At 42.5% G+C, this 57,671-nt stretch carries 44 protein-coding genes and 2 other annotated features; of the genes, 22 read left to right on the top strand and 22 right to left on the bottom strand.

Annotated elements, in window-relative coordinates; all coding sequences use genetic code 11:
* Nucleotides 1-779: 779 nt before the first annotated feature.
* The 4 genes from BLW60_RS02825 to BLW60_RS02810 all read right to left on the bottom strand — a co-directional run bounded on the left by BLW60_RS02825 (nucleotide 780) and on the right by BLW60_RS02810 (nucleotide 7,835).
* Nucleotides 780-4,967 (bottom strand): leucine-rich repeat protein, encoded by a 4,188-nt coding sequence (locus BLW60_RS02825; protein ID WP_074714368.1) that lies wholly within the window; start codon nucleotides 4,965-4,967, stop codon nucleotides 780-782.
* 507 nt (nucleotides 4,968-5,474) lie between these two features.
* Nucleotides 5,475-6,005: a flavodoxin domain-containing protein gene (locus tag BLW60_RS02820; RefSeq protein ID WP_074714367.1), complete on the bottom strand. Its 531-nt coding sequence runs from the start codon at nucleotides 6,003-6,005 to the stop codon at nucleotides 5,475-5,477.
* Nucleotides 6,006-6,037: 32 nt separating this feature from the next.
* Nucleotides 6,038-7,303: an O-acetylhomoserine aminocarboxypropyltransferase/cysteine synthase family protein gene (locus tag BLW60_RS02815; protein WP_028518325.1), complete on the bottom strand. Its 1,266-nt coding sequence runs from the start codon at nucleotides 7,301-7,303 to the stop codon at nucleotides 6,038-6,040.
* A gap of 25 nt (nucleotides 7,304-7,328) precedes the next feature.
* On the bottom strand, nucleotides 7,329-7,835 hold the full coding sequence (locus BLW60_RS02810) for an HD domain-containing protein (RefSeq protein ID WP_074714366.1): 507 nt from the start codon (nucleotides 7,833-7,835) through the stop codon (nucleotides 7,329-7,331).
* Between the two features lie 327 nt (nucleotides 7,836-8,162).
* On the opposite strand from BLW60_RS02810, the gene gdhA reads away from it, so the two are divergent.
* From gdhA to BLW60_RS02790, 4 genes are all read left to right on the top strand, one after another.
* Entirely contained in the window at nucleotides 8,163-9,530 is a 1,368-nt protein-coding gene (gene gdhA, locus BLW60_RS02805) for an NADP-specific glutamate dehydrogenase (RefSeq protein ID WP_074714365.1), read from the top strand.
* Between the two features lie 255 nt (nucleotides 9,531-9,785).
* Complete coding sequence (locus tag BLW60_RS02800; RefSeq protein ID WP_074714364.1) at nucleotides 9,786-10,412, top strand: cytidylate kinase-like family protein; 627 nt, start codon at nucleotides 9,786-9,788, stop codon at nucleotides 10,410-10,412.
* Nucleotides 10,413-10,615: 203 nt separating this feature from the next.
* Entirely contained in the window at nucleotides 10,616-11,332 is a 717-nt protein-coding gene (locus BLW60_RS02795) for a DUF421 domain-containing protein (protein WP_074714363.1), read from the top strand.
* Entirely contained in the window at nucleotides 11,319-11,696 is a 378-nt protein-coding gene (locus BLW60_RS02790; protein ID WP_074714362.1) for a DUF4363 family protein, read from the top strand. The genes BLW60_RS02795 and BLW60_RS02790 overlap by 14 nt, the downstream gene beginning before the upstream one ends.
* Nucleotides 11,697-11,846: 150 nt before the next feature.
* On the opposite strand, the gene prfB is transcribed toward BLW60_RS02790, so the two are convergent.
* Nucleotides 11,847-12,965, bottom strand: a complete 1,119-nt coding sequence (gene prfB / locus BLW60_RS02785) for a peptide chain release factor 2 (RefSeq protein WP_074714361.1) — start codon at nucleotides 12,963-12,965, stop codon at nucleotides 11,847-11,849.
* 503 nt (nucleotides 12,966-13,468) lie between these two features.
* Nucleotides 13,469-13,708, top strand: a binding site (T-box leader).
* 192 nt (nucleotides 13,709-13,900) lie between these two features.
* Between prfB and BLW60_RS02780 the strand changes: the two genes are divergently transcribed.
* On the top strand, nucleotides 13,901-16,522 hold the full coding sequence (locus tag BLW60_RS02780) for a valine--tRNA ligase (RefSeq protein ID WP_074714360.1): 2,622 nt from the start codon (nucleotides 13,901-13,903) through the stop codon (nucleotides 16,520-16,522).
* A gap of 79 nt (nucleotides 16,523-16,601) precedes the next feature.
* Here BLW60_RS02780 and BLW60_RS02775 read toward each other — a convergent pair whose 3' ends face one another.
* Nucleotides 16,602-18,167 carry a S1C family serine protease gene (locus tag BLW60_RS02775; protein WP_074714359.1) on the bottom strand — a complete coding sequence of 522 codons (1,566 nt, stop codon included), beginning with the start codon at nucleotides 18,165-18,167 and terminating at the stop codon, nucleotides 16,602-16,604.
* A gap of 338 nt (nucleotides 18,168-18,505) precedes the next feature.
* Nucleotides 18,506-20,059, bottom strand: a complete 1,554-nt coding sequence (locus BLW60_RS02770) for an RICIN domain-containing protein (protein ID WP_074714358.1) — start codon at nucleotides 20,057-20,059, stop codon at nucleotides 18,506-18,508.
* Between the two features lie 383 nt (nucleotides 20,060-20,442).
* On the opposite strand from BLW60_RS02770, the gene BLW60_RS02765 reads away from it, so the two are divergent.
* Nucleotides 20,443-21,711 (top strand): hemolysin family protein, encoded by a 1,269-nt coding sequence (locus BLW60_RS02765; protein ID WP_074714357.1) that lies wholly within the window; start codon nucleotides 20,443-20,445, stop codon nucleotides 21,709-21,711.
* A gap of 102 nt (nucleotides 21,712-21,813) precedes the next feature.
* The gene (locus BLW60_RS02760) at nucleotides 21,814-22,104 is read left to right on the top strand and encodes a hypothetical protein (RefSeq protein WP_074714356.1); all 291 of its coding nucleotides are present in this window, start codon (nucleotides 21,814-21,816) and stop codon (nucleotides 22,102-22,104) included.
* A 101-nt stretch (nucleotides 22,105-22,205) separates the two neighbouring features.
* Here BLW60_RS02760 and BLW60_RS02755 read toward each other — a convergent pair whose 3' ends face one another.
* The 3 genes from BLW60_RS02755 to BLW60_RS02745 are packed head-to-tail and all read right to left on the bottom strand — an operon-like array spanning nucleotide 22,206 to nucleotide 26,085.
* Complete coding sequence (locus BLW60_RS02755) at nucleotides 22,206-23,522, bottom strand: protein kinase domain-containing protein (protein ID WP_074714355.1); 1,317 nt, start codon at nucleotides 23,520-23,522, stop codon at nucleotides 22,206-22,208.
* Nucleotides 23,523-23,568: 46 nt separating this feature from the next.
* Nucleotides 23,569-24,531: a GDSL-type esterase/lipase family protein gene (locus BLW60_RS02750; RefSeq protein ID WP_074714354.1), complete on the bottom strand. Its 963-nt coding sequence runs from the start codon at nucleotides 24,529-24,531 to the stop codon at nucleotides 23,569-23,571.
* Between the two features lie 12 nt (nucleotides 24,532-24,543).
* Nucleotides 24,544-26,085, bottom strand: coding sequence for an MBOAT family O-acyltransferase (locus BLW60_RS02745; protein WP_139283353.1), 1,542 nt, complete (start codon nucleotides 26,083-26,085; stop codon nucleotides 24,544-24,546).
* Nucleotides 26,086-26,723: 638 nt separating this feature from the next.
* Here BLW60_RS02745 and BLW60_RS02740 point away from each other — a divergent pair.
* The gene (locus BLW60_RS02740; protein WP_074714353.1) at nucleotides 26,724-27,482 is read left to right on the top strand and encodes a hypothetical protein; all 759 of its coding nucleotides are present in this window, start codon (nucleotides 26,724-26,726) and stop codon (nucleotides 27,480-27,482) included.
* Between the two features lie 119 nt (nucleotides 27,483-27,601).
* Here BLW60_RS02740 and folD read toward each other — a convergent pair whose 3' ends face one another.
* Genes folD through yfmF form a run of 4 tightly spaced genes read right to left on the bottom strand, consistent with a single transcriptional unit; the run spans nucleotide 27,602 to nucleotide 32,216 of the window.
* Entirely contained in the window at nucleotides 27,602-28,459 is an 858-nt protein-coding gene (folD, locus tag BLW60_RS02735; RefSeq protein WP_074714352.1) for a bifunctional methylenetetrahydrofolate dehydrogenase/methenyltetrahydrofolate cyclohydrolase FolD, read from the bottom strand.
* A 30-nt stretch (nucleotides 28,460-28,489) separates the two neighbouring features.
* Complete coding sequence (lgt, locus tag BLW60_RS02730) at nucleotides 28,490-29,671, bottom strand: prolipoprotein diacylglyceryl transferase (RefSeq protein WP_074714351.1); 1,182 nt, start codon at nucleotides 29,669-29,671, stop codon at nucleotides 28,490-28,492.
* A gap of 5 nt (nucleotides 29,672-29,676) precedes the next feature.
* Nucleotides 29,677-30,954, bottom strand: coding sequence for an EF-P 5-aminopentanol modification-associated protein YfmH (gene yfmH, locus BLW60_RS02725; protein ID WP_074714350.1), 1,278 nt, complete (start codon nucleotides 30,952-30,954; stop codon nucleotides 29,677-29,679).
* On the bottom strand, nucleotides 30,951-32,216 hold the full coding sequence (gene yfmF / locus BLW60_RS02720; RefSeq protein ID WP_074714349.1) for an EF-P 5-aminopentanol modification-associated protein YfmF: 1,266 nt from the start codon (nucleotides 32,214-32,216) through the stop codon (nucleotides 30,951-30,953). The genes yfmH and yfmF overlap by 4 nt, the downstream gene beginning before the upstream one ends.
* 196 nt (nucleotides 32,217-32,412) lie before the next feature.
* On the opposite strand from yfmF, the gene BLW60_RS02715 reads away from it, so the two are divergent.
* Together BLW60_RS02715 and BLW60_RS02710 are read left to right on the top strand one after the other, a co-directional pair.
* Entirely contained in the window at nucleotides 32,413-33,384 is a 972-nt protein-coding gene (locus BLW60_RS02715; protein WP_074714348.1) for an RING finger protein, read from the top strand.
* 104 nt (nucleotides 33,385-33,488) lie between these two features.
* The gene (locus BLW60_RS02710) at nucleotides 33,489-34,022 is read left to right on the top strand and encodes a hypothetical protein (RefSeq protein ID WP_074714347.1); all 534 of its coding nucleotides are present in this window, start codon (nucleotides 33,489-33,491) and stop codon (nucleotides 34,020-34,022) included.
* Nucleotides 34,023-34,072: 50 nt separating this feature from the next.
* Here BLW60_RS02710 and BLW60_RS02705 read toward each other — a convergent pair whose 3' ends face one another.
* The 6 genes from BLW60_RS02705 to BLW60_RS02680 all read right to left on the bottom strand — a co-directional run bounded on the left by BLW60_RS02705 (nucleotide 34,073) and on the right by BLW60_RS02680 (nucleotide 39,510).
* A complete protein-coding gene (locus BLW60_RS02705) occupies nucleotides 34,073-34,633 on the bottom strand; it encodes a prepilin-type N-terminal cleavage/methylation domain-containing protein (protein WP_074714346.1) in 561 nt (186 codons plus the stop codon).
* 182 nt (nucleotides 34,634-34,815) lie between these two features.
* Nucleotides 34,816-36,033: a tyrosine--tRNA ligase gene (gene tyrS, locus BLW60_RS02700; protein ID WP_074714345.1), complete on the bottom strand. Its 1,218-nt coding sequence runs from the start codon at nucleotides 36,031-36,033 to the stop codon at nucleotides 34,816-34,818.
* 3 nt (nucleotides 36,034-36,036) lie between these two features.
* Nucleotides 36,037-36,915, bottom strand: a complete 879-nt coding sequence (locus BLW60_RS02695; RefSeq protein ID WP_074714344.1) for a hypothetical protein — start codon at nucleotides 36,913-36,915, stop codon at nucleotides 36,037-36,039.
* A gap of 27 nt (nucleotides 36,916-36,942) precedes the next feature.
* Nucleotides 36,943-37,512, bottom strand: a complete 570-nt coding sequence (locus tag BLW60_RS02690; RefSeq protein WP_074714343.1) for an ATPase — start codon at nucleotides 37,510-37,512, stop codon at nucleotides 36,943-36,945.
* 96 nt (nucleotides 37,513-37,608) lie between these two features.
* Nucleotides 37,609-38,070 carry a hypothetical protein gene (locus tag BLW60_RS02685; RefSeq protein WP_074714342.1) on the bottom strand — a complete coding sequence of 154 codons (462 nt, stop codon included), beginning with the start codon at nucleotides 38,068-38,070 and terminating at the stop codon, nucleotides 37,609-37,611.
* A 49-nt stretch (nucleotides 38,071-38,119) separates the two neighbouring features.
* Nucleotides 38,120-38,329, bottom strand: a binding site (T-box leader).
* A gap of 53 nt (nucleotides 38,330-38,382) precedes the next feature.
* Nucleotides 38,383-39,510: a GGDEF domain-containing protein gene (locus tag BLW60_RS02680; protein ID WP_074714341.1), complete on the bottom strand. Its 1,128-nt coding sequence runs from the start codon at nucleotides 39,508-39,510 to the stop codon at nucleotides 38,383-38,385.
* 222 nt (nucleotides 39,511-39,732) lie between these two features.
* On the opposite strand from BLW60_RS02680, the gene BLW60_RS02675 reads away from it, so the two are divergent.
* Entirely contained in the window at nucleotides 39,733-41,202 is a 1,470-nt protein-coding gene (locus BLW60_RS02675) for a DUF1846 domain-containing protein (RefSeq protein WP_074714340.1), read from the top strand.
* 209 nt (nucleotides 41,203-41,411) lie between these two features.
* Here BLW60_RS02675 and BLW60_RS02670 read toward each other — a convergent pair whose 3' ends face one another.
* Nucleotides 41,412-41,642 (bottom strand): rubredoxin, encoded by a 231-nt coding sequence (locus BLW60_RS02670; RefSeq protein ID WP_175460863.1) that lies wholly within the window; start codon nucleotides 41,640-41,642, stop codon nucleotides 41,412-41,414.
* A gap of 155 nt (nucleotides 41,643-41,797) precedes the next feature.
* Here BLW60_RS02670 and uvrA point away from each other — a divergent pair, with 155 nt between their 5' ends.
* The 5 genes from uvrA to BLW60_RS02645 all read left to right on the top strand — a co-directional run bounded on the left by uvrA (nucleotide 41,798) and on the right by BLW60_RS02645 (nucleotide 49,780).
* The gene (uvrA, locus tag BLW60_RS02665; RefSeq protein WP_074714339.1) at nucleotides 41,798-44,620 is read left to right on the top strand and encodes an excinuclease ABC subunit UvrA; all 2,823 of its coding nucleotides are present in this window, start codon (nucleotides 41,798-41,800) and stop codon (nucleotides 44,618-44,620) included.
* Nucleotides 44,621-44,813: 193 nt separating this feature from the next.
* Nucleotides 44,814-46,148: a TrkH family potassium uptake protein gene (locus BLW60_RS02660; protein ID WP_074714338.1), complete on the top strand. Its 1,335-nt coding sequence runs from the start codon at nucleotides 44,814-44,816 to the stop codon at nucleotides 46,146-46,148.
* Between the two features lie 21 nt (nucleotides 46,149-46,169).
* Nucleotides 46,170-46,808, top strand: coding sequence for a potassium channel family protein (locus BLW60_RS02655; RefSeq protein WP_074714337.1), 639 nt, complete (start codon nucleotides 46,170-46,172; stop codon nucleotides 46,806-46,808).
* A gap of 433 nt (nucleotides 46,809-47,241) precedes the next feature.
* Complete coding sequence (locus BLW60_RS02650; RefSeq protein ID WP_074714336.1) at nucleotides 47,242-48,642, top strand: sodium-dependent transporter; 1,401 nt, start codon at nucleotides 47,242-47,244, stop codon at nucleotides 48,640-48,642.
* Nucleotides 48,643-48,943: 301 nt separating this feature from the next.
* Nucleotides 48,944-49,780 carry a poly(ethylene terephthalate) hydrolase family protein gene (locus BLW60_RS02645; RefSeq protein WP_074714335.1) on the top strand — a complete coding sequence of 279 codons (837 nt, stop codon included), beginning with the start codon at nucleotides 48,944-48,946 and terminating at the stop codon, nucleotides 49,778-49,780.
* Nucleotides 49,781-49,865: 85 nt separating this feature from the next.
* Here the strand turns inward: BLW60_RS02645 and BLW60_RS02640 are convergent, their stop codons facing one another.
* Entirely contained in the window at nucleotides 49,866-50,408 is a 543-nt protein-coding gene (locus tag BLW60_RS02640) for a stage V sporulation T C-terminal domain-containing protein (protein ID WP_074714334.1), read from the bottom strand.
* 288 nt (nucleotides 50,409-50,696) lie between these two features.
* On the opposite strand from BLW60_RS02640, the gene BLW60_RS02635 reads away from it, so the two are divergent.
* From BLW60_RS02635 to BLW60_RS02610, 6 genes are all read left to right on the top strand, one after another.
* Nucleotides 50,697-52,931 carry a leucine-rich repeat protein gene (locus BLW60_RS02635; protein ID WP_074714333.1) on the top strand — a complete coding sequence of 745 codons (2,235 nt, stop codon included), beginning with the start codon at nucleotides 50,697-50,699 and terminating at the stop codon, nucleotides 52,929-52,931.
* 378 nt (nucleotides 52,932-53,309) lie between these two features.
* On the top strand, nucleotides 53,310-54,338 hold the full coding sequence (gene rfbB / locus BLW60_RS02630) for a dTDP-glucose 4,6-dehydratase (RefSeq protein ID WP_074714332.1): 1,029 nt from the start codon (nucleotides 53,310-53,312) through the stop codon (nucleotides 54,336-54,338).
* 101 nt (nucleotides 54,339-54,439) lie between these two features.
* Nucleotides 54,440-55,459, top strand: a complete 1,020-nt coding sequence (galE, locus tag BLW60_RS02625) for a UDP-glucose 4-epimerase GalE (protein WP_074714331.1) — start codon at nucleotides 54,440-54,442, stop codon at nucleotides 55,457-55,459.
* 106 nt (nucleotides 55,460-55,565) lie between these two features.
* Complete coding sequence (locus BLW60_RS02620) at nucleotides 55,566-56,030, top strand: VanZ family protein (protein ID WP_081348083.1); 465 nt, start codon at nucleotides 55,566-55,568, stop codon at nucleotides 56,028-56,030.
* Nucleotides 56,031-56,256: 226 nt separating this feature from the next.
* On the top strand, nucleotides 56,257-56,823 hold the full coding sequence (locus BLW60_RS02615; protein WP_175460861.1) for a 3'-5' exonuclease: 567 nt from the start codon (nucleotides 56,257-56,259) through the stop codon (nucleotides 56,821-56,823).
* Nucleotides 56,823-57,596 carry an MmcQ/YjbR family DNA-binding protein gene (locus BLW60_RS02610; RefSeq protein WP_074714330.1) on the top strand — a complete coding sequence of 258 codons (774 nt, stop codon included), beginning with the start codon at nucleotides 56,823-56,825 and terminating at the stop codon, nucleotides 57,594-57,596. Before BLW60_RS02615 ends, BLW60_RS02610 begins: the two co-directional genes overlap by 1 nt.
* Nucleotides 57,597-57,671 lie beyond the last annotated feature (75 nt).

Here is a 57,671-nt window from a genome sequence, read left to right as displayed (position 1 = left end):
TTCACCCGATGTGATATATTTTGACTCGATATCTGCACCTGAACGATTCTGATAGAAATAATTGAGCACATTGGTCAGCATATTATGTTCGCTGTCACTGTAAATATCAGTACCTAAATTACGATAAAAATGACATAAATGTTGAATACGAATATGCAATTCCTGAAAACCATTACTCAAAAACGAAGATAAAAGTAGAATGGTAGTAAAAACCATAGCTTCGCATTATATCTCCTTCAACAATCGCACGGTAAATGAAAGTACTGCTCTTACCACTTTTTTCACGCAAACTATTTTTCTGAAGCTCAAAATCTTCACAGCCGAAACTGTGTGCAAAATGGTATGAATGATAATATTAGATAATGTGAAGGTAATGTGAAAATCCGGGAATTCTTACTGCAAAACCGTTTCCGTTATATTTCCGTTATTGCAATAAAATTAGATATGTATTTGATACAAATCATGGAATAGCTGCTGTTTGAAAATGGCTAAATATCAGGGATTGCTGATTATAAGCAACATAATGAAATTAAATCATTCTATTCTGGCAGTGTGGGGGTCAGGGGTTCAAGTCCCCTATGCTCCACTTAAAAAGAAAACGGACATTTCTTCAGCACGAGGAAACGTCCGCTTTCTTTATGAACACACTAAAAGGTGCAAAAATAAAAAAGAGAATAAGTAACAAAAAAGCGATCTGCACAATTTGCGCAGATCGCTTTATGTTTTGCTATTACTTCTGTCTGTTTGACAGGAATAACGTCACATTTGATCGGAGCTTTTTAGTCTAATGAACTGATCTTATTTAAAAGATAAAGCTGGATCTTGAGAGCGTCCTGATTTGTTAGACCGCCACCGTCTACATCTGCATACTTAAATCCGTTTTCAGTAATATGTGATGGATCTGTACCGTTTACGCCATATTTATTCGGATTTGCAAGTGCCTGCATGATAAGTACGATATCTGACATATCTACATCCCAGTCGCCGTTGGCATCGCCCTTAACGTCTGATAAAGTTATATCCTTTGTAACAGTAGTCCAATTATCAGGCTCGCCGTATATCTCTGTGATAATGTTATCTACAGCTTCTGTGATAAATACAAATGACCATTTTTCGTCCTTATTCGGAACGTAGCTGAATGAAACATCGCCTTCCTTGTCAGATGTTTTCTGATCGATGAATCCAACATTGTCTTTTGCAAGGAGCTTTGCGGCTGTGCTGCCTACAGTTTCTATACTCTTGACTGCGATCATTATGCATTTTATTTCAGGAGTGATTTTATTTGTTATTACAGCAGTGACCTGTGTTGTAGTTGTTGTAACAGGTGCAGTTGTAGTGGTTGTTGTAGTAGTTGGATTTTGTAATGCTATGAAATGCAGTTCAATTTTCTTGCTAACACCGTCGACAGTTTCAGTGAGATTATTTGAGTTAATTTCTTCAACGTATTTTTGAGCTGTTGAATTTTTATAACCATAGACTACAGTGCCATTAGTAAACATTGATCGTCTGCGTTCTAATTCTCCTGATAAATCAGTACCAATTTTACAATTAGAATTTAGAATAGTTATCTTCTGTAAGTTATTTGTACCACGGTAGTAATTGCCAAAAGCATCATAATTTATTTCTGATACATTCTCGGGAATAGTTACGTCTTCTATTTTCGTTGATTTGAACACTCCTGCTTCAATAGTTTTAATGCCCTTAGGTATATTTATTGAAGTAAGCCCTGAATTTTCAAATGCATATTCTTCAATCTGAGTTACGCTGTCAGGTATATTAACTTTCCTTAAATTAGCACAACCTTCAAATGCCATTTCTCCAATTGATTGTAAATTATGTGGAAGATTGAGAACAGATAATTTTGATTCCTCAAACGCGTAATCTCCGATTTTTATTAAATTTGAAGGTAATTTTAAATGTGATAAATTCAAAAAGCTAAATGCTCTATTGCCTATCTCTGTTACTGTATAAGGCAAAGTCAGTGAACCAAATGTCGTTCCATCAAATGCAAAATCACCAATTTTTTCGAGATTCTTAGGCAAATGAATATTTTCAATATTACACTCTCTAAATTCACCATAACTGATTTCTTTGACAGTATCTGCCAAAATAACATTCTTCAAATTTTTACATCCGCTAAAAACTTCGGGACCATAAGCGCATTTATCAGTTGTATTGATTTCAATTGTTTCAAGCTTATTGCAATAAGCAAAAGCAATGTTTCCTATTGATTTTAATGAATCGGGAAGTATGATACTTTTAATAGAAGTTTGATCAAAAGCCCCAAAACCAATCTCTTCAAGCCCTGGATTTAATATTACTTTTGTCAGATTTTTACATTTATAAAATGCATCAGTATAGATTCTTTTTAAACTAAATGGACAATCAAAGGATTTGATTCCTGAATTTTTAAAAGCTTCAGAGTAAATATATACGATATCTGGCGCATTAACTTTTTCTAATTTATAACAGTTTTTAAAAGCACTATCGCCTATAGTTTTATAACCATGAATATCTGCTTCGATCAAAGTTGGATTATTTTCAAAAAACGAGTCTGGGAAAGTATCATCATTTTCATATTGAGCTAAAGCTGCATCATATCCGCCGTATACTTCAAAATATTTTACAGGATATTTTCCTATTTTTCCTCTAACATGAGCACCGGGCCAAATTGACAGTTTCTCAAGATGGTCAATATTATAATCTTTCAATTTTTCAATTAGTCTATCCATAGAACACCAGCCGGAACCACTAACTATACAGTCGCCTGTCTCACTAACTGTAAATTTAACATCATAATATTCGTATTCTTCTTTGCCATCTTTGCCCTGAATTATTCTTTTAACAGCACCGCAGTTTTCGTCAGAAGGCAATCCCATATGTAATGTATCAGTATTATCTTCAGTAATATAAATATTTAATGTAGCTGCTCCATTAAACTGTGGATTCCATTGTTTACTTGTATAGACTTTTCCAATTTGGTTTTCTTTCTTTTGAGCTACTATAGCTGTGCTGTCATCAAGAAGATCGGAGTCTTTTACCCATATCGCAGCTTTTCCGTCTTTATCAGTCACAACTCTAAAGCCACCGTCGTCGCTGCAAGGCTTTAAACTTCCGCCTAACTCAATAAATATTTTAGCATTGTCGGAAGGTATGAACATAGGTTTTGTACTGTCAAAAGCACTTTCGGGATCATGTTCATACACATTAAGGAGAACTTTATGACTCAAATTCTCGCAAGGACCTTTGTACAATACACCATCTGAAATATGCCATGAAAAAGGCTCGATGTCGTTTTCTTTTTCCGCTTCAATTCTGCGGTCATCATTTAATAATTCTATTCCACAGATAGTCAAATGGAAAGTTAATCTGAAAAAGGTTGAGCCTGTTATCGAAAAACAATTCACACAATTATGCCGTGTATAATCATTGTTCATATCATCTGTGCCTGCTATAGCAAATTTCACGCCTACTTCAGGTTCAACGCCAAAATGCAAAACTAACGATGATATAAAATTGATTCCTATATCCAATCCTACCGATACTTCGATTTCAGCAGAACCTTCAAAAGATGTTTCAAGTCCACGAGGCTCACATTTTATCTCGTAATCTTCAATTTCCATATCATACGTGTTTGAAAACACAAAGTTTGCTTTTCCTTCTATTGTTACATGGACCTGAGGAGTTATTGAAAATGAAATAGGGAATATACTAACTTCTATGTTGCCTATTTTTTTGGTTACACTTGCCTCTTCATGGAAGCCTGCCTCAATGTATTCTCTGTATGTACCTCTCAAAGAAGAAGTATCATTTGAGTAATATACTTCCATATCCATTTCAAAACCAACTTCTATAAATCCACCAGCTGAAATACTTCCCTCTGTGTTCCCTTTTTCTTTATCTATGGACAGAGCTCCGAAATCGAAAACAACTTTTTTGCTTATTTTCGGCATACTACTTGAAACAGTAGGCGCAGGTTTGCGCATAACACCATTTTCCGCTGTCTGTGGATGAAAGTTTTCTTTATCAGAATCATCAAGATCAAGAATTTCAGGTTCTTCAAATTGATCTTCATCAGTTTTATCGTATGTTACTTTCAAATCGCCTTTATAATTTGAACTGTCAAATCTTACAAGACTTATAATATCTTCCATCTTTGCTGACTTTTTGGTAATGATCGCATCAGAACCATTTATTTCTATACTATCTACTATGAAAAGTAATGGATTCTTCGAAGTATATATCAAAACTGTCTGACCTTCAGAAAGACCTTTTATCTTGTCGATATTTTCAAAAGAGAATCTGCTTTCATCGATCTGTTCCTTAAATACATCTTTTTCACCGTCAGCATTGATTATTTCATACTCATCTTTTGTAACAAGAAAATTATTGTTATCATTTTCGTTAAAACGAAGTACTTTTTTATCATCAAATTGATCAGCTGTTTTAGAGATAATATCCTGAACAGCTTTTGTACACTTGTCATAAGTGCAGGTTTCTGTTAGTGGTTCACAGAATTTGCTTACCATGAATGCCTTGATAAGATAATATTCAGGAAGCCCTTCAGGTTTTTCTGCAATTACCTGCGTTTTTTTTTCGGCAGGAGCGTCAACGTTCAATGAGGTATAAAGCTGTGTACCTTCATCGTTGAAAAAGCCAATAAAAATTGTACTGTCATTTTTGGCTGTGTAGTCAACGATAAGATTTTCCATATTAGCATCATATTCTATTTTATAAATGGAATAATCGCTGTTATGAGCCTCGGTTTGTTCGTTTGATATTTCCTTAAACTGATCTGACATCAAGTCTCCCAAAATACCGCCGGTATTGATATCCGTATCAGAATCGTTTGATGCATCTGCAGCATCTGCTTGTGTTTCTGCGTGTACCGGGACAAAACTCAATGACAAAGACGTCATTGCAGTTGTCGCTGCTACAAGCAGAGAAATAAGTTTTTTTGTTATCATGTTTTTACCTCCTATATCATGATATTAGTATTATACTAAGGAAAAGAAAGTCTGTCAAGTATTTTGTGTATAAGAAGTAAATATTTATTTAAAATAAAGCAAATTTAAAAACTAATTAACATGAATAATGATAAAAAACTGTATAAGTATCTGTTATTATATAATATAAATATAAAAGAAATTTTGCAAGGTAAATAGAAAATTTGAAGCATATAAAAGAAAACGGACGTTTCTTCAGCACGAGGAAACGTCCGCTTTCTTTATGAACACACTAAAAGGAGAGAAAAAACATATATTGAACAATGCTCTGAGAATATTTTTGAGCAATATATAAGCCGATTTATTTGAATTACATATATATAATCGTTTCAACGAGGGGAAAATGTACTAATTAAGAAAAAAATCGTGAAAAATAACAATAAAGCGCATATTTTTATGTGCTGTTTTAATATATGAACCACAATACAAGGTGCAAAAAGCTCCTCCGAGATATCGGAGGAGCTTAGCTTATTTTTTCATATAAGCAACTATCGGTTCAATATACTTCGGATTTGAAAAATCATGAGATTCCGAAATAGCTTCGATCATTGCTTTTTCATCCTCATCCTTTGTTTTCTTGCTTTTAAGCATAGCTGCAAAGGTTTTCATAAGCATTTTTGAGCCGAGAGACATTTTATCATAATCAAGTCCGCCCTGGCAGTAAAAAGCCCTTGCGTACTTTTTCTGATCGTCGGTCAGTGCTTTTTCAAGAAGCTTGTCAACGCCCGAATAAAACGCAGGGCTTGCGCCAACTCCGAAAATAGCTAATTTCTTTTCTTTCCAGCTCTCTATTCTGCTTGTGAACCATTCGGCGCGGTTTATCTTTTCGACAGATACCCAGCCGCCGTAGATGATAGCATCATAGTCTTTGAAATAAGAGTCTTCTTTTTTTATGGCTTTTTTTATTGACAGTATCTCTGCCCTGAGTTCATCGGCTATCCATTCTGCATATCTTTGTGTGAATCCTGTCTGTGATGAATAAATTATCAGTGTTTTCATATAAACTCCTTTTCGGAAACTCAAAAGAAGTCTCAGATAGCTGCAAAAGCCTGTTTGAGGTCATCGAGGATATCCTCGACATTTTCAAGACCTACGGAAAGTCTGATAAGACCGCCGTTTATGCCGCAGGCAACAAGCTGTTCATCTGTGAGCTGACGATGAGTAGCACTTGCAGGGTGAAGTACACAGGTGCGGATATCAGCAACGTGAACTTCATTGGAAGCAAGCTTCAGGGAGTCCATAAACTTAACTGCGGTATTTCTGCCGCCCTTGATAACGAATGAGATAACGCCGCTTGTACCGTCGGGGAGGTACTTCTGAGCAAGGTCATAGTACTTATTGCTCTTGAGAGCAGGGTAGTTTACAGACTCTACCTTGTCATTGCTCTCAAGGAACTGAGCAACTGTAAGAGCGTTCTCGCAATACTGTTTCATACGGATAGGAAGTGTCTCAAGACCGAGGTTGAGGTAGAAAGCGGACTGAGCTGACGGATAGCAGCCGAAGTCTCTCATGAGCTGCATTCTTGCTTTTATAATGTATGCAGCCTTGCCGTAAGCCTTTGTATAGATAGTACCGTGGTAGCTCTCATCAGGCTCTGTGAACTCTGGGAATTTGCCGTTTGTCCAGTCGAAGTTGCCTGAATCAACGATAACGCCGCCGCCCTGTACAGCATGACCGTCCATATACTTTGTAGTTGAGTGAACGATGATATCAGCACCGTGCTCGAAAGGTCTGCAAAGGATCGGAGTAGGGAAGGTGTTATCGATAATGAGAGGAACGTTGTTCTCGTGAGCTATCTTTGCGAATTTCTCTATATCGAATACTGCAAGAGCAGGATTTGCAAGAGTTTCACCGAATACAGCCTTTGTATTTGGCTTGAATGCGGCTCTTATCTCGTCCTCAGGAGCATCTGCGTCAACGAAAATGCACTCGATGCCAAGCTTTTTGAGTGTATATGCAAAGAGGTTTACAGTACCGCCGTAGATAGTAGCTGCTGAAATAAAGCTGTCGCCTGCCTTTAAGATGTTGAGCAGTGAAAGCAGAGATGCAGCCTGACCGCTTGATGTACACATTGCACCTACGCCGCCTTCAAGTGCGTTTATCTTTTCCTCGACAGCCATTACTGTAGGATTTTCAAAACGTGAATAGATAAGGCTCTTGGTAGGATCATCGAATACTGCTGCTACGTCATCTGTTGAGTCATAGACGTAAGTTGTGCTTTGAACTATCGGCACAACTCTCGGCTCGGTATTCTTTGGTGTGTAGCCTGCGTGCAGGCATTTGGTTTCGATCTTCATTGTAGGGATACCTCCTGAAATATAGTTATCGCACTTTCCTGTGTATGATCTTTTGTACGTTTGGTACGCAGAATTCAAGGACAGCACAATATTTGTCGATGATTGTTATTACGTATGTCTCTTTATAGCTTGGCTTTGGTCTTGTCAAAGGCCACATATGCTTTTCGATCATATCCTTTTCAAGCATGGTTATGTCGGTAAGCTCAGATGCATTTGAAGAAGCCTGCATGGAATGGTGCTTGCTGTGAGAAGCCTGCCATTTCTGCCTTGAAGAGTTGTACTCCTTGCGGTCATAGTAGAAAAGATCGTGAAGAAGTCCCGCTCTTGCGGCTGAACGTGCATTGAGCCTGAATTTCCTGCAAACTATATAGCTGTAATAGGATACGTTGACACAGTGCTGGAAACGTGTGGTCGAGACATGATGAGTTATATTTTTCAGCTTATTGAGCTGCTGACAGTCGATGATATCGCTGACACAGCTGTAATAGCTGTTATTGGTAAGATCTTTAGAGGAGCAGATCGCTTTAAGCATAGAATAAACGCCCCCTTTGGGAATTACATAAAAAGCAACAAGCTTCAATAAGTATTATACAATAAATATATCGAAAAATCAATAAGAAATGTAAAATAGCCTTATAAAAATATAATTGGATAAACCAATTATTGGCAAAAAAAGAGAAAAACTGCAAGCTTGTTGTGCAAAACATACAAATGGTGCGGCGATAATTCTACGATAAATCTAAAAACAGCCGAATTTATAAATTCACTGTAATAAAGTATTGCAAAATCTGTACGATAGTGCTATAATTTAAAATGAACTGCGGAATACGCAGAATTTATTAAAGGAGGTTTTTTAACAATGGCGTTAAAAAATCAGTATCTCATCGATTTATTAGAAACAGTTAAGAAAAGAAATCCAGGCGAGCCTGAGTTTATCCAGGCTGTTACAGAGGTTCTTGAGACTCTTCAGCCTGTTGCTGAAAAGAGACAGGACCTTATTGACGCAGGCGTTTTCGATAGAATCGTAGAGCCTGAGAGACAGATCATATTCCGTGTTCCTTGGGTTGACGACAACGGCAAGGTACAGGTTAACAGAGGTTTCAGAGTACAGTTCAACTCTGCTATCGGACCTTACAAGGGCGGTATCAGACTTCACCCATCAGTATATCTCGGAATCATCAAGTTCCTTGGTTTCGAGCAGGTATTCAAGAACAGCCTTACAACACTCCCTATGGGCGGCGGTAAGGGCGGTTCCGACTTCGACCCTAAGGGCAAGAGCGACGGAGAGATCATGCGTTTCTGCCAGAGCTTCATGACAGAGCTCTGCAAGCACATCGGCGCAGACTGCGACGTTCCTGCTGGTGATATCGGAACAGGCGCAAGAGAGATCGGCTTCATGTTCGGTCAGTACAAGAGGATCCGCAACGAGTTCGTTGGCGTTCTCACAGGTAAGGGCCTTACATACGGCGGTTCACTCGCAAGAAAAGAGGCTACAGGTTACGGTCTCTGCTACTTCACAAACGAAATGCTCCAGGCTAACGGCAAGAGCTTCAAGGGTCAGACAGTTGTTATCTCAGGTTCAGGTAACGTTGCTATCTATGCTACAGAGAAGGCTACACAGTACGGTGCTAAGGTAGTTACAGTTTCTGACTCTAACGGTTATATCTACGATCCAGACGGAATCGAGCTTGATCTTGTTAAGCAGATCAAGGAGGTTGAGCGCGGCAGAATCAAGGAGTACGCTTCAAGAACTTCACACAAGAATGCTGAGTATCACGAGGGCAGCGTTTGGACACTCAAGTGCAACGCTGGCGATATCAAGCTCGACATCGCTCTTCCATGCGCTACACAGAACGAGATCAACGCTGACGGTGCTAAGGCAATCGTTGCTAACGGCGGTTACGCTGTAGCTGAGGGTGCTAATATGCCTTCAACTCCAGAGGCTATCGAGACATACCTTTCAAACGGCGTTCTTTATGGTCCTGCTAAGGCAGCTAATGCCGGCGGTGTTGCTACATCTGGTCTTGAAATGAGCCAGAACAGCGAGAGACTCAGCTGGACATTTGAAGAAGTTGACGAGAAGCTCCACGGCATCATGAAGTCTATCTTCAAGGCTTGCGATGAGGCTGCTAAGGAGTACGGCATGGCTGGCAACTACATGGCTGGTGCTAACATTGCAGGCTTCCTCAAGGTTGCTGAGGCAATGAAGGCTCAGGGCTGCGTTTGATTTGAAAAATAACTGATAGTGACTCATCAGTAGAGCAGTAAAGAATAATTACCTCCCGTTGTGCTAACCGACGGGAGGTTTTTGATTTTAAAAATGCACAATTAACCGGTACATAAATTGTTAAAAACATAGAATTTCACTAAATATACAATATTTGTCATTGTTAAACTTGAAATATGTGCAAGATGTGGTATAATATATCTGTAGTAATATTATCAATCTATTAATAAATTAACATGAGGGGAGTATTATCCGATGAAAAAAACTATCATTACAATTGAACGACAGTACGGAAGCGGAGGTAGTATCATCGGTAAGCTTGCTGCTGATAAACTTGGTATCAATTGCTATAACCGACAGATACTGGAAATGACTGCTCAAAGATGCGGTATCGCCCCTGAATACCTTGAAAACGCTGAGGAAAATGTCCCGACAAGTTTTCTTTATTCGCTTCTTTTATCCGCTAATCCTGCAAGAACTATGGAGGAAAATCTTCCGCTTTCCGATAAGGTGTTCCTTATGGAGAGCCGTATCATCAATGAGATAGCCGAAAACGAGAAGAGCTTCGTGCTTGTTGGCAGATGCGGAAATTATATCCTTGAAGAAAAGGGCTGTTTCAGTGTTTATATTTATGCTGACTCAGAGTCTCGTATAAAACGTGCGATCGAGGAGTACGATGTCAGCGAGAATAAGGCTGAAAACATTATGAAAAAGGCAGATAAACGCCGCGAAACTTTCTATAACGTAAATACCGGAAAGACATGGCAGGACAAGGATCAGTATGAGCTTTGTCTGAACAGTGCGGTGCTCGGAGATGAGCTTTGTGCGGACATAATCGTGAAGGCTTATCAGGAGTACAATGCGCGTTTTGGAGAAGAATAATTTTTTAAGAATACTGTAAACAGGGAAGAAAAATGTACAGCCATGAGCTGTTAGCCATGAGCCGTTAGCCGAAGGAGACACATTGGCTAATAGCTAACTGAGTTACATGATAAGTATGAATGAAGATCATATTTTCCTAATTCGATCATTATTAGAATAATAAGCTCCTTTTGTGGGATAATACCCCGAAAGGAGCTGTTTTCATGTGTGTTGTTCTTATACGTTCGGTGATGCTGTATATTCTGGTAATTTTCGCCGTAAGGCTCATGGGAAAGCGTCAGCTCGGTGAGCTTCAGCCCTCGGAACTGGTCATCACTATCCTTGTCTCAAATATTGCAACGCTGCCTATCGAAGATGTGAATATCCCTGTAGTTGTGGGCGTAACTCCTATTCTCGCACTGGTCTGCTTTGAAGTCATAGTGTCGTGCTTCAGCCTTAAATTTCCAAAGCTTAGAAGGCTTATATCGGGCAGCCCTAAAATAGTGGTACGCGGCGGCTGTATCGAGCGAGATATACTCCGTGAGCTGAGGTTTTCCTCCGATGATCTGCTTATGGCACTTCGCGGCAAGGATATATTTGATCTGAGCGAGGTGCAGTACGCAATTGTAGAAACTACGGGAAGCATCTCCGTAATGAAAAAGCCTGCCGAGGATACTCCCACACGAACCGATATGAAGATCGCTGCGGAAAACTTAGATCCGCCTGTGCTGATAATATCCGACGGAAGATATATCCCACAGGCTATGGAGTCATTGAAACTTGCACGGAGTACAGTTGAAGCTGTACTGAAAAAGAACGGGCTGTCGATCGAAGATGTATTTATTATGACGGCTGATGACAGCGGAAACTGTTTCGTTGCGGATAAGCAGGGGAGTCTGCCGAAAAAGCTGAGGATAGGTGAGAATAATGACGAGAGTTAAGATAAGTGCGGCAATACTTCTTCTGCTTGTGGGGATAAGCGTTTTTTCGAGCATATGGGTAAATCGCAGCTGCGATGATATGCTAAGTGAAATTGATATTATTTATGATCTTGCTGAAAACGGCGATAATCACAAAGCGGCTGTTAATGCAAGGAAAATGAACGCGAATTGGGAGAGCTTCCGCGAAAAGGCTTCTGTATTGCTGAAATACGACAAGCTTGTGGAGATAGACCGCCTGTGCTCGCGGATAGTTCATCTTGCGGAGAACGAAGAGGACGAAATGACAGCGGAGCTTGCAGAGCTCCGTGATATGCTTGAAATGCTGAAAAGCGGCGAAACACCGCACTTTACAAGTGTATTCTGAGTTGAGAATTGAGAGTTTAAAGTTGAGAGTTGTTGTGTCGCCTGCGGCGACAGATCAAAAGATAAAACCCCCGAAAAACACTAAAAGGTTTCGGGGGTATTGTTATTATGATTTGTGCTTACAAAGGGTAGAGTGTCGCTAACTCTAAACTTACTTTTCAAGAGTACCGTGTGAGAGCGATTTCAGATATGCATTTATGAAGCCGTCTATGTCACCGTCCATAACAGCCTGAATATTGCCGTTTTCAAAGCCTGTACGTGTGTCCTTTACGAGAGTATAGGGCATGAATACATAGGAACGTATCTGTGAGCCCCATGCGATCTGGTTCTGAACGCCCTTGATATCCTCGATCTTTTCGAGGTGCTCACGCTCCTTGATCTCGATAAGCTTTGAACGGAGCATCTTCATAGCGTAGTCCTTGTTCTGGTACTGGCTTCGCTGAGTTTGGCATGATACAACGATACCTGTAGGCTTATGGATAAGACGTACAGCCGAGCTGGTCTTGTTTACCTTCTGTCCGCCTGCACCGCTTGAACGGTAAACTTCCATTTCGATATCCTCAGGACGGATATCAACTTCGATAGAGTCATCGAGTTCGGGCATTACTTCAAGTGCAGCGAATGATGTGTGTCTGCGTCCCTGCGCATCGAAAGGAGATACGCGGACAAGTCTGTGAACGCCCGACTCCGACTTCATATAGCCGTAAGCATTTTCGCCTTCGATAAGGATAGAAGCGGACTTCATACCAGCTTCATCACCGTCGAGATAGTCCAGCAGTTCTACCTTGAACTCGTGACGCTCAGCCCAGCGGTTGTACATACGATAGAGCATTTCTGCCCAGTCCTGAGCCTCTGTTCCGCCTGCACCTGCATGGAAGGTGAGGATAGCGTTTGCGTTGTCATACTCGCCTGTGAGGAGAGTTGAAAGCTTTTCGTCCTCAAGCTTTGTCTTGAAAGCTTCGCACTCTTTCTTTATTTCTTCGATGTCGCTTTCGTCATCGGCTTCTATAGAAAGCTCGATAAGAGTAATAAGATCTTCAAGACTGTTATTGAGTATGTTGAACTTTTCTATCTTTCTTTCAAGAGACTTCTGCTCTTTCAGTACCTTCTGGGAATTTTCGAGGTCGTCCCAGAAGCCTTCCTTAGCTGTTTCTTCACCGAGTTCTGCGACTCTTTTTTTGGCATTTTCTATATTCAGAACGTCTGCAAGCTCCTTCATTTCAGCGCGGTAGCCTGTCATTTCGACTCTGAGTTCATCAAATATTATCATAGCTAAAATTCCTTTCAAACATAGATATATATATTATATCACAGTTTTGGACTAAGTGCAAGGGGTGAGAGCCAGTTTTTTGCAATTATTTAGCAGTTAGTGATTAGTTGTTAGTGGTTATTGCTTAGTTGTTAGTGAGCAGAGAGTAGTGAGTAGAAAGTAGAGTGTAGGGGCTGCCTTTGGCAGTCCGTGAGTGAATAAAAAAAGAAACAGCTAACCTGCTCTCACACAAGTCGGCTGTTTCTTTAAATAATGAGAGAGAGGGGGCGAGTATTTCACCCTGCCTCAAAAGTATTATATCATGTATGATATATAGTGTTAAGTGTGACGTCAATGACTTCCAACAGAGGGTACGTGCAGCTGTTAGCTGCGCCAGCCCCTACGCATAGTTATGGCATACATAATTGTTACGGGCACACGGGTGCACACTGTGCGCCCCTACTAACAACTAACCACTTTTACCCTTGACAAACGTGAATTTATCGTGTATAATAAGAAAGTATTCAAAGGCGATGATGAAGAGGAGTACTCAGGATCCCCGATTTTCAGAGAGCTGCCGTATGGTGTAAGGCAGTATGACGGACCTGCGGAAGTAGCTTCGGAGCTTCGCGTGCCAACGGCTTGTGCTCAGTAGTATGCGGCGTGATCCTCACGTTACAGGGGAAGAGGTTTGCAGACCTCGCAGAGTGCGGGAGAGTATTCCCGAATTCAGGTGGTAACACGGACAATCGTTCGCCCTGAGCCGTAAGGTTCGGGACGGACTTTTTTATTTATTGTAAGTTGAGAGTTCAGAGTTGAGAATTGAGAGTTATGGTGCCGTCAAAGACGGAATATTTAAATAAATCTGCGTAAGCAGATACAATAACTTTCAACTCTCCACTTTCAACTCTCAACTCATGAACGAAAAAATGATTTTTAAAGGAGAATTGATCGAAATGGCAAAGGAACTTGCTAAGGCATATAATCCAAAAGACTTTGAGGATCGTATCTATGCCGCTTGGAATGAAAAGGGCTGCTTCCGTGCTGAGGCTGACCCGAAGAAAACACCATACACTATAGTTATCCCTCCTCCGAACATCACTGGACAGCTCCACATGGGACACGCCCTTGATGAAACATTACAGGATATCCTTATCCGCTGGAAGAGAATGAGCGGCTACAGCGCACTGTGGCTCCCGGGTACTGACCATGCTGCTATTGCTACAGAGGCTAAGATAGTTGAAGCTATGCGCAAGGAAGGCGTTACAAAGGAGGACCTCGGCAGAGAGGGCTTTATGAAGCGCGCATGGGAATGGAAAAAGCAGTACGGCGGACGTATCGTTGAACAGCTCAAAAAGCTCGGTTCTTCATGCGACTGGTCAAGAGAGCGTTTCACTATGGACGAGGGCTGCTCAAAGGCTGTAAAGGAAGTATTCATCAAGTACTACGAAAAAGGTCTCATCTACAGAGGTGAGCGTATAATCAACTGGTGCCCTAAATGCCGCACATCACTTTCAGATGCTGAGGTAACTTACGAAGATCAGGCAGGTCATTTCTGGCATCTCCGCTACAAGATCAAAGACAGCGACGGATATTTAGAGCTTGCTACAACACGTCCCGAAACTCTCCTCGGTGATACAGCTGTTGCTGTAAATCCAAAGGACGAGCGTTACACTGACCTTGTAGGCAAGACAGTTATCCTTCCGCTGGTTCACCGCGAAATACCTATCGTTGCTGATGATTACGTTGAAATGGACTTTGGTACAGGCGTAGTTAAGATAACTCCTGCACATGACCCTAACGACTTTGAGGTAGGTCTCCGTCATGATCTTCCTGTTATCAATGTAATGAACGACGATGCAACTATCGTTGACGATTACCCCGAGTATGCAGGCATGGACAGATATGAGGCAAGAAAGAAGATAGTAGAGGACCTTGAAAATGAAGGCGCACTCGTTAAAATAGAGGAATACAGCCATAATGTAGGTACTTGCTACCGCTGCGGCACTACAGTTGAGCCAAAGGTTTCAACACAGTGGTTCGTTAAGATGAAGCCTCTTGCAGAGCCTGCTATAGCAGCTGTAAAGAACGGCGATACAAAGTTCGTTCCCGAGCGTTTTGACAAGATATATTTCCACTGGCTGGAAAATATCAAGGACTGGTGTATCTCCCGTCAGATATGGTGGGGACATCAGATACCTGCATTCTACTGCGATGCCTGCGGTGAAATGGTTGTAACAAAGGAGAGCAGCGCAGTTTGTCCTAAGTGCGGCAAGCCAATGAGACAGGATCCCGATACTCTCGATACATGGTTCAGCTCTGCACTCTGGCCGTTCTCAACACTTGGCTGGCCTGAGAATACAGAGGATTTAAAGTACTTCTACCCAACAAATACTCTCGTAACAGGCTATGACATCATCTTCTTCTGGGTAATCAGAATGATGTTCAGCGGTCTGGAGAACATGGGCAAGGTACCATTTGATACAGTTCTTATCCACGGTCTTGTACGTGATGCGCAGGGACGCAAGATGTCCAAGTCTCTCGGCAACGGTATCGATCCGCTCGAAGTTATCAACGAGTATGGTGCCGATGCACTCAGATTTATGCTTGCTACAGGTAACTCACCGGGAAACGATATGCGTTATATCGACGATAAGGTAAAGGCTGCACGTAACTTCGCAAACAAGCTCTGGAACGCTTCACGTTTCATTATGATGAATCTTCCCGAGGACTTCGAGTTCAAGGGACTCCCTGCCGAGCTTGAATTAGAGGACAAGTGGCTCGTTAACAAGTTCAATCAGCTTGCTAAGGAAGTAGGCGAGAACCTTGACAGATATGAGCTTGGCGTTGCTTCACAGAAGATATATGACTTTATCTGGGACGTTTACTGCGACTGGTACATCGAGCTCACAAAGCCGAGAATACAGGCAGGCGGCGAGACAATGGCAAAGGCTCAGGCAGTTCTTGTATGGGCAATGCAGGGTATGCTGAAGCTTCTCCACCCATTCATGCCGTTCATTACTGAGGAGATATGGCAGGTCCTCACAAACGAGAAGTCAATGATAATCCTCGAAACCTACCCAACATACGATGCTTCTATCGACTTTGGCGCAGAGGAAAAGGCGTTCGAGAAGATAATTTCAGCTATCAAGGCTATAAGAAATACACGTACAGAAATGAACGTACCTCCGTCAGTAAAGGCTAAGCTCTTCATTGAGACTGCCGACAAGGAGCTCTTCAACTCATGCGCAGTATTCTTCGAGAAGCTTGCTTCTGCTTCCGCAGTTGAGACAGGTGACAAGTTCGATATCCCTGATTCGGCAAATGCCGTTACCGACTCCGCTCGTATCTTCATTCCTATGGACGAGCTTGTTGACAAGGAGAAGGAAATAGCACGTCTTGAAAAGGAAAAGGCTAAGGTACAGAAGGATATAGACTTCCTCAGCGGAAAGCTGAATAATCAGGGCTTTATCGCAAAGGCTCCTGCACAGCTCATAGACGCTGAAAAGGCAAAGCTTGCAAAGGCAGAGGAAAAAATGGCTAAGATAGAGCAGTCTATCGCAGCTTTCAGAAAGTAATATGAAATGCAATAAGCTCCCCGTTTTCAGGGGAGCTTATTTTTTGTGTATAATGAAGGAAGAATATTATGAAAAACTCTTAGTCAAATATATCTGAGCCCTTCTGTGATTTGTTTGACTTTTTGCTCTTTGTTGTGGGCTCTTCTTCTTCCTCGTCCTCGTCTTCATCTTCGTCCTCTGCCTCTTCTTCTACCTCGGCATTTTTCTTGGACTCTTTCTCTTCTTTTTCTTCGTTCTTGCTGTTATTCTTATCTTCATTTGCAGATTCGTGTGCCTGCTCGTCAAGAGTTACTACAATGGTCTTTTCAACGCCGTTTCTCATAATAGTGAGCTCGAACTTTTCTCCTGCGGTGTGCTTGTTCTTCTTTGCAATAAGTTCTTCGGAAGTAGTTACCTTTTCACCGTCAGCCTTGGTGATGATATCGCCGACTTCAATGCCAGCCTTTTCAGCAGCACTGCCTTCGTTTACGGCTTTTACGATAACACCTAATGGCAGATTGTACAATTCAGCGTCTGACTCGTCGATGCCCTTGCAGGTGATACCGAGTTGCGGCTTGCCTGTAACATAACCGTACTTCATAATGTCGTCAATGATAGTTGCTGTTGCATTTGAAGGGATAGCGAAACCGATACCTTCGATAGATGCACCTGATGAAGAGTATGAAGATGACATCTTTGAAGAGTTGATACCGATTACCTGACCGTACTTGTTGATAAGCGGACCGCCTGAGTTACCTGAGTTTATAGCTGCATCAGTCTGGATAAGGTTCATAGCCTTGTCGTTGATAGTGATGTCACGGTCAAGACCTGATATCATACCGCCTGTAACAGTATTTTTAAGCTCAAAGCCGAGAGGGTTGCCGATAGCGATAACTGATTCACCAAGCTGGAGGTCGTCGCTGTTGCCGAATTCAGCAGCTGTAAGACCTGTTGCCTCTATTTTGAGAACTGCAAGGTCGCAGTCTACATCGTAACCGATGATCTCTGCTTCATATGTTTCGTCATTAATAAGTATATTTACTTCCTTTGCACGACCTGCCTTGTATTCGTCATCATATATTACATGAGCATTTGTAACGATATAGCCGTTTTCTGATACAACTACACCTGTACCTGTACCCTTGTATGTCCTTGTCTGAGGCTCGGACTCGCTGTAATCGTAATCACCGAAGCCGCCGAAACCGCCAAATCCGCCGAAATCAAAGAAGTCATTAGGGATAGACATCTGAGACTGCATTTCCACTTCAAATGAAGACTCAACACCAACTACGGAAGGAAGGACCTTCTTTACGATCTCTTCGTTTGAGAGTGCCTTGCCGTCTGACTCAACAGGTTCGATTATGCTGATGTTCTGAGCGGCAAGCTTAGTCATAGTGGAATTCTTTGTTGAGCTTGTATCGTCTGCATCAGCGTCATCAACAACAGCTGTTGTTGAAAGGCTGTCATGTGAAAAATAACGGTAAGCCTGTATAGAACCGCCTGATACGATAGCCATAGCCATGATGAAGGCTGCTGTTTTCAGACCTGTGCGCTTTTTCGGAGGCTTGTTGTTATTGCCGCTGTCGGTACTGAAGCCGTTGTAATTGCTTCCGTTCTCCTCTGTATTATTATTGTTGTTATTATAATTGTAATTATACTCACTCATATTATTCACTTTCCTTTTCATTTTTTTTTGAGGTTTCCCTCAAGCTTTGATTATATTATATTCAGCCTATGTGAAATAAAAATGCGATTAATGTATTGTTTTTGAGAATTTTATGTGTAAATTCTATCACAATTCAGCCCCTATTGTGTTAAATGTGTAAGCAGCGTGACTGCAGCCGCAGTTATCACGCATCACGCAAAATATAAAAAAATCCCCTCAGTGCTTACACATTGTTTTGTCATGTGTAACACCAAGGGGATCAGATCATTTTAAAGGGGGAGATTGTTTATTCTACTATAGATTATAATTCACCTTTAATTTTGTATTGAAATTATATATTAGTACTTTTTGCCTAAACGGAGGTTTAAATCGCCTCTTATATAAATATTATTCGGATTTGCTGGAGAACTCTCTTTATCCATTTCAAATCTCCATGACAGACTGTTACTGGTTTCAGTAAGTGCCTGTCTTATTGTATAGTCAGGATGATTTTTGATAGTTTCCATTACATCTCTTATATACTGTCCGCAGCCTGCGACATTATTCTTAAATCCGATTGCGCATTTAACACCCTGACTTACTGCGATATCTACAAGATTAGTTGTAGAACCGTCATTATCAGCACTATGGCAGGAACCGAAATAAACTAATGAAATATGAGATGCAGTTCCTTTAGGGAGAATATCTTTTATATTATTTTTATCGATCCAGTAAAAAGAGTCTGTTCCATTTTTCTTGCCATCAAATAACGGGAACGAACTATTTGAGCCATGTCCGTGGAATATTAATACTTCAGCAGTCTTTGCTAAGCTTTTTACGTCATTAATTTGTGGAAGATCCTGTCTGCTGCCCTGATAGCCTAACTCATGGAAATAGTCTACAGTTTTTTGAGCAGCTTTTAAATCATTTTTAGATGATGTTTCATCTTTAAACATATCAGGAGCATCAGCACAGTAAAAAACATTAGCCGGCTCTAAAAACCAGTTATCGTTATTTCTTGAATCACTTCTGCCCCAAGTCTGTATAATTGCACAATCATCGTAAGATGAATTAACTACTTCAAGTACTTTGTTACCATTGCTGTTTGCAGAACCAATTTCAACACTTCCGTTTTTTGAATATTTGATAGTGAAGCTTTGTTCTGTATAAGAATTTGAATTATCGTATATCATCAAAGAAGTTCCGTCATCTCTTGATTCATTATAACTGCGAAGATCAAAGCGTCTGCCCTGAGAATTCATTGGAGTGATCTTATAGCCTATATTTCTGCCTTCATACTTGATTCTAAACTGCTGGTTTGAATCACCATGGAATGAATACTGAATGATCTCTGCACCATTATGAGTCCAACCGCCTCTAACATCCATGTACTTGTTACTATTCATGTTACGAATGTAATAAATTCCATCGTCTATTGTCTTTTCAACATTAATAGTAGTAGTTGATGAAGAAGATGATGATGATGACGAAGATGAAGATGATGAAGATGATGAAGATGATGACGAAGAAGAAGGAGCAGGATGAAGTACTACCTTCATCTTATTACGAGAATTAGTTCCAAAATAACCATCTGCTGTTAAACCATACTTTCTCTGGAATGCTAAAACTGCTGTCCTTGTTGCATTTCCAAAAGCACCGTCAACATCTAATTTTGAAGTATTAAGACGACTTGGGATACTGCTGTCATCCCCCATACTAACAAGGCTGTTTATAGCACACTGTAACCACTTTACATCATCTCCGCTGCAACCGGATGAAAGTGTACGAGTCGGCTCTGAATGCTCCCAATAGTTTATGCTGTAAGAAGCTGCGAAAGCGGACATAGGTAAAATTGTAATGAGCATTACAAGTGTTACGAAAATACCTATTAATGGTTTAGTTACTTTCTTCATTTTTTTACATTCTCCTTATTAAATATTTTGGTTAATGAAAACTGAGCAAAAAACAATGTTAAAAACGATACTTTTCTCCCCCAAGTTAGTATTTAATATTTATTTTTTTGTCCAGCTATTTTATATTATAACAAAAAACGTATAAAAAGTCAACAATTTGTGTTAAAAATGTATGCAGCAAATTTCGTTTTACGTTTTGGGGATTTATCATGTAATTTTATGCCGTGCCCTTACCTTTTTAATTATTATATGATATAAGCAGCGTGACTCTGCACCCTTTTTCGCGTCTAAAATAATTTATTAGGTATTTTTAACTCCGCGCCCTTGCATTATTCTTATATATATGATATAATAAAAACATTATATATAAGGAAAGGAAAATTATGGACAGTTCAGATATATGGAAGATAGTTCTTGTCGTTGCGATGATGATATTTTCAGCTCTGTTTTCGGGCACTGAAACAGCTTTTTCAAGCGTCAACAAGCTGAGACTGAAAAACTATGAGGCTCAGGGTAATAAAAAAGCCAAAAAAGCCCTGAGGCTTGCAAATCGCTTCGATGAAGTCCTTACGGCGGTGCTTATCGGCAACAATATCGTCAATATCGCAACTTCATCGGTCAGCACTATCGTATTTATAAAGCTTATGGGAAGCAAGGGTGCGGCAGTATCCACTATAGTCATCACAGTACTTGTGCTTGTATTCTGTGAAGTTTTGCCGAAATCCTATGCAAAGAAAAATGCGGAAAAGCTTGCACTTGCATTTGCTCCTGCACTTTCATTCCTTGTAACGGTGTTCAAGCCATTCGTATGGCTGCTCAACAAGCTTTCTTCACTTGTCTCCAAGGAAGATAAAGCTCCCAGCGTTACCGAGGAAGAGCTGAAATATATGATAGATGAGATAGAGGAGCAGGGCGTTATCGAGGAGCAGGAGAGCGAGCTTGTAAAGAGCGCCCTTGAATTCGATGAAATAAATGTCAATGAGATACTCATTCCCCGTGTAAAGGTCGTGGGAGTGGAGCTCGGTGCGACTATCGATGAGATAAAGGAGCTTTTCAGCAGGGAAATGTACTCGCGTCTCCCTGTTTATGAAAAGAGCCTTGATAACGTAGTGGGTATCATCACAAACAAGGCGTTCTTCAAGATGCTGGTAGAGGGCGGAAACGATATCAAGCCCATAATACAGGAAGTTCCTCATATTGCGGACTCAAAGCTCATAAGCGAGGCAATGCGCGATATGCAGCGTTCAAAGGTACATCTTGCGGTAGTTATCGACCAGTATGGCGGAACTAAGGGCATAGTTACCCTTGAGGATATCATCGAGGAGCTTGTCGGTGAGATATACGATGAGGACGACGAGATAGAGACAAATATTATGATGCTTGCTCCTGATAAGTACGAGGTTGCAGGAGATATGAGCATAAGCGATATGCTTGAAATGCTCGACCTTGACGAGGATATGATAACTACGGACTATACTTCCGTGGGCGGTTGGGTAACAGATGTTATGGAGCATATCCCGGAAGCAGGAGAGACTGCCGAAAGCGGTATCTTCCGCATTACAGTTGCAGAAATGAATGAGCAGACTGTGGAAAAGGTAATTATCGAAGTTCTTCCCGTTGACGATGATGAAGATGACGAGGAAGAAGAATAGAACTAAGAATTAAGAACTAAGAACTTAGAGCTAAGAACTAAGATTGTAGGGGCTGCCTTTGGCAGTCCGTGCATTTTTCAGAGAATTGAGACGGTCAGAACCATGAAATCGAAAAAAGGAAAAGCTTTTATATTAACAGGCATCATCTTCCTTGCAGTTGGGCTGCTCGTTAATATACGTGTGATACTTGGGATAATAAGGACGCTCACTTCTGATGAGCCCGAAAGCATAGGTATTATCGGCGGCGCAGACAGTCCAACGGTGATATTCATTTCCGGGAGAATATTCATGGATATGAGTATCCTTGAAAAAGCAGGACTTTTGTTGATAATAGCCGCTCCCATACCAATTATCATTGGTACAGTAAAATGTATCATAAATCGTAGGAGCTGATGTCCACATCAGCCCGACAAATTTAACGGAAAGATGTGGGACGCCGAGGGCAGCGTCCCCTACAAAAAAACCGAAACAGCTTTACTGTTTCGGTTTTTTGTTTATTCTACTGTACCCTCGCTTCTTCCGATAGTGAGGACGAAGCCTTTATTTATAGGCATTATGCCGTTAGGGTCAACAGTCTTTACGGTATTGTCGGGAAGCTTTACGCTCCATGTCTCCTGAGTGAGATTGCGGAGAGCGTGCTTGCTGGGGTCCTTCTTATTGCGGACCACCTCGCCGATTATCTTGTGGAAATCACCGTCGGTCTCACCTGTCATACCCTCATAGAGCTTAGCTCCGCCGAATGCAGGAAGCTCAAAACGCTTGAACTTTATGCTCTCTGTGCAGGTGAGCTGACCGCCGCAGTACATACAGCTTACGGAATATTTTGGTGTTATGAATGTCTCCTTGCCGCAGTGAGGGCAGGGAACAGTCTCGCTTCTCAGCTTTACGAAAGCGTCCAGCCATGTCATTTCGATAACACGGTCATAAGGCGGTTTTACCGAGCTTTTGCCAAAGGACTGTATGAACAGGTCGCGGATATATTCGGGATATATCTTCCAGAAGCGGAGAGTATTTGTGTTGAGCTGATTGTTTGCAGCATTGCGGTCGTCCTCGGGATCAAGTACGAAAACAGGGTCGCTTCCGTAGAACTTCTTTTCAAGCTCGGGAGTCATACACGGGGGAGTCGAGTACTTGCCCTCAAGTGGGTGCTCGATGAAGAGCATACGGAAGAGTATTACGGCAAGTGAGAAACGGTCAGAACGCTTGTCGGGAGCACCGCCGAGGACTACCTCAGGTGCCATATAACGCTGTTTGCCTGCGATACCGAAGTTTACTCCGCGTTCGGAAACGTTGTCGTTGTCACATATGAGCACGTCGCCGTTCTGCGGATCAATAAAGAAGTTGCCGTTGTTAAGATCCTGATAGCTGTAGCCGTCATTATGGAGAGCACGGAAGCCCTCGATGATATTGATAGCGGCATTGCAGCGAGCGGTTATGTTTGCGAAGCTTGCTTTCATGCGGCGAGTTTTCGGGTCCCACAGCAGGAAACGTGTAAGCTCCTCATATCCCTGTGGACGAAGAGGCATTATATAGCCAAAGCTGCCGTCTATCCATTCGGAAAGCTCCTCGGGCCATAAGAAAGCCTTTGTGGGAGCACCCTTTTTTATGTTTGCCTTGAGGTTTTCGTAGAATTCCTCAGGGTTTTTCATTTTTTCAACGGTGGATTTGTGGTACCATTTAAGTGCCATTTGCTTGCCGTTGCACTCTACTCTGTAGACGTTGCCCTGACCGCCTCCGCCGAGGAAATCAAGAATAGTGAACGTTGAATTGTAAATAGTTCTGCCCTTGTAGCCTGTTTTGAGTTCTGCCATGATAATGCTCCTTTCATATCCCTTATATTAAGCGGAGATACCGCCATTACATATTTGAGAATTCCTCGTTCTGAGGTTTTTTGTTTTCTGTAGTTGTCTCAGCCTCTGTTTCAGCAGGTTCAGATGTATATGTGGCTGTTTCGGCAGGCTGTTGTGCAGCAGTCGCTGCAGGTGCGGAGCTGCCGCCCTTTGATACAGTATTCTGACAGAGCCAGTCGCACCACTGTGAATAGTATTTAGCAAGAAAATGTACTCCGTCGCTTGAACTGTCGCCAGGGAGTGCGCCGTATTCATCATCAAAAATACAGTTTGCGTTAAGGAAGAATACCCTGCTGTTGTCAGCCATTTCTTCAAGACGGCTGTTGAGCATATTTATGCGCTCGTTATTGATAATGTTGTTTTCGTATGCTGCGGTAACGTGAAGATTTGCCTGAATGTAGATCACCGCATCGGGCTGTACTTCCTTTATGCCGTCAACAAGCTTTCTGTATGCCGAGACAGTGTATTCGATATCGTTTCCGACTTCGTTTATGCCGAGCATAACGTATATCTTTGCATATTTCTTTTCGTTGAGTACTGTCCACACGGTCTTGCCGTTTACGGAGGTCTTGTCTATCTGATATGCGGAAAGTCCGATATCGCAGAAGTAATCGGCATTTTTCAGCGTACCGTAGTCGCGGAGGCCAACTGTACGTGAATCGCCTATAAAGAGTGCATCATCGAAATACTCGGGACCGCTCTGTGTGAACTGTGCCTGTGCAGTTGCAGGTTCTGAGGGCTGTTCTGCGTTTGCAGTGGCAGTCTCCCCCTCAGATGTTGGCTGAGTTTCTGCATTCGGGTCGGCAGGAGTAGTCTGAGCAGGCTGTGCTGCGGCAACGGGAGTTTTTATCGTTGTCTTTGAAGCCTTGACTTTACTGTTGTTCCATATCTGCTTATATATGAACGGTGAAGCCACAAAGCAGGTAAGGAGCAGTATAAGCGTATATATACATTGTCTGAATCTATTCACAATAGTCTCTCCTTAAAATCTGAAATACATGAACGGATCATCGAGTCCTCTGTACATACAGTAGACAGATGCCCAGAATACTGCCAGAAGGATAATTGCAGTGAACGGGGAATTTTTCATCTTTTTGTATAGCTTCTGAGGAAGTGTGGTAGAGAAGATAAAGCCTGCAAGGAAGTATTTCCAGTAAATTCCCCAGTACTTGATATAGTCTTTGTCAAGTACTGCATAGGTCTTTTGCGGCAGGAATGGAAGAAGTCTCTTGAAGTAAATGCCCAGCTCATGGAAGTCCGTAATGGCAAAAATGAGCCATGTAAGCGGTATCACAAGAAACATATAGGCATGGCCGAGAGGCTTTATCTTGTTTAGTACTTTGCCTGTCCACTGTTTTTCGGTCATGATGATCACAAAGAGAACAAGTCCCCATAATACGAAGTTCCAGCTTGCACCGTGCCAGAGACCTGTAAACAGCCATACGATAAAGGTATTCCTTATCATGGCTGATGTGCCCTTACGGTTTCCGCCCAGTGGGATATATATGTAATCCTTGAACCATGTACCGAGGGTCATGTGCCACCTTCTCCAGAACTCGGTCATAGTGAGGGAGAGGTATGGGTGGTCGAAGTTTCGGGGCAGATCAAAGCCCATTATCTTGCCGAGACCTATTGCCATGAGGGAATATCCGCAAAAATCGAAATAAAGCTGGAACGAGTAGGCAAATATACCCAGCCATGCAAGCTTTGAGGAAATACTCTCATAGCCTATCATGGAGATATCGCTCCAGAGTCCGCCTATCTGATTGGCGATGAGGACTTTATAGCCAAGTCCTATGGTAAATGTCTTGAGACCGTCCTCCACCTTTTGCATGGAGTGGCGGCGGTTTTTGAGTTCCTTTGCCACATGGTCATAAGTAACGATAGGACCTGCGATGAGCTGTGGGAACATACTTATGTACGCGCCGTAATTTATTAGGCTTTTTTCTGCCTTTGCCTTGCCCTTGAACACATCGGCTATATATGATACGTTCTGGAAGGTATAGAAGCTAATTCCTATAGGCAGGATAATATCCTTTACGGTAAGGTTCTGGTGGAAGAGATGATTTATATTCTCTGTGCCGAATGACCAGTACTTGAAGAATATGAGCCACCAGAAGTTGAATAATACACCAAAGAACAGCCATGCCTTTTTGGCATGGCGGCTGTTTTCGATAAACTGTCCGACGATAAAGTTGAGCAAAGTCGTCAGCAGAAAGAGGAAAATGTAAACGGGCTTTTGTACGCCGAAGCTGTAGAATATGACGCTTCCCGTGAAAATTATAAGATTTTGGTATTCTATCCGAGATGTCGAGTTCGCTTTCCAGAAATAGAAAAGCACAGCGAATGCAAAGAGAGCTATCTGCCAGGGTTTTGTGTAGCCGAGAGTGTGGAAGAGCCTATACCCTGCAAAAATGCTTCCTGCTAATACCACGAAATTTCTGTATTCTTTTTTTGATGCCGCATAGGCTATCATAAAAACAGGCAGGAAAATGAAAATAAATTCCAAGCTGCTGAAAACCAAATAAACCACCCTTTGTAAAATCTTTTGCCCCTATTTTCGGTTTGTATATATTCTAATAATCTACGAAAAATAGCAATATTTAAACTCATACATTACTATTTTACACGTTTGACGATTAATTGTCAATAGCTTTGGAATAATGTAGCAATTTGCAGTAAACTGCTGCTTTTTAGTTATTAGTTATTAGTGATTAGTGATTAGTAGGGGCGCACAGTGTGCGCCCGAGCCGTTAGCTTGTAGGGGAGCCCGCCCTCGGGCTCCCGTTAATTCGTAATGCGTAATTCGTAATGCGTAATTATGGTGTCCGCTTACGCGGACGAATTAAGAATGATAATTTGTAGGGGCTGCCTTTGGCAGTCCGTGAAATAACGATATCATAGTAATTGGATCAATTTTATGTGTTGCGTAGGGCAATGGCTCTGCGCCGCAATAATTGCCATGCCGCAATAATTGATTAACGACATCAACAAATATTCCTGCACTGTTTTATAATATATAATCAAAACGTTGAATTTGCGGCGGTTTTATTGACTGAAAGTGCGGTCGGTGCTATAATGAGGACTGGCAAAACACGATATACGCATATCGGTGTAGGGCGGATATTATCCGCCCGTTAAAACAACAAAGGAGAAATATTGATGAAAAAGCAGATATTAGCAGCTGCTCTCGTGGCTATGCTCAGTCTTACAGCCTGCGGCGAAAGCGAAAAGAGCGACAATAAAACCGAAAAGACTACCGAAGCTACTACAGTTGCAGAAGCAACAGAAGAAGTAACAGAAGCAGCTGCAACTGAGGAAATAACAACTACCGAGGAGATAACTACAGAAGCTGTAACAGAGCCTGCTGTACCAACAGAGCTCAGCGATAAATACGTTGATTTCACCAACATGAGTTTTAAGTATAATGGAAAGCTTATGACGCTCGGTGTGTCAACATTACAGGATTTCCTTGACGCAGGCTTAGAACCAAAGGACAATTACGATAAGGTGTGGAAAGAAAGCTTTCACGGTGATCCGCACGAGGCTGGCTGTGCAATTGAATATACCGTATATTTAGGAAATTCTGAAGCAGATTGCCATTTATATTTCTGCAATCTTAAAGAGGAAGGAACACCGATGAAAGACTGTGTTCTCTGTTATATAAGCTATGATGGCAGCAAACTTGATAAGAAAAACGGGGAATACTGCAATGGTTTTGAATTTGCTTTCCCTTATAATCTTACAGCAGATGAACTTACCGCAAACAGCGGCGAACCGACTTACAAAAAAGGTGAAAATGGATTCTTTTATACAGAAACATCAACTGTTTTCACCGACGAGGAAAGAAGCATCGTTTTTAGCTTTGATAACAGAAATGACTGGACAATTATTGGTGTGAATATGACATGGACTCCATAACATAAAAACAAACCTCAGCAGAGATGCTGAGGTTTTTGTTATTTATGCCGTGAAATAATTACGCATTACGCATTAAGAATTACGCATTAACGGGAGCCCGAGGGCGGGCTCCCCTACAATTATTCAATCCCTGCCTGCTGTTTAGCAGCTGTGAGCGTATTTTTCATGAGCATAGCGATAGTCATAGGACCTACGCCGCCGGGTACGGGAGTGATGAAAGAAGCCTTCTTCTCTGCGGACTCGAACTCAACGTCGCCGCAGAGCTTGCCGTTGTCGAGGCGGTTCATGCCTACGTCGATAACTACTGCGCCTTCCTTTATCATATCGCCTGTAACGAAGTTAGCGCGTCCGATAGCGACTACGAGGATATCAGCACCGAGGCATATTTCCTTGAGGTTCTTGGTCTTTGAGTGGCAGATAGTAACAGTGCCGTTTTTCTGGAGAAGAAGCATTGCCTGCGGCTTGCCTACGATGTTGCTTCTGCCGATAACTACGCACTGCTTGCCTGTGATGTCAGTGCCTGTGCTCTCGATAAGGCGCATAACGCCTGCGGGAGTACATGGCAGGAATGAATATTCGCCTATCATTATCTTGCCTACGTTGATAGGGTGGAAAGCGTCAACGTCCTTATCGGGTGAGATAGCGTTGATAACTGCCTTTTCGTCGATATGCTTTGGCAGAGGGAGCTGTACAAGTATACCGTTTACTCTGTCGTCGCGGTTAAGTACGTTTACAAGGTCAAGGAGCTGTTCCTGCGTAGTTGACTCGTCAAGAGCGTACTCGTATGACTGGAAGCCTACAGCCTCACAAGCCTTCTTTTTGTTATTGACATAAACTCTCGATGCAGGATCGTTTCCAACGATAACGACTGCAAGACCTACCTTGAGTCCCTTTTCATCTTTGAGCTTGGCTGTTTCTTCAGCGACCTCAGCCTTTACTGCTGCGGAAACTGCCTTTCCGTCTATTAACTGTGCCATTTTTTTGTCCTCCTTATGGCTATTGGACTTTTAGTCCTCATTATTATCTTTATTGTCCTCTGTTTTTGCGTCAGAGTCCTCATCTTCCTCGTCATCATCTTCCTCGTCATCATCTTCCTCGTCATCATCTTCGAGGATATCATCGTCATCATCATCATCGTCGTTATCGAGTTCACTTTCGTCGAAGTCGTCGTCATCATCGTTGAAGATGTCGAGATCATCGTCATCATCATCGCCTGTTTTAGCGTCAGCACCCTTGATGCCCATGCTCTTGCGGCGTGATTCTTCGATAAGGCGGTGAGATTCTTCTGTACTTGCGTAAAGCACCATGCTTTCGGGATCGCGCTTTCCCTTTGCATAGAATATGATCTGGAGTATTACGGATACGACAAATATTACAGCTGAAAGTGCCTGTGATACGCGGATATTTCCGAGCATAAGGCTGTCTGTGCGGAGTCCCTCAACTACGAAACGCTCAGCTCCGTACCATGCAAGGTACATGAGGAAAAGCTGTCCGTCATACTTTCTGCGCTTTGACCAGAATGAAAGGATAACAAATCCAAGCAGACACCATAATGACTCGTATAAGAAGCAGGGGTGTACAGGCTTTTCCCACAGCATATTCACGCCTTCCTGATAAAGGTCGCCGCCTATCTGCATCTCGCTGCTGATAGTACGCTGTATAGTACCGCCTGTCATGCCGAGGAATGAGCTTGTGTTGGTTCCGAAAGCTTCCTGATTTATGAAGTTGCCCCAGCGTCCGATACCTTGTCCGATAAGGAAACCGATAACGGTTATATCCAGCATAGGTAGCATTTTGACTTTTCGTATCTTACATATTGTAAGACCTACCAGCAGCGCGCCTATGATACCGCCGTATATGGCAAGTCCGCCGTTTCTGGTATTTAATATGTCTCCCCAGTTGCCTTTGTATTCGTCCCAGCGCATAAGGACATAGTATAAACGAGCTCCGACTATACCGCCGATAACGCCGCCGATGATAGCGTCGATAGTTCTGTCTGCGTCGAGTCCGAAGCGTTTCATTCTCGGCAGTGCGTATACAAGAGCAAGGATAAGACCTAAGGTAATAAGGATACCGTACCATTGAATGTGCATATTTCCGATACTGAATGCGGTAGGATCAATGTGGAATTTCCAGCCCAGCTCGGGGAATTGTATTTCGTTTGGTTCTAAAAGCGTTTCTGTTGACATTAAAATTATGCCTCCTTTTCTATTATGGACAGTACACACCTGTCACGGCGCATTTCTCTGCGCATAAAATCGATAACATCGCTGCTTGTCATTTCCGACAGCACTTCTATAGCATCATACGGACCTACACCGTCTATATGAGCGTTGAGCATGAGGTTCGCAACAGCTTCAACGTTGTTGAGCTCGCAGATCATCATACCGTATGAGGATTTCTTTATTCTCTGGAAGTCCTTCTCGTTTATGCCCTCATTTATAAGGCGGTCGATCTCGTCAAAGAGTGCTTCTCTTATGGCTTCGGGGGAATCCGACTCTCCCGAGAATATAGCTGTGAAGTAATTATCGCCGTAGAATACTTCGCCGCCGAATGTGGAGTTTATTATCTCTTCCTTGAGAAGTCTCTCGCACATGGGCAGAGCAGGATCTGACAGCAGGGAAGTTGCGGTGGAAGCCGCAGCTATGTCTTTAAGACGTTCATTACCGCTTTTTGCAGTGCATTTGTAGCCTAAATTGAAGATAGAAGCACCTACGGGCTGTTTTTCATGCACCTCTGACTGCACTATCTCGGCAGGCTCATCGGGGAAAACGGTTTCCAGTCCCTTGTCGGTACATGGGCGGAGACAGTCATCGCATATCTCGAGTACCTTGTCCGCACTGATATTTCCTGCAATGGAAAGCACCATATTGTTCAGATTATAGAACGTATCATAGCACTTGTAAAGCAGGTCTGCATCTATATGGGATATGCTCTCAACAGTGCCTGCAATGTCTATCTTTACGGGGTGAGCGTGGTACATTCCTCTGAGCATATTGAAGAATACACGCCATTCGGGATTGTCATTGGTCATTTTTATCTCCTGACCGATGATGCCCATTTCCTTGTCAACGTTTTCCTTTGTGAAGTAGGGTTTTTGTACGAAATCAAGCAGTATTTTCAGGTTTTCTTCGTAGTTCTTTGAGCAGCTGAACAGGTAGCAGGTCTTGTCAAAGGACGTAAAAGCGTTGCCTGATGCGCCTGTTTTAGCATAAAGCTCGAAAACTCCGCAGTCCTCGTTCTCAAAGAGCTTGTGTTCGAGGAAGTGCGCTATTCCCTCGGGAACAGTTGTATAATCCTTGTCGGCGGCAGTCTTGAACATAGTGTTCACAGAGCCGTACTTTGTACCGAACAGAGCTTCTATACTGCTGAAGCCTTTCATTTCGCATATATATATATCAAGTCCGCTTTTGTGCTTTACGTGTATACAGCTGTCGCCTGTGCGCGAGCTTGTAAGGATCTCTTTATTCATTCCTGCACCTCCTTATCAAGCATGAGATATACGGTATCGAGCTTCAGAGAGTTTGCAGCCTGTACTATCCTTTCCTTTGTGACAGCCCTGAACTCGCGGAAGTGTTCCTCGGGAGTTATGAGCTTTCCATCGCTGAAACAGTCGAAAAACCAGTTTATATACGATGAGGCAGTATCGCCTATCTGCAATACAGCATTATCGAGTGCCATAAGTGAACTTTCTATCTCCTCATCGGTGATATTGCCGTTTTTTATCTCTTCCAGCTGAGCGAGTATCTCATCACGGGCTTTGTCTATGTTACAGCGTTCTATGCCGCTGTCCACGAAGAAAGTGCCCTTTGCGGAAACAGAAGTGCTTACGCAGTAGTAACACAGGCTCAGTTTTTCCCTGACATTGAGGAAAAGCTTTGAGAAAGGCATTTCGCCGTAGATTATGCTGAGCATTTTCAGTGCATACTTATCATCAGAGTCTGTTTTGAAAGCAAGCACCATTTTGCACTGATTAACGTCGAATTCCTCGGAAACGTGCTCTGGCTCGGGTTTAAGAGGACTGTGATTGCGTATACTTACTTTTCGCGGAGCTCTTTCTATCATTCCGAAGCTTTCGGTGAACATTTCCGCGAAGGAGCTGTCCTCATGTGGAGAAACGTAGTATATCTCTATCTGCGCAGTTTTCAGAAGCTCCTCATAGGCGCGGTATGCGTCCTCGGGAGATGCATTTGAGGCGGCTTCACGGCTTCCGTAGCCTGTACACTCCGCAGGCTCTCCGCGGAAAGCTACCTTTGCAGCCTGAGAAATGGCGTAGCTGCGCTTCTGGTTGAGCTCACCGTCTATCCTGTCGATGAGGTCTTTTTTTACTATATTAAACGAATCGGCATCAAATGCACAATTGCTGACATTTGGCTCAAAAAGACAGCCGTGTATCAGCTGACGCATTTCGCCGCATATATCTTCGCCGTCGATAGCATACTTGTTATCGAGCCATGAAGCTTTCAGTCCAAGTATTTGCGCATCGCCCTTTTTTCTTGCTATAGAGCCAAGACCTGCACCGTAAAGCTCGGAAAGCTTTTCACACAGTAAGGCGTATGTGTTGTACTGACGGCTTGATACGGTAAGGATACTTATTCCGAGGTTATTCACGGCTGCGGTCTTTTCGCTCAGTTCAGTGAGAAAATAGACTGCGAGGGAACTGGACTTGAATTTATCGTCAATAATAGTGGTAAATCCTATATTATCGCCCAACTCTGACCGTTTATATATCATCAAGCTTACACTCCAATCCTAAAAAGCTATACAACATATTATAACACAATTAAAAATAAATTACCATAGTATTTTGCATTTTTTTCAAATTTTGTTATATCCGCCATTATATTGTTGCAAAATACTTGATTTTTGATAATAAGAAGTGGTATAATATAAAATAGTTAATTGTATGTATTTGCAAAGGAGGCAGAATATGGATTACAAAGGCGAAAAATGTCCCGTTTGCGGAGAAATCTTCACAGATGATGACGATATAGTTGTTTGTCCTGAATGTGGTACGCCTCACCATAGAAGCTGTTATACTGCTGAGAGCAGATGTGCCAATGAAGAATATCATTCTACTGGCAGAAAATGGGAAAGAACGGTACAGAAAAAGCCGCTTTACAAAGTGTGTCCCGTCTGCAATTTCCCCAACAGGGTAACTGACAATAACTGTCAGCGATGCGGTGCGGAAATAAATGATATTTCTATCGTTTCAATGAATGAGAATGAACCTGAGAAGGTCGATGATAATATACAGGCTGCTTTTTCGGCAGATCAGGAAGCGTTTCTTGATCCCATAAAGTATCTCGGGCTTGATCCCGATGAGGATATGGGCGGTGCATCTATGCAGGAGGTCACGGATTTCGTCGGACCGAGCACCATATACTATCTTCCAAAATTCAAGCGTATGAAGGACGACGGTACAAAGCCTTCGTTCAACTTTTTCAGTCTGATATTCCCGACACTGTATTTTGCAAACAGAAAGATGTGGGGCTGGGCTATACTGGCTGCTGTACTGGGAGTACTTCTAAATCTTCCCGCAGATCTTCTTCTGTATATCGAGGAATTTCCCGACAGCCTCGCAAGCTTTATCTCGAACAACAAAAGCATGATACAGGCTGTGAGCGATATATGCCTCGTGGCGGATATTGGCGTAAGAGCTTTATTCTGTTTGTTTGCCAACTGGCTGTATTTCAGGTTTGCCATGAATTCGCTGAAAAAACATAAGACCGGCGGCAGACCTGCTTCTTCCATAAAGGCTGAAGGCGGCATCAAACCTATGAATATGCTCATAATCACAGCAATAAAATACGGCATAGGCTTTATAGTTCTTGCTGCATTATACTACGGATTTGAAATGGCAACTACTATAAAGGATTTCAGCACATTATGTCTTATGTAGCAAATGAGCAGACCGAGCTTAAAAGCTTTTCATACGGCTGTATGCTTGAAATAACGATATATGCATATCCGTGTATGCATATTACATAACTGGGGGGATATGTTTTGAGGCTGAAAAAAGCATATTTTGTTTTTCTGCCTTTTTTATGTATCTTTTTCTTTGGCTGCGCTGTTCAGGACTACCCTACATATACTTATCAGGTAGTGAACGGAGTTGGTGAGGATTATCTCATAAACTACTGTGAGCAGACCAATTATCCCGAAAACAATACAAGAGTAAAGGTTTTCAGGGGCAAGAAAAAGGTAATGGACTATAACGGCGGAAGCTATGCAGGCTGTAATTCGTATACGCCGTCTCAGATAGTATTTATCTGCAAAAGCGGAGATGTGGATTACTACTATCTGAAGTCGCAGCTTGAAGAATATCTGGTGGCTGACGGAATGGTAGACCTGAAAACAAATTACAATATGCTCGTTCTGAATAAAAATAAAGCCGAAATGACAGAAGATGAAAGAAAGGTCTACGCCAAGACCTCAGCTACTATAAGAAGTGCTATATCTGCCGAAGACGCTGAAAAACGCTTTGCAGACTGCGGATACAGTTCATCAGCGTTTATGACTTTTTATAATTACAGTTGAAAAAAAGCCCTGTGTACTTATGTACACAGGGCTTACATCATTATTTTTGCTTAGTTGTAGTCGGCATCTGTATCAGGCCACAGCCTGTACATTGGTGTGTTTGATGATCCGTCGCCCACCCATATCTCGGTGTTCAGCGGATCTCCGTCACGATAGCAGACAAACCAGCGGTTGAGCGGCTTTCCTGCCTGAGACATTGTGTATTTTATAGGTGTTTTTCCCTCACCGGTCAATGAATTGAGTGAGTCCTGGAATAATTGAGCATCGGTACTTCCGCCGCTCCAGAGTGAATGATTGCCGCCTGCATTGGCAGCACCGTCTTTCGTGCATACTGTATAGAGCGTATATGTCTTTGTTGTTCCGTTGTATTTTACAGTTTTTTGAGCAGAAGTATTGTTCTTAGTGTAGGATAGTGTAGCATCTTCATCATCAGCAATTACAGTCATTACGGCATCAAATATCGTTTTAGCACTTGAAATATCCGCTGTACGTTTTGATTTTCTTACGTAGCCCATTACAGAGGGTACAAGAATTGCAGCCAAAACAGCAATTATCGCAATGACAACGATAAGTTCAATAAGTGTAAAACCATGTCTTTTAAATTTTGCCATATAAATTCCCCCTAACTTATAACGCAAAATAATGATGATTTTTTCTTATTATACGATGTTTTTTTGAACTTGTCAATAGATAGTTCAAAAAAATTTTTTGATGGTGTATAGCTGATTTTTAATAATACAACCAGTATTATTTTATGCTGTATCGTTTAATCAATTATAGGGGATTTATGTAATTATTTTGCTATAACTTTCTTGAAAGCTTTCTTGCCTTTGCGGACAATAACTTCGCCTTCAAGCTTTATCATTTCCTTAGGATCAGTTTTCTTCACATCGTTGACTGTGATGCCGCCCTGCTGAACGAGACGTCTTGCTTCGGAGATAGAAGGAGCAAGCTCAGACTTTACAAGGAGACTGAGAAGTCCGATAGCACCGTCTGTAAGGTCAGCGGAGTCTATCTCTGCAACAGGCATATTCTCGTTTGAACCGCTTCCGCCGAAGAGAGCCTTTGCAGCAGCCTTTGCCTTTTCAGCTTCTTCTTCACCGTGGACAAGCTTTGTGAGCTCGTAAGCGAGAAGCTCCTTAGCAGCGTTGAACTGTGCGCCTTCCATAGTCTTTTCCATTTCCTCGATCTGCTCTACAGGAACGAATGTGAGCATTTTGAGGCACTTGATAACGTCAGCGTCGTCAACATTTCTCCAGTACTGGAAGAAGTCGTAAGGAGAAGTCTTTTCGGGATCGAGCCATACTGCGCCCTTTTCGGTCTTGCCCATCTTCTTGCCCTCTGAGTTGAGGAGAAGAGTGATAGTCATAGCGTAAGCGTCCTTGCCCAGCTTACGGCGGATAAGCTCTGTACCGCCAAGCATATTGCTCCACTGGTCATCGCCGCCGAACTGCATATTGCAGCCGTATTTCTGGAAGAGCTGGTAGAAGTCGTAGCTCTGCATTATCATGTAGTTGAATTCGAGGAAAGAGAGTCCGCGCTCAAGTCTCTGCTTGTAGCACTCTGCTGTGAGCATACGGTTTACGCTGAAATGTGCGCCAACCTCGCGGAGTACTTCGATGTAGTTGAGGTTCATGAGCCAGTCAGCGTTGTTGACAACGATAGCCTTATCCTCAGAGAAGTCGATAAAGCGGCTCATCTGCTTCTTGAAGCAGTCAACGTTGTGCTGGATAGTCTCTGGAGTCATCATCTTACGCATATCGGTCTTGCCCGAGGGATCACCGATCATAGCTGTACCGCCGCCGATGAGCACGATAGGCTTATTGCCTGCCATCTGGAGACGCTTCATAAGGCAGAGTGCCATGAAGTGACCAACGTGGAGTGAATCGGCTGTTGGGTCGAAGCCAATATAGAAAGTAGCCTTGCCTGCGTTGACAAGCTCCTCTATTTCCTTTTCGTCAGTGAGCTGCGCAAGGAGTCCTCTGCGCTTGAGTTCTTCAAAAGTAGTCATTATTTATTTCTCCTTTAAATTATTTTTTATTATTTTAACTCCGCGGCGCATGAGTTCGTCACAGAGATATTCGAGCTGTAATTCGTTCCCGTGAATATCATATGTATGCTTTTGGTTCTTTAAAGAAATACACACATATAACTCGTTTTTTTCACCGCCGTAAAAACTGTAACGGTCATATTTTTTTGTGCGCTTTCTTGTAAGTACGGCATTGTATATATCAGAAATGCTGAAATAACCTGTTTCAGACATATTGATGTATACACAGTAATCTATTCCAATGTTAAAATCACATTCTTTGGTGCAGATCATGTTGCCTCCCATATAAGAACGCTCTATCATAGGAAGTTTTTCGTCAGCCCGTTTTATAAACAGTTTCACATAAAAACCGCTGAAATGAATTATTGCCATTACAAAGCATAAAATAGCGATTCCACTTGTAAAAATAAGTAGAATTTCTGATATAAAATCATGGTCATCTTTATATATCCATAATGCAAACGGAATGAATATCAGCACTGAAAAAGACATAAAAAGCCATCTCGGAGCGAATTTCCATCGACTTATAGTTTTTAAATCAGATTTCATATTTTCGCCGGTGATTTCACGAAAAGCGTTTTTTTCATAGTTTTCAAGAATCTGCTGCCTTATAACGGATTCAGGTTCGGAAGCACTTTTTAAAGCTTTGCTTTCAGATTTTTTATCAGCCAGTTTTTCTTCTGCAATATTTATCAGCAGAAAAAACGGTATCATCAAAAGAGGTGTGAATGTAAACCATAATTCGTTATATCGTTCCATTAAAACAGCTATAAAAAATAATAACGCAGATATACTGCTGAAAAGCAGTATAAGAAGTCCGATTTCCTTTTTCCGTTTTTTCATAAGCAATTACCGTAAAGAATAAAATAATCAAATTTCTTTTTCTTCGAGCATGGTTTTCAGCTTTAAGAGCCATTCAGGCGGCTCATTGCCATATATTACGAGATTACCGTTTTTGTATTCGCCCACATTGACGAATCCGTTTTCGTTATCCCAGAATTCAGCTTCACTGCAATATGGCAGCACAGCAGCAAGGTCGTTGAAACGCTTTTCGTATCTGCGGTGTACGTCCTCAGCAGGGATATCGTGACCGCCCTTGCGTACTCGGTTTGCTATTCTCAGCAGGCTTTCTTCGCAGCTGTTTACGCCTATATAATACAGTTTTATGTGATAATCAAGTTCTATAGCGCGGCGAATGGTTTTCAGTGTCCTGACTTCCGAAAGAGTAGTCTCCTGTGTAAAGCTTAGCCCCTTTTCAAGACATTCTTCCATAAGTTTTATTGCTTTTTTGCCGCCTTCGATTCGGTCTCCGTCAAATTCAGCATTTAGCTTGTCGGTGTCGATTATTAAGCCGAGATCATCGGTCTTACGGACGAGAACGCCTGTAAAGCTGCTTTTGCCAACACCGTTGACTCCTCCGATTATGGTATATGTTTTCATATTTCACCGCCTTTGAATAAGTTTACAGTGTTATATGCATAAGCAATGAAAACGTCGGGCGTTTTCATGTATATCACGACCTTTCGCGTACATTGCTCAGTCCGCGTGTTTCATTATGGCTTTCAGCAGACCGAGGAAAGCGGAGTGTATGAAGGTACGGACTGCCACAAGGAGCTGATCGCCCATAAATATATATTTAATGTATCCGTAGAAGTTTTCGCCGAAGCTGCCTGTGTTCTTCTGCACAAGTGTGTCCAAGTAGGGCTCAACGGTAGTATTGCCGAATGTGACGAATTCCACGAATACTGCAAGGAGTATGGCTATGGTAAATCCCAGGTTGAGATTTGCACTGTCAAGACCTGCAAGCCCCGAAAACGGGTGGATATACCTTGTGAACAGCGATGTGAAGCAAAAACACAGCACAGTGCACACAGTCATGCGTATAAAAGGGGAGTCAGCGCCGTTTTTTGCAGGGCTCATGAAGCCGATATACATAAATAAAAGCGAAACGAGGAATACAGCCAGCGAAAGGCTGAGATATCCGATTGCTTTTTTCATGGCGTTCACTCCTCTCCGAAAAATAAAAGCCCCCGAACAGCATAAACTGTCCGGGGGCGAAGTTACTCGCGGTACCACCCCGATTTTTCCGTATATACGGAACTCGAGAAGCTGTAACGGGCTGCCCGTCCGCACCTACTGAAAAGCTTCAATGCGGCAACTCCCGAATGTAAGTCTCTGTACGCCGTCATTCCCTTGCACCGAACGGGAACTCTCTGTATCGGGCACTGTACAGGTTTTATTCGTTCACAGTATTTACCTGTTTATCATACCACATCTTTTTTAGCTTGTCAAGAGCCCGAAGCAAGATTTTCAGGCAGTTGAGCGGCAATGCTTCTTCCTTTTCTCCGTGTACATATTATCGTCCATTTCGTTGAGGAACTTGTCGATAGTGTCTGTACCGCTGAAAAGGCTTTTTCCTATTGAGAAAGACAGCTGATAATCGCTTCTGTCCTCGGAATTGAATTTGCTTAGCTGATTTCTGATGCTCTTTTCGATATTGAGCAGATCAAATTCGCTGTCAGCTTCGGATATGATGATGAATTCATCACCTGCAAAACGAACGGCTACGCTCTTTGACGGCTTTGCGCTGCGTATTATCTCTGCGGCATTGATAAGAGCCTTATCTCCTGTTGAATGACCGTACATATCATTTATGCTCTTGAAGAAGTCGATATCTATCATTATACCGCCAACCTGAGCACCTCTGCACGATATATCGGACAGGATATGGTCGAGATAATTACGGTTGTAAAGCTGTGTAAGAGGATCAATGTAGGAAAGCTCGTTCTGTAAACTCATATATGTTCCTGCGAGAGCTATCGCTATGGAACACCATACAAGGGATATGCCGTAGAACAGGAGCTGTGTCGTCGAACCTATTATTATGGGAGTTATAAACATCCATATCGGGAAAAATCTGGCTTTCTGCGAACCCTTGTAGTATCTGTACCTTACGGCTACGCTGAGACCGAGATAAAGGAAAACGCTGAAAAAGTAGATATATCCCAGTGGCTGACGATGATATACGTTGTTTTCATCAATTGTGAAAAGATAACCCCATTTGAGGTTAGGGATAAGTGCGAGAATAAGTAATACCGATGGTATTGCAAGACGAGTATAGTATTTTTTTAATCGGCTTTTCTGTTTATATAGCCTTAGATCAACGTAAACACACCACATGAATGAAAGAGATATATTCATGGCGTAAAGAACTGTATTTGTGACGGAAGTAATGGCAGTTGCACCTGTAAAAGTCTTGCCGTCTACCCAGAAGGCAACAGTTTCGCCTAAACAAGCTGCTATTGTAATACCTATCATAGCAGAAAAAACTCTGTCACTCAGCTGTTTGCGCTGACGAACGAGATAACTGCTGATAAGAAGTACGAAGAGTATCGTTACACCTATCAAGTTAGTTACTGTGATAGCTTGTAGATTCATAGAATCCTCCTTCCCCATAGAAGACCATACTTATTATAACACATTATATATATGCAGGCAAGCTTTTAACTAAAAATTTACAAAATATGCCTAAAATGTTTGGATTTGCAATGATTTTACCATGAATTGTTACTGATTTTAGTTTTTTTCGGTTTGGTACTTGAAATTTGAAAAGGTTTGATATATAATAAGTTATGATATTTTAACGGGAGGAATAAGTAAATGAGTTTTAAAATCGGATTTGATAACGAAAAATACCTCAAAACACAGTCTGAACACATCAGACAGCGAATATCACAGTTTGGTGATAAGCTCTATCTTGAATTCGGAGGCAAGCTTTTCGATGATTTCCATGCTTCGAGAGTACTTCCTGGATTTAAGCCCGACAGTAAGTTACAGATGCTTCTTCAGCTTAAAGAAGATGCAGAGATAGTTATCGTCATAAACTCTGACGATATCGAAAAGAACAAGGTCAGAGGCGACCTCGGTATAACATACGATGTAGATGTTATCCGTCTTTTCAATGTTTTCACAAAGATCGGACTTTATGTGAGCAGTGTTGTCCTTACCCGTTATGATGGTCAGCCTACAGCAGACGCTTTTCAGAAGAGACTTGAAGCCCTCGGCATAAAGGTATACCACCATTACAGCATCAAGGGCTATCCTTCAAATCTCCGGTATATCATCAGTGATGAGGGATACGGCAAAAATGATTATATCGTAACGAGCCGCAAACTCGTCGTTATAACAGCTCCCGGACCGGGAAGCGGTAAAATGGCTACCTGTCTTTCACAGCTCTACCATGAGCACAAGAGAGGTGTAAATGCAGGATATGCAAAGTTCGAGACTTTCCCAATATGGAACCTTCCTCTCCGTCACCCTGTAAATATCGCTTATGAGGCTGCAACAGCAGACCTTAACGATGTTAATATGATAGATCCTTTCCACCTTGAAGCTTACGGCAAGACCACCGTAAACTACAACCGTGATGTGGAGATATTCCCCGTGCTCAATGCAATGTTTGAAACTATCCTCGGCGAATCTCCATACAAATCACCTACGGATATGGGCGTTAATATGGCTGGAAACTGTATCGTTGACGATGAAGCTGTCAGCGAAGCTGCAAAGCAGGAGATAGTTCGCCGCTATTATACAGGTATGTGTGACTACCGTAAGGGACTCATCTCAAATGACGAGGTAATGAAGCTTGAACTCCTTATGAAGCAGGCAAGCGTAACTGTTGAGGACAGAAAAGTTGTTTTGGCAGCTCTTGAAAAGGAAAAGGAAACAGAAGGACCTGCGGCAGCAATGGAGCTTCCCGACGGTACTATACTTACAGGCCGCACTTCAAATCTTCTCGGTGCAGTATCAGCACTTCTCATAAATGCACTGAAGCATTTTGCTAAGATAGATGATGATATACTCCTTATGTCTCCTAACGTAATTGAGCCTATCATGGCATTAAAGGTAAATCACCTCGGCAACAACAACCCGAGAATGCATACCGATGAAACTCTTATAGCACTTTCTATCTGCGCAAATACAGATGAAAACGCCAAGAAGGCTATGGAGCAGATATCAAAGCTCCGCGGCTGTGAGGTACATTCAACTGTTATCCTTTCGGCAGTTGACGAGCGTATCTTCAAGAGACTTGGTATCAACCTTACCTGCGAACCTAAATACGAATCATAATAAAAAAGAAGCGATCTTATGATCGCTTCTTTTTTTGTAGGGAACGCCGCCCTCGGCGTTCCGAAATTGAAATGGGGTTATAAGTTAAAAGCTCCCGTATTGGTCAGCTTCTCTTAGCGGAAAAAGTGAATTACCGAGCCTGAAAGTATTGGCTCGGTAATTTTATGCCGCGATTTAGGCAGAGGGGACACCTCTCCGGGAGCTTATTTTTATTGTTCAGAGAACATCTCTTTGCTTACTCCGCAGAGAGGACATTCAAAATCATCGGGAAGATCTTCAAACTTTGTGCCGGGAGCTATACCGTTTTCGGGAGAGCCCTTCTCTTCATCGTATTCCCAGCCGCAAGCGTCACATACGTATACCACATCTACACCTCCTTTGTCAATGATATGCTCCTCATGGAGCTCTTTTAATATCCCTTTGTTATTGTTACTTTTCATTATATAGTTATATTATGAACAAATCAAGGTGGGAAATAAAAATATTTATGTTAAAAGAAGAAAATATGTTCGATATCTTTATTTTTTATAATAAGTGTGTTATAATACTACTTGTACGCAAATGAAAACATCTGTAGTATTTTGAGGAGTACCATATGACCGATAAAATTATAATTAAAGGCGCAAGAGCCAATAATCTTAAAAATATAGACCTTGAACTGCCGCGCGACCGTCTTATCGTTATGACGGGACTTTCAGGCTCGGGAAAATCCTCCCTTGCCTTTGATACTATCTACGCCGACGGTCAGCGCCGCTACGTCGAGAGCCTTTCATCATACGCAAGAATGTTCCTCGGACAAATGGAAAAGCCCGATGTTGACAGCATCGAGGGACTTTCTCCCGCTATCTCCATAGACCAGAAAACAACATCGAAAAATCCACGTTCAACAGTGGGAACTGTTACCGAGATATACGACTATCTCCGACTTCTCTACGCAAGGATAGGCGTTCCGCATTGTCCTGTCTGCGGCAGAGTCATAACACAGCAGACCGTTGATCAGATAGTTGATACCCTTATGGCACTTCCTGTAGGCACTAAGCTCCAGCTTCTTGCTCCTATTGTAAGGAACAGGAAGGGACAGTACGCGAAGGAGCTTGAAAGCGCGAGAAAATCGGGATTTGTCCGTGTCCGCGTTGACGGCATAATGTACGAGCTCACGGAAGAGATAAAGCTGGACAAGAACAAGAAGCACAATATCGAGATAATCGTTGACCGTATAGTTATAAAAGAGGGGATAGAGTCCCGTATCGCCGACAGCCTTGAAACTATATTCAGTCTCACAGGCGGACTTGCAATTGCTGATGTTATCGGCGGCGAGGAGATACTTTTCTCCCAGAACTACGCCTGCCCCGAGCATAATATAAGCATAGGCGAGCTCGAACCCGTTATGTTCTCGTTCAATAATCCCGTGGGAGCTTGCCCAAAGTGTACGGGACTTGGAGTTTTCAGACATATTGATCCCGATCTTGTTGTACCTAATAAAGAGCTTTCTATCGAGGACGGAGCTATAAACGCTTCGGGCTGGAACAGTCTTGACGAGACTTCTATCTCAATGATGTATTACCGCGCTATATCGAAGCAGTACGGTGTACCTCTTGATGTTCCAGTAAAGGAGCTTAAAAAGGAACAGCTTGACCTTTTCCTGTACGGTACAGGCGACGAGACTCTGGAGCTGAAACGTCCCAACTCACTTGGCGGCGGAAGCTACCGCTCACCCTTCGAGGGCGTTATCAATAACCTTGAACGCCGATACAAGGAGACTTCCAGTGAATGGTCAAAGAATGAGATAGAGGAGTACATGAGCGAGGTGAGCTGTCCTGTCTGCAAGGGAAAGAGACTTCGGGACGAATATCTTGCAGTTACAGTTGGCGAAAAAAATATCAGTGAGCTTACCGATCTTTCGGTAAAGGACGGACTAAAATTCTTCAACGAGCTGAAGCTTTCCGAGCATGACAGCTATGTAGGCGAGCGCATAATCAAGGAAATAAAGGAGCGTCTCGGCTTCCTCGGCAGCGTAGGACTTGAATACCTTACACTTTCCCGTTCTTCGGGTACTCTGTCGGGCGGTGAGAGCCAGCGTATAAGACTTGCAACACAGATTGGCTCGTCACTTGTTGGAGTGCTCTATATCCTCGATGAACCCAGTATCGGACTGCATCAGCGCGATAACGACAAGCTCATCGCAACTTTGAAAAGGCTGCGCGACTTAGGCAATACCCTTATCGTAGTAGAGCATGATGACGATACCATGCTGTCTGCGGACTATATCGTTGATATCGGTCCCGGAGCAGGCATACACGGCGGAGAAGTGGTATTTGCAGGAACTGTGGACAAGCTGCTGAAATGCAAAAACTCCATTACAGGACAGTACCTCAGCGGCAAAAAGAAAATAGAAGTGCCGAAGAAGCGCAGGAGCGGAAACGGCAAATTCCTTACGGTAAAGGGAGCTTCCGAGCATAATCTCCGCAATGTCGATGTGCAGATACCTCTCGGCGAGCTTGTCTGCGTAACAGGCGTTTCGGGTTCTGGAAAATCCTCGCTTGTAAACGAGATAATATACAAGCATCTTGCCGCAAAGCTGAACCGTGCAAAGACAAAGTGCGGCTTATTCAAGGAAATGGACGGCATCGAGAACCTCGACAAGGTCATATGCATCGACCAGTCGCCAATAGGCAGGACTCCCCGTTCAAATCCTGCAACATATACGGGAGTATTCGGCGATATCCGTGAGCTTTTTGCAAAAACTCCCGATGCTAAGGCTCATGGCTACACAAGCGGACGTTTCTCATTCAATGTAAAAGGCGGACGCTGCGAAGCCTGCGAGGGCGACGGCATAATCAAGATAGAGATGCACTTCCTGCCCGATATCTATGTACCATGCGAGGTCTGCAAGGGGAAGAGGTACAACCGCGAGACTCTTGATGTGCATTACAAGGGAAAGTCGATATACGATGTACTTGAAATGACCGTTGACGAGGGTGTGGAATTCTTCGAGCATATCCCGAAGATAGCAAGGAAGCTGAAAACCTTGCAGGAAGTTGGACTTGGCTATATTAAAATAGGTCAGCCTGCTACTACTCTTTCGGGCGGTGAGGCTCAGCGTGTAAAGCTGTCAACGGAGCTTTCAAAACGTTCTACAGGCAATACTATCTATATCCTTGACGAGCCTACTACTGGACTTCACACAGCCGATGTCCACAAGCTCATAGATGTACTGCAAAAGCTGACAGATCAGGGAAATACCGTGCTTGTTATCGAGCATAACCTTAACGTCATAAAGGTAGCTGACCATATCATCGACCTGGGACCTGAGGGCGGTGACGGCGGCGGAATGATCGTTGCACAGGGAACGCCCGAGGAAGTCGCAAAGTGCGATAAGTCCTATACAGGACAGTACCTTAAAAGCTATCTCAAATAAAAAGGAGTATTCTCTCTGCTATGGAGGGAATACTTTTTGTTTTATACCACGGGTGACATTAGTGGCAAAATAGCCGAGTGGGAATGTATTGTTTTTGCATATCAGGATTGCATAATCTATCGTTGTGTGTTATAATATATGAGTTGTTTGATAACACATTGAATATTATTCGCTCATCATTCGGAGATACCATATGAAAAAGGATAAGAAAAAGAAAAACAATCACAATTCATTCAGAGTAATAAGCGTTGGATTTATTATACTCATACTTACGGGAGCTCTTCTGCTCATGCTCCCCATATCATCACAAAGCCGCAGTGTCACCCCTTTTAAGGACACGCTGTTCACAGCAGTTTCTGCTTCATGCGTTACAGGTCTGATAGTTAAGGATACGGCAACTCACTGGTCTTTATTCGGTCAGGCTGTGATACTTGCACTTATTCAGATAGGCGGCATGGGAGTTATTACCATAGGTCTGATGATAACAAGGCTTTCGGGCAGGAAGATAGGGCTTGGCTTCCGCGGTATGATGCAGGACTCTATTTCAGCACCGCAGGTGGGCGGTATCCTCAGTCTCACAAAATTCATTCTGAAAATGACTGCACTCTTCGAGCTTACAGGCGCGGTACTGCTATATCCCGTATTCTGCCGTGATTTCGGAGCTGTAAAAGGCATCTGGTATTCGCTGTTTCATTCGGTATCGGCGTTCTGCAATGCAGGATTTGACCTTATGGGAGTCAGAGAGCCTTTCTCGTCACTGACCTCATACGGGGGCAATATATATGTGAATATCGTCGTCATGCTTCTTATAATAACAGGCGGTATCGGCTTCCTTACATGGGACGATATAATTCAGCACCGCTGTCATTTCAATAAGTACCGTTTACAGACAAAGATAGTTCTTGTAACATCGGGACTGCTCATACTTCTGCCTGCTGTATTTTTCTTCTTTGCAGAGTATTCGGCTGAGTCTTTCAAGGAGCGTGTGCTCCATTCGTTTTTCCAGTCAGTAACTGCACGAACGGCAGGCTTCAACACAGCCGACCTTTCACAGATGCGTGAACCTTGTGCCATGCTTATGACCGTACTTATGCTTATAGGCGGCTGTTCGGGTTCAACGGCAGGAGGTATGAAGACCTCTACGGTAGCCGTACTGTTCCTTGCCGCATTAAGCGTATTCAAGCGAAAGAACGATGTAGAGTGCTTTAACAGGCGTGTTTCCGAGGATATAATACGTACAGCAGGAGCTATACTGTTCATGTATACCACACTCTTCCTCTCGACAGGTATTGCGGTAAGTCTTATAGAGTCACTGCCCCTTATGAGCTGTTTGTTTGAAACAGGTTCTGCACTGGGAACTGCGGGAGTAACTCTTGGCATAACGACCTCGCTTTCTCTGCCGTCACATATTATTCTTATGATACTTATGTTTGCGGGAAGAGTCGGCGGTCTTACACTGATATATGCTGCATTCGCATCAAATAACGAAGTCTCGAGACTTCCACAGGAAAAAGTCACAGTAGGATAATGGATACAAAGGAGTAAAATTATGAAATCAGTTTTAATAATCGGCGCAGGTCAGTTCGGAATACATATAGCAGACCGTATGTCACAGCTCAGATGTGAGATAATGGCAGTTGACAGCGAAGAAGAGCGTATAAACGCGATACTGCCTTTAGTTACAAATGCTCAGATAGGCGACAGCACCAATGCGGAGTTTATGCGTTCTCTCGGTATACCTGATTTTGACGTATGTATCGTCACTATAAGCGACAGCTTTCAGGACTCACTTGAAACTACAGCTTTGCTGAAAGACTTAGGAGCTAAAAAGGTCATTTCCCGTGCTCAGAACGATGTACAGGAGAAATTCCTGCTTCGCAACGGAGCTGACGAAACGGTATATCCCGAGAAACAGACTGCCGTCAGACTTGCGACCAAGGAAGCTTCCGATGATATCCTCGATGTGTTCCAGCTTGACCGTGACCTGAATATTTATGAAGTCCGCGTACCAAAGATATGGAATAATAAGACCATAGCCGAGCTGGATATACGCAAGAAGCACAATCTGAACGTGATCGCAGTAAGGAAAAAAGACCAGCTGGTGCTGCCTATGCCTGATATGCTGCTGGATACAGAAGATGCAATGCTTCTTCTCGGCAATATAAAGGATATCCAAAAGGCGTTCTGATAAGTGTTATACTCATATAGAAACTTTACATGGAATTATCGGGGGAAACCTTTCTGAGGAAAGGTTCCTCTGACGGAGGCGCGCCCCTCTGTCACTGCGTGACATCTCCCCGCACTGCGGGGAGTCACCCCCGTACCCCCTTCCAAAGACTTTTATCTGTTTTTTTCCTTTATAGGGCGCGTACGAGAAAAAAAGACCTGCAAGTATTCAGGTCGCGCCCTATAAAGGAAAAAACAAAAACGAAAGTTTTAGGAAAGGAGTTTGAGGAAGAACCCTTTTTCAAAAGGTTTTTCCTCAATGGCTCACGTAAAACTTCTGTATAAGCACAGCACTTATATTACAGCCCTTTTATTCAGCTTACTTAATTGATCTCCCTGCATTAAGATGATATAATATAATTGCATTATTAAATGATACTGAAAGGACAATGCTTATGAAAAACAATGAAAAGGCTTCCGAAAGAGGCGGTTTCGGTTCAAGGATAGGATTTATACTTGCTGCGGCAGGTTCGGCAGTCGGACTCGGAAACATCTGGCGTTTCCCGTATCTTGCCGCTAAATACGGCGGCGGAGTATTTCTGCTTGTGTATATCGTATTTGCCATAACCTTCGGCTTTGCACTCATGCTAACCGAAATAGCTATCGGCAGAAGAACAGGCAAAAGCGTTATCGGCGCGTACAAGGCTGTGGACAAGCGTTTCTCACCTCTGGGACTTCTTGCAGCTGTGATACCTGCGCTTATCCTGCCGTATTACTGCGTTATAGGCGGCTGGGTACTGAAATATATGTCTGTATTCATTACAGGCGGCGGCGAAGAGGCTTCAACAGCCGAATACATAACGGCATCGGGAGAGAGCGTCCCGTTCTTCAGCAACTTTATAAGCCATTTCACACAGCCCACGGTATTCTTCATAGTATTCCTGCTGCTCACATCTGTTGCGGTATTCCTCGGAGTTGAAAAGGGCATCGAAAAGGTAAGCAAGTTCCTCATGCCTGTGCTGCTCCTGCTTATCGTAGGTATAGCGGTTTACACCCTTACTCTTGACGGTGCAGGCGAAGGTCTCAAGTATTATCTGCTTCCCGATATTAATGGCTTCACACCTGCAAAATTCTTACAGACTATAGCGGCAGCCTGCGGACAGCTTTTCTACTCAATGTCAATAGCAATGGGTATCATGGTCACATACGGCTCTTATATGCGAAAAGAGGACTCGCTTGAAAGCTCTGTGCGTCAGATAGAGATATTCGACACTGTTGTCGCTGTACTTGCAGGTATGATAATCGTTCCTGCGGTGTTTATCTTCTCGGGCGGCGACAGGACTTCACTCAATGCAGGTCCGGGACTTATGTTCAACACGCTTCCAAAGGTATTCGCAGCAATGCCTGCGGGACAATTCATCGGTGCAGCATTTTTCATACTTGTAACTCTTGCCGCACTTACCTCATCTATATCACTTATGGAGACAGTTACAGCAGTTGTTATGGAGAAATTCGGTTTCAGCCGTACAAAGAGCTGCGTCATAGTAATCTTTGTTACATTCATACTCGGTATGCTCTCGGTACTGGGCTACAGCGCATGGTCTGAAATAAAGATCTTCGGAATGCAGATACTCGATTTCTTCGATTTCATCACAAACAATATAATGATGCCTGTACTTGCTTTCCTTACCTGCATACTCATAGGTTATGTAGTAAAGACAAAATACATAGAAGAAGAGGTAATGATAGGCGAAAAGCGTTTCCGCTCAAAGATACTCTACAATGTTATGATAAAGTGCATCTGCCCGATCTGTATGCTTATGATACTCTTAACACCATTTGTCACGGATATATAATGATAAGCTCCCTGTTTTTCAGGGAGCTTTTTGCATGATATCTGAAATACATACGGAGCATGACAGCTTTCCGTTTTGATTATGAATTATTTGTGTATTTATCTATATTATATTGACATTGTGCAATGATTATGATATTATTATATAAATCGTTGCTGATAATAAAAGCAGTACAGATCATAGCTTATCATTTATGACAGGGGAGCAGCAGGCTCGTTTCTTAAAGAACGATTCAGTCATGGCTTCTCTTTCATAAGCGGTATAGATATTTTATAACGAAAGGCAGGTATCATAGTTTATCATGAAAAAGGAATTGAAAAAGCGAATTATTGCTGTATTTGCGGCTGCGTTCATGTGTGTGCCGACAGCAGCTTCTGCTGTAATAGCAAATGCAGAGCAATCACCGTATGGTTCGTATTATGTAACAGATGAAAACGGTGTTGTTTGTACAGCAAATATGTCAACACTAAACAAGGGCAACATGATGTGGTTCCCTGAGTCCATGCTGACGAGCGATCAGGAACTTCCCGTTATCGTATGGGCAAACGGAACGATGTGTGCTCCTGCAATGTATTACGAATTTCTCAGTCAGGTCGCAGCCGAAGGGTATATCGTTGTAGCAAATACTGAGCTGTTTGCAGGAAACGGTCAGGAACAAAAGGGGTCTATCGACTTTATCCTTGCAGAAGATAATGATCCTGCCAGTGTATTCTACGGTAAGATCGACGAAGATCATGTCGGCGTAATGGGACATTCTCAGGGCGGAATGAGCAGTGTTAACTGTGCAAATCTGGACGACCGTGTGGATTGTGTGTTCTCTATCGCAGGAAATTCAAGCAGATCCAGTGCTGCTGATCTGAGTGTTCCCACGTTCTTTGCAACGGGAGACAGAGATCTGATAGTTCCGTCATGGCTGTATGTCAAGCCTGCCTATAACGCCTGCAAAGCACCTGCTGTCTATGCTAATGTCAGAAGCGGTATCCATACAACAGTGTGCAGTGATCCTTCTGTATACAGTAAGTATGCCGTAAAGTGGTTTGACGCATATCTGAAGAACGGCAGCAAGCAAGCATTCCGTTACGGCGGAGAGCTTTTTAATGATCCTGCATGGTCAAATGTTGCTTCAAAACGCATATAGAAAATGAGCTTTTCAGGCTGATGAACAGCAAAGAAACTGCTAAAGCAGCCAACAGTGATAAAATATCACCGTTGGCTGTTTTTCTTTATCCTTCTATCTGCCGTGCGAGGAACTGCGCGGAAGCGTTTATAAGACTCTTTTGCAGATCGGTTACTTCTTTGCATTTCTCACTTGTGAGAAATGCCACAGCTCCCGAAACATCGCCTGCTGTAATGATAGGCAATGCTGCAATGGCAGTCCTGCTGACTCCCTCGGCAGGGAAGAAATTGTTTGTACTTCCGTCAGGACAGAAGAATTGTCCGCGGTTCTCCATAAGCTCTTCAAGCTGACCTGTTACCCGTCTTTCAGCAAATTCCTTTCGCGGTACGCCTGCGGTGGCAACTACGTGATCCTTGTCGAATATGATAACGGGACAGCCTGCTATCTTATGCATGATATCCGCAACATATCCTGCATTTTCGCTCATTTCGCTTACCGCAGAATACTTGCGGAATATGACTTCGCCTTCGCTGTTTGTGTATATTTCAAGCGGGTCGCCCTCGCGTATACGCATGGTGCGCCGTATTTCCTTTGGAATGACGACTCTGCCTAAATCATCTATTCTTCTTACGATACCTGTTGCTTTCATAATAAAACCTCCGAAAAAAGTTTGTGGGAATATTTTGTGCAGTGTTTGAAAGATTATTCATTGATGTATTTGAGCCTGATGATATTGCCAAAAGAATGGCTGATTATTACCTCATTATTACTATATTTCAATGCTGAAATTGTGCATATAGAATATAATATGTAAACAATATATTGCAGATATTGACAAAATATTAAGTATGAGGTATGATTGGATTATGATATAGATCATATTTTTACATGGATCATATCATAATATATTAATGCTCTGAGTGAAAGGGTGATATGCATGAAAAAATGGACTAAACGAGTTATGGCTTTGATAATGTCAGGTTTAATGGTAACAATGCCGCTTTCTGTAACAACAGCAATGACCGCAGGTGCTGAAGATGCCGTTACAGAAGAAACTGCTTTTACAGAGCCTGTAGGGGGAGTGTACGACGGTATCATGTGGTCGTTTGATGGAGAAACACTTGTTTTTGAAGCTAAAAGAAATTATTTTATTGTGATGAATAATGAGTCTTCCCCATGGCTGATCTATAAGGATAAAGTGAAAAAAATCATTTTTAAAGAAGGTATTACAGCTATTAATGGATTTCGTGATTATCCTGAGCTTACGGAAGTTTTTATTGGAGAAGGTGTAAAAAAGATTACACAAGGTTTTGTGAACTGTACAAAGCTTTCTAAGGTAAATCTCCCTGATTCTTTAACGGAAATGACGGATGCTTTTGACAATTGTACAAGTCTTGAAAATATAGATATACCTGCGTCGGTTAAAGATGTTGACGTTTGGTCATTTAGAGGTACTCCGTGGCTTGAGAAACAAGAACAACCTGTTATTGTAAATGATATTCTTATAGATGGTCGAAAATGCTCAGGAGATGTTATAATTCCGGACACAGTAAGAGTAATTGGTGACTCGGCGTTTTGGAAAAGTGATATTACTTCAGTGACAATCCCTGATTCGGTAGAAAGGATTAAACGTGCTGCTTTTATAGATTGTACAGAACTGACTAAGGTGAAAATGTCAGACTCTGTAAAGTATATAGAGGACGATGTCTTTGAGAGATGTGCTAAGTTGGAAGATATTACTTTATCATCTTCGTTGGAAAACATAGGAGGTTATAATTTTGAAGGTACTCTTTGGTTAGAAGAAAGACGCAAAGAAAACCCACTTGTAATTGAAAAAGACATATTGCTTGATGGAAGAACATGTACGGGAGATGTTGAGATTCCTGAGAGTGTTACCATGATAGCAGGTTATGCGTTTTATGAGAACAAAGATATAACTTCTGTTTCAATTCCTGATTCTATAGAAAAACTTGAAAGATTTACATTTGCTTATTGCTCAAATCTGAAAAAAGTTGATTTGCCTGATACGACTGCATTAGGAGGTGGAGATTTTTGTTATTGTTCAAGTCTTGAAAGCATTAATATACCGTCAACAGGCTGGACTATAAACAGTGGAACTTTTTATGGCTGTTTAAGCTTAAAGAAAATAGTATTGCCGAAAAACATTACATTTTTTAATAATCCTGCTTTTGAAAATACTTCAATCGAAGAAGTAACTATTCTGAATCCTGATTTACGTATTACAGTAGACGATTTTTTAACGGGGATTACCATAATAAGCTATTCCGGATCAAAGGTCGAAGAATGGGCAAAGAGAACGGGACATAAGTTCGTGCCTATTGATGATGTACCGCCTGAAACTACCGCCGTGACTACCACTACAAGTACAACTACAACTACATCGACTACAACTACGACCACCACTACAACGACAACGACGACTACAACGACAACTACGACCACAACGACAACTACGACCACCACTGAAACAACTTTGAATACAACTAATACAAGTACTACGATATCTTTTATTCTTCCAGGATCTGACATTCCTCTTGAAACAGGATACCATTGGGAACTCGATATACCTATTTTTGATGAGAATGGGCATTTCAGAGGTTCAAACGCCGTTCAAAGTGTAAAATTTGAGACTACATATACTGCAGCATACTCAAGTGAAGGGGCAATTAGAGACGATATTGATTATCCGACTAACGGGGTTGTTGATCTTAGTAATATAAGAGTATTTGAAATTGTAAACTATGCTTTTGAAAAATGGTGTTATGATGTTTCTAATCAGCTGGAAGTCAAGGATTATGGATTCTTAGAAGATGAAACATTATATGTTGATCTTGTAGCTCCAGCAAATCTTTATTATTGGGCAAGTTATAATGAAGATTTAATAAAACCTCTACGCATTCTGATACCTAAACCCGATGATATAACAGAACCGCCGGTGACAACGACTGTCACCGAAACAGAAACAACGGTAACGACTTCGTCAACGGAAACTACTTCGACTACGGCAGAAAAGACAACTGCCACTACATCTGCATCAACTCTTCCGCAGACGGGCTATGCTAAAACATACGGAGCTATAGTTTTTGCAGCTGCGCTTATGACATTTACAGGTACAGCCGTAGCTGTAAAAACTCGCAGAAAAGATGAATAGTCATAGTTGACAGCTAAGTAATTGAATAACAGCTCAAAGCCTCCTTATACATCATAAGGAGGCTTTTTATATGCATTAAGCTGTATTTTTACTCGGAAAGCTTGCATTGATACTATACGTGATGATATTTTAGCGGAGAGATATCAGTTTTTTGTGGAAAGTGCAAAAAATACATCAGGTCTTGAAAAACAGCAATTTTTGTGCTTGCATTTTTTTATGTCAGCAGTTATAATTAATGTGTACTAAATACGCCGTCGGGCGGTTATTGCCCTGACATTGATTAAGGCGGACAGGTTTTTTGAGAATGGTGATCTGCATATGGCGGACATTTTTGTCAAGCGGCAGATCTTAAAAATGTATTATAAGGAGAATAAAGCAATGAATGTATTTGTTACCGGTGGAGCCGGATTTATAGGCTCAAATTTCGTATTCCATATGCTTGATACATACCCTGACTACAGGATAGTATGCCTTGATAAGCTCACATATGCAGGCAATCTTTCAACACTTGAGCCTGTTATGAAGAATCCTAACTTCCGTTTCGTAAAGATAGATATATGCGACAGAGAAGCAATCTACAAGCTTTTCGAGGAAGAGAAGCCTGATATCGTAGTAAATTTTGCAGCGGAGTCACACGTTGACCGTTCTATCGAGAATCCTGAGATATTCCTCCAGACTAATATCCTCGGTACACAGGTTCTCATGGACGCTTGCCGCAAGTACGGAATACAGCGTTATCATCAGGTATCCACTGATGAAGTATACGGCGATCTTCCACTTGACAGACCTGACCTTTTCTTCACAGAGACAACACCTATCCATACAAGCAGCCCGTACAGCTCCTCAAAGGCTGGTGCAGACCTGCTCGTAATGGCGTACAATCGTACATACGGACTTCCTGTGACAATTTCACGTTGTTCAAACAACTATGGACCATATCACTTCCCAGAGAAGCTTATCCCGCTTATGATAGCTAATGCACTTGCAGACAAGCCGCTCCCAGTATACGGCGAGGGACTTAATGTACGTGACTGGCTCTATGTTGAGGATCACTGCCGTGCTATCGACCTTATTATCCACAAAGGCAAGGTCGGTGAAGTATACAACGTTGGCGGTCACAACGAGATGAAGAACATCGACATCGTTAAACTCATCTGCAAGGAACTTGGCAAGCCCGAGAGCCTCATCACACACGTTGAGGACAGAAAGGGACACGATATGCGCTACGCGATCGACCCGACTAAAATTCACAATGAGCTTGGCTGGCTTCCTGAGACAAAATTCGAGGACGGCATCAAAAAGACAATAAAGTGGTATCTCGAAAATCGTGAATGGTGGGAGACTATCATTTCTGGCGAGTATCAGAACTACTATGAGAAGATGTACGGCAATCGTGCAGAAGTCTGAACTATAAATAAAAAGTCAGAGCATACTTTTCAATAATGTTTTTCGGCTTCGTATATTGAAGCTTTGGTCATTTATAATAAAAAGGGAAAGAGGTCAAAGATATGGCAACGATCTTATTAGCAGGGGGAGCAGGATATATCGGCTCACATACAGCAGTTGAACTTTTAAATGCAGGCTACGATGTAGTTGTAGCTGACAATTTTTCAAACAGCTCGGCAGAATCAATAAGACGAGTTGAAAAAATAACAGGCAAGTCCGTAAAGCTCTATGAGCTCGATATCAAGGACAATGCTAAGCTTTCGGAAGTTTTCAAGGAAAACAGGATAGACGCAGTCATTCATTTTGCAGGACTTAAAGCTGTTGGCGAGTCTGTACAGAAGCCTGTTATGTATTACCGCAACAATATTGACACGACTCTTTCATTGCTTGAAACAATGGAGCAGTTTAACGTCAAGAATATCATATTCAGTTCATCTGCAACTGTATATGGTGAAGCAAATCCCGTTCCGTACTTTGAAACAATGCCCCGCGGAGCTTGTACAAATCCTTACGGCTGGACAAAATCAATGATGGAGCAGATATTTGAGGACGCAGCAAAGGCTGATAAAGAGCTTTCTGTTATACTTCTCCGCTATTTCAATCCTATCGGTGCCCATGAGTCGGGAATGATAGGCGAGGATCCCCAGGGGATACCCAACAACCTCATGCCTTATGTATCGCAGGTGGCAGTGGGAAGAAGAGAGTGCCTTACTATATTCGGCAATGATTATCCCACACCTGACGGCACCTGCACCCGTGACTATATCCATGTTGTAGACCTTGCAAAGGGACACGTAAAGGCTATAGACTATATCCTTGCCAACAAGTGCATGGAGATATTCAACCTCGGTACAGGTACTCCTTACAGCGTTACCGAGATAGTTGATACCTTTGAAAGGGTAAACGATATCAAGGTAAATCACGTATACGGTCCGAGAAGAGAAGGAGATCTTGCAGAGTGCTATGCAAATGCAGACAAGGCTCTGAAGATCCTCGGCTGGAAAACAGAAAAGACACTTGAAGATATGTGCCGTGATTCATGGAACTGGCAGAAAAACAATCCTAACGGCTATAATAAGTAAGGAAAACTCGGGCGATTGCCCGAGTTTTTTATTTGTACTTGCATATTTTCCAAAAATGTGGTATACTATAGTATAGGATATTAAAACTTGGAAAGGCTGAGGATATATGACGAAAATAATGGATAAACTGAAAAAGCTCAGCTATTCTGAGCTTATGATAAAGGGATTGTGTGCATTTACAATGCTTATTTATCTGTACTGTGTTATGAATGTCACGCTTATTGACAGAGATCCCGGTATGCGCCGTCATGTGTTCAGACCATTATGGGAATTGAGCACCATGTTCAGAAGCGGCGATTATCACTACTGGATCGGACAGATAGGCGGAAATGTCATAATGCTTCTTCCCCTTGGCTTTATGCTGCCGATCATGTCTGAAAAATTCAAGAGCATCAAGGCAGCTGCTCTGTCGGGCTTCGCTGTGTCGGTAATGATCGAGTTTACGCAGTATTATACGGGCAGAGGCTTGTTTGAGTCCGATGATATAATGCATAATACCATAGGTGCTTGTATAGGCTGTCTGATATATATTGTTTTGTCTGACAGAATTTTAAAAAATGAGTATCAATGAGATATAAAAAAGTTACCGCTTCCTGTGTGCAGGGAGCGGTTTAACTTTTGATCAAATAAGGAGTGTGATTTCTTAATCAGATGACATACTGATTATAGCTCATAAACAGTAAATTATCAAGATGATAAATGTCACTTTATTAGTGACAAATGTAACTGCTGATTTGACATTTTCGGAAATCTATAATATAATGTATTCTGATATTGTATGTGAAAGGAGCTTTGGCTTGGGCAGTATAAAACGCAGAAAAGGCAAGAGCCGTATAGAATTTCCCGAGGATTACTGCGTAGTCGATATAGAGACTACGGGGCTTGATCCCGAGACCTGCGAGATAATCGAAATAGCGGCGGTCCGCTACAGAAACGGAAAAAAATCGGCTGTTTTCAGCACTTTTGTGAAGCCCGAGCGGCATATCCCCGAGTTCATAACAGGAATGACAGGGATAAATGATACAATGGTGGAAAATGCTCCTGACATAAAAACAGCCATACTTGACTTTTACAATTTCGCAGGAAGCGATATGCTCATGGGTTATAACGTTAATTTCGATATCAACTTCCTCTATGACAATCTGCTGAGATGCCATGGCATATACTTGCAGAATGATTTTGTTGATGTGCTTAGGTTTTCGAGAAAAGTCCTTACACTTCTGCCCGACCGCCGTCAGACTACCGTAGCGGCACATTACGGCATAGAGATAGCAGGTGCGCACAGAGCTGCAAGAGACTGCGAGATATGCAATGCCTGTTACATATGCCTGCGCGATGAGATGCGCAGACAGGAGGCAATATAATGACGGTAAAGAAGATGAAGGACAGGCTCATTGAGTATGCAAATGAGCGTTACGGCACAAAGCCCGAATACCTGTGGGCAAAGACTCCCGACTGCGCAGTATTCCGCTGTGAGACAAATGATAAGTGGTATGGCATAATCATGTGCGTAGACGGCAGCAAGCTGGGACTCACAAAGGGTATCAGCTATGATATCGTAAACGTGAAGTGCAGTCCGCTTATGACAGGCTCTCTGCTTGCTATGAAGGGCATACACCCTGCCTACCATATGCAGAAGGAAAGCTGGATAACAGTGCTCCTTGACGGCACTGTTGCCGAGGAGCAGTTATTCTCGCTGCTGGATATGAGCTATGAGCTCATAAAGCAAAGCGGCGGCAGCAAAAGGCTCAGGACTGATAACAAGGAATGGCTCATACCTGCATCTCCTTCCATGTACGATGTTGAGCAGGACTTTCAGCGTGACGGTATGATACTCTGGAAGCAGACATCAAACATAATAGTGGGAGATATCATCTATATGTACATGGCTGCGCCTGTATCTGCCATAATGTATAAATGTGAGGCTATAGAGGTGGATATACCGTATAAATACGATAACGGTGATTATCATATAAGAAAGGCAATGAAGCTGAAGCTTATATGCCGCTTTGATAAAAGCGATATGCCGCTGACGGCAATGAAAGAGCTTGGAGCAGGTGCAGTCCGCGGTCCGAGAGGAGTACCGCCTGCACTCAGCCGACAGCTTAAAGAGCTGTGCAAAAAGGTCGGCAAATGATAGCGCAAAAGCTGTAAAACAACGTATTTACGCAGTATAAACCGTGCTATTGATTTATTTTCGCAACTATGCTAT

It is taken from the genome of Ruminococcus flavefaciens, from assembly GCF_900108555.1.
GTDB lineage: Bacteria > Bacillota > Clostridia > Oscillospirales > Ruminococcaceae > Ruminococcus > Ruminococcus flavefaciens_P.
The sequence above is the reverse complement of the archived record's forward strand: the minus strand, read 5'-3'. Positions and strand labels throughout refer to the sequence as shown.

Bases quoted from the DNA above. Each gene is read 5' to 3' on its own strand.
- yfmF (WP_074714349.1), bottom strand. From the start codon at position 32,216: ATGATATATAAACGGTCAGAGTTGGGCGATAATATAGGATTTACCACT.
- rfbB (WP_074714332.1), top strand. From the start codon at position 53,310: ATGAATGTATTTGTTACCGGTGGAGCCGGATTTATAGGCTCAAATTTC.
- BLW60_RS02660 (WP_074714338.1), top strand. From the start codon at position 44,814: ATGAAAAAGGATAAGAAAAAGAAAAACAATCACAATTCATTCAGAGTA.
- BLW60_RS02815 (WP_028518325.1), bottom strand. From the start codon at position 7,303: ATGAAGATCGAAACCAAATGCCTGCACGCAGGCTACACACCAAAGAAT.
- BLW60_RS02690 (WP_074714343.1), bottom strand. From the start codon at position 37,512: ATGAAAACATATACCATAATCGGAGGAGTCAACGGTGTTGGCAAAAGC.
- BLW60_RS02770 (WP_074714358.1), bottom strand. From the start codon at position 20,059: ATGAAGAAAGTAACTAAACCATTAATAGGTATTTTCGTAACACTTGTA.
- BLW60_RS02645 (WP_074714335.1), top strand. From the start codon at position 48,944: ATGAAAAAGGAATTGAAAAAGCGAATTATTGCTGTATTTGCGGCTGCG.
- BLW60_RS02780 (WP_074714360.1), top strand. From the start codon at position 13,901: ATGGCAAAGGAACTTGCTAAGGCATATAATCCAAAAGACTTTGAGGAT.
- BLW60_RS02740 (WP_074714353.1), top strand. From the start codon at position 26,724: ATGAAAAAGCAGATATTAGCAGCTGCTCTCGTGGCTATGCTCAGTCTT.
- BLW60_RS02640 (WP_074714334.1), bottom strand. From the start codon at position 50,408: ATGAAAGCAACAGGTATCGTAAGAAGAATAGATGATTTAGGCAGAGTC.
- BLW60_RS02760 (WP_074714356.1), top strand. From the start codon at position 21,814: ATGAAATCGAAAAAAGGAAAAGCTTTTATATTAACAGGCATCATCTTC.
- BLW60_RS02765 (WP_074714357.1), top strand. From the start codon at position 20,443: ATGGACAGTTCAGATATATGGAAGATAGTTCTTGTCGTTGCGATGATG.
- BLW60_RS02755 (WP_074714355.1), bottom strand. From the start codon at position 23,522: ATGGCAGAACTCAAAACAGGCTACAAGGGCAGAACTATTTACAATTCA.
- BLW60_RS02790 (WP_074714362.1), top strand. From the start codon at position 11,319: ATGACGAGAGTTAAGATAAGTGCGGCAATACTTCTTCTGCTTGTGGGG.
- BLW60_RS02610 (WP_074714330.1), top strand. From the start codon at position 56,823: ATGACGGTAAAGAAGATGAAGGACAGGCTCATTGAGTATGCAAATGAG.
- BLW60_RS02820 (WP_074714367.1), bottom strand. From the start codon at position 6,005: ATGAAAACACTGATAATTTATTCATCACAGACAGGATTCACACAAAGA.
- galE (WP_074714331.1), top strand. From the start codon at position 54,440: ATGGCAACGATCTTATTAGCAGGGGGAGCAGGATATATCGGCTCACAT.
- BLW60_RS02705 (WP_074714346.1), bottom strand. From the start codon at position 34,633: ATGGCAAAATTTAAAAGACATGGTTTTACACTTATTGAACTTATCGTT.
- BLW60_RS02695 (WP_074714344.1), bottom strand. From the start codon at position 36,915: ATGAAAAAACGGAAAAAGGAAATCGGACTTCTTATACTGCTTTTCAGC.
- yfmH (WP_074714350.1), bottom strand. From the start codon at position 30,954: ATGAATAAAGAGATCCTTACAAGCTCGCGCACAGGCGACAGCTGTATA.
- folD (WP_074714352.1), bottom strand. From the start codon at position 28,459: ATGGCACAGTTAATAGACGGAAAGGCAGTTTCCGCAGCAGTAAAGGCT.
- lgt (WP_074714351.1), bottom strand. From the start codon at position 29,671: ATGTCAACAGAAACGCTTTTAGAACCAAACGAAATACAATTCCCCGAG.
- BLW60_RS02680 (WP_074714341.1), bottom strand. From the start codon at position 39,510: ATGAATCTACAAGCTATCACAGTAACTAACTTGATAGGTGTAACGATA.
- gdhA (WP_074714365.1), top strand. From the start codon at position 8,163: ATGGCGTTAAAAAATCAGTATCTCATCGATTTATTAGAAACAGTTAAG.
- prfB (WP_074714361.1), bottom strand. From the start codon at position 12,965: ATGATAATATTTGATGAACTCAGAGTCGAAATGACAGGCTACCGCGCT.
- BLW60_RS02670 (WP_175460863.1), bottom strand. From the start codon at position 41,642: ATGAAAAGTAACAATAACAAAGGGATATTAAAAGAGCTCCATGAGGAG.
- BLW60_RS02685 (WP_074714342.1), bottom strand. From the start codon at position 38,070: ATGAAAAAAGCAATCGGATATCTCAGCCTTTCGCTGGCTGTATTCCTC.
- BLW60_RS02675 (WP_074714340.1), top strand. From the start codon at position 39,733: ATGAGTTTTAAAATCGGATTTGATAACGAAAAATACCTCAAAACACAG.
- uvrA (WP_074714339.1), top strand. From the start codon at position 41,798: ATGACCGATAAAATTATAATTAAAGGCGCAAGAGCCAATAATCTTAAA.
- BLW60_RS02775 (WP_074714359.1), bottom strand. From the start codon at position 18,167: ATGAGTGAGTATAATTACAATTATAATAACAACAATAATAATACAGAG.
- BLW60_RS02635 (WP_074714333.1), top strand. From the start codon at position 50,697: ATGAAAAAATGGACTAAACGAGTTATGGCTTTGATAATGTCAGGTTTA.
- BLW60_RS02810 (WP_074714366.1), bottom strand. From the start codon at position 7,835: ATGCTTAAAGCGATCTGCTCCTCTAAAGATCTTACCAATAACAGCTAT.
- BLW60_RS02800 (WP_074714364.1), top strand. From the start codon at position 9,786: ATGAAAAAAACTATCATTACAATTGAACGACAGTACGGAAGCGGAGGT.
- BLW60_RS02620 (WP_081348083.1), top strand. From the start codon at position 55,566: ATGACGAAAATAATGGATAAACTGAAAAAGCTCAGCTATTCTGAGCTT.
- BLW60_RS02825 (WP_074714368.1), bottom strand. From the start codon at position 4,967: ATGATAACAAAAAAACTTATTTCTCTGCTTGTAGCAGCGACAACTGCA.
- tyrS (WP_074714345.1), bottom strand. From the start codon at position 36,033: ATGACTACTTTTGAAGAACTCAAGCGCAGAGGACTCCTTGCGCAGCTC.
- BLW60_RS02655 (WP_074714337.1), top strand. From the start codon at position 46,170: ATGAAATCAGTTTTAATAATCGGCGCAGGTCAGTTCGGAATACATATA.
- BLW60_RS02650 (WP_074714336.1), top strand. From the start codon at position 47,242: ATGAAAAACAATGAAAAGGCTTCCGAAAGAGGCGGTTTCGGTTCAAGG.
- BLW60_RS02715 (WP_074714348.1), top strand. From the start codon at position 32,413: ATGGATTACAAAGGCGAAAAATGTCCCGTTTGCGGAGAAATCTTCACA.
- BLW60_RS02795 (WP_074714363.1), top strand. From the start codon at position 10,616: ATGTGTGTTGTTCTTATACGTTCGGTGATGCTGTATATTCTGGTAATT.